Origin of the sequence: Streptomyces sp. NPDC047049, from assembly GCF_040643995.1 — a bacterium.
GTDB classification, from domain to species: Bacteria; Actinomycetota; Actinomycetes; order Streptomycetales; family Streptomycetaceae; genus Streptomyces; species Streptomyces mooreae.
The window spans coordinates 398495-456165 of the sequence record NZ_JBEYVM010000002.1; the positions used below are offsets into that span (position 1 = coordinate 398495).

Here is a 57671-nt window from a genome sequence, read left to right on the forward strand (position 1 = left end):
CGGGGGTTGCGGCGGCGTACCCGTTCGGCGATGTCCAGGACGACGGGGACCGTGCGCAGCGCCTTGGCGAGGCCGCCGGCGCCGGTGGTCTCCTGGCCGACGCAGCCGCACTCCAGCGGCCAGGTCTCGTCCTGGTGGCGGGCGGCCTGGCCGCCCACCCGCAGTTGCAGCAGCACCGCGTCCGCGCCGTCGGTACCGGCGTCCAGGTCGGTGGTCCAGGAGATCCGGCCCGGGTGGCCCTGCTTGGCGAAGATCCGCCGGGCCAGGCCGCCCACCAGCTCCAGCCGGCCGGCGGCCGGGTCGATGAGGACCAGTTCCTCCAGCGGCAGCACCTCGCGCAGGCGCGCGAAACCGTCGATGAGTTCGGGGGTGTAGGTGGAGCCGCCGCCGACCACGGCGAGCTTGACGCGGGGGTGCGGGGTGCGTCCCTGGGGAGACGGCATACGGATCAGCCCTTCACTCCGGTGAGCGTGACGCCTTCGACGAAGGCCTTCTGTGCGAAGCGTGCGAAGAACGGGAAGCGCGGGAAGAACGGGAAGCATGCGAAGAACGGGACGGGGGCGCCCCGCGCGGCGCGGATCCGCGGGCCGGAGCGCGGCATTCAGCCGGTGTGGAACACCGCATCGCGCACCGTCGCGAGCGCCGTCCGCAGCGCGCCGGTGAGGACCGGGGGGCCGTCGACATCGCTCAGGCGCACGGCGGGGCGGGACAGCGGGAGCCCGGTGAACTCCTCCTCGACCAGGGCGCGCAGCGCCTGGCCGCCGGCCCGGGCGACCTCGCCGGAGAGCACCACCAGCCGCGGGTCGACGACCGCGACCACGGCCGCGATCCCGGTCGCCAGCCGCCGCGCGATCTCGGCACGGACCCCGTCGTGCGCCATCGCCCCTTCGACGGTACGCACGTCCCGGGCCCCGTACTCCCGGGCCAGGGCGAGCACGGCCGGTGAGCCGACCAGCTGCTGGAAGCCGCCGCCGGCGTCCGCCTGCGCCAAGCCGTGGCCACCGCCCGGGTCACCGCCCCGGGTCAACGGGGCACCGGGCAGCGGCAGATAACCGATCTCGCCCGCGCCGCCGGTGGCCCCGCGCAGCAGCCGGCCGCCCAGCACGAGAGCGGCACCGACCCCCTTGTCCGCCCACACCAGCACGAAGTCGCCGACGTCCTGTGCGGCCCCGTCGTGCTGCTCGGCGACCGCGGCCAGGTTCACATCGTTCTCCAGGGTGACCGGCGTGCCCAGCACCCCGGCCAGCTCGTCCTTGAGCCCCCGCGCGTGCCACCCCGGCAGATGCGGGGCGTAGCGCAGCCGCCCGGTCCGCGGGTCCAGCGCACCGGGTGTGCCGATCACCACCCCGTGCAGGCGCCCGCGTGCCAGCCCGGCCCTGGCCAGTGCCCCGTCGACGGCCCGCGCGACCAGCTGCGCGGTCTGGTGCGGCGCCTCCCCGGCAGCGGCGTCGGCGTCGACCCGTTCCTCCCCGAGCACCTGCCCGGTGATGTCGGCGACCGCGGCGGTGATCCCCAGCGGATCGACGGCCAGCGCGGCAACATGCGCCGCCACCGGGTCGATCTCGTACAGCTGCGCACCGGGCCCCGGCCGCCCGGTCACGTTCCCGGTCGTCCGTACCAGCCCCGCCGCCTCCAGCCGTGCCAGCAGCTGCGAGGCGGTGGGCTTCGACAGCCCGGTCAGTTCCCCGATCCGCGTACGCGTCAACGGGCCCTGCGACACCAGCAGATCGAGCGCGGCCCGGTCGTTCATGGCCCGCAACACCCGCGGCGTCCCGGGCGTACCCCGCAACCCCGGCGTGCCCGGCGTGCCTTGCGCGCTGCACCCACCGGCCATGACGCGGCCACCACCCCTCCCCGGTTCCCCGGGTTTCCGGGTGGCCGAGTATCTGTTAATAAACCTTCCAATCGTTCCCACAGGAAGCTAAGCGGCGGGCCGCGGCGGCGTCAACGGTGCGGACGGGCCGGGTTCGCCGCCCGCCGCCCCCTCTGCCCACCCGTTGCCCCCGGGACGTCGCGCCGGCGCACACCACCGGCGCAACGCAGGAGGGGCGTACCCGCGCGGTACGCCCCTCCTGTCGACGGTCCGGGCCGTCAGCTCCGGATGGCCGGGTTACTTCACCGTCTTCGACGGCGAAGCGATCGGGTTCGTCGCCATGGACTGCGGGGACAGCGGGTTGTTGAGGGCCGAGGGGGCGGCCATGCCGGCGGAGGGGTCGGCGGCCTCCTCGTCCTCCTCCTCGGGGAGGGGGCGCGGGGCCAGGTGGACGCCGGCGGCGTCCAGGGCCCGCTTGATGCGCCAGCGCAGTTCGCGCTCCACGCCGGGGGCCTTGCCGGGCATGGTCTTGGCCGAAACGCTGATGGTGACGGTGTCCAGGTGGACCTCGCTCAGGCCCAGGACCTCCACCGGCTCCCACAGCTGCTCGTTCCAGGGCTCGGCCTTGGACATCTCCTCGCCGGCGCCGGTGATGGTCTCGCGGGCGCGCTCCAGGTCCTGGTCGGCGGCGATCACCACATCGACGGCGGCGGTGGACCAGCCCTGGCTGAGGTTGCCGATCCGCTTGACCTCGCCGTTGCGGATGTACCAGATCGCGCCGTTGGGGCCGCGCAGCTTGGTGACCCGCAGGCCGACCTCGATGACCGTGCCGGTGGCCACCCCCGCGTCGATCTCGTCGCCGACGCCGTACTGGTCCTCGAGGATCATGAAGACGCCGGAGAGGAAGTCGGTGACGAGGTTGCGGGCGCCGAAACCGATGGCGACACCGGCCACACCGGCGCTGGCCAGCAGCGGCGCCAGGTTGATCTTCAGGACGGAGAGCACGGTCAGGGCGGCGGTGCCCATGATCACGAAGGAGGCGACGCTGCGCAGCACCGAGCCGATGGCCTCGGAGCGCTGTCTGCGTCTCTCGGCGTTGACGAGCAGACCGCCCAGCGCGGTGCCCTGGGCGGCGGCCACGGTGCGGTTCATCCGCTCGATGAGCTTGGTGATCGTGCGGCGGATCACATGCCGCAGCACCACCGCGATCACGAGGATCAGCAAGATCTGCAGGCCGGACGTGAGCCACGTCCCCCAGTTCTCCTGCACCCAGCCGGCGGCGTTGGTGGCCTTGTCCGTGGCGTCGTCGAGCGACGTCGGGCCGGATGAGCCGGGCGTGGCGGCGCTCAGGTGCGCGGCAGCGGCCGGCGAAGCGGACCAGAACACAGTCGAACCTTCCGTGTGGGACAGCAGACCCGGGCCCCGGTGGGACACCGTGAGCCGGGCTGACCAACCACACTAACGGGGCAACAGGAGCGGTCCGCGCCCTTGTTCGAGTCGGATAGTGGTGCGCAGGGCCGGAATGAGCCGTATCCGGCCGGACGTGCCGGTGTGTGGTGGAAAACACCTCCGACCCGTTACTCGGTCATGGTGGCGCTCTCACCAGGCACCGGGGGACACTGTGGGGAGATCGTCCCGGCGCGAGCCACGCGCCGCCGGCGTACAAGGAGGCACTCGTGCCGCATGTCCTGGTCCTCAATGCGTCGTACGAGCCGCTCGGCGTCGTACCGCTCCGCCGCGCGCTCATCCTCGTCCTCAATGAGAAGGCTGTCAGCCTCGAGGAATCCGGCGCCCTGATGCACAGTGCGACCCATGTCATACCCGCTCCGAGCGTGGTCCGCTTGAAGCGGTTCGTGCGGGTGCCCTTTCGCGGCCCCGTTCCCTTGACCCGCCGGGCGCTGTTCGCCCGTGACGGCGGGCGCTGTATGTACTGCGGTGGCGTCGCAACCAGCGTCGACCACGTCATCCCGCGCAGCCGCGGAGGTCAGCACACCTGGGAAAACGTCGTCGCCGCGTGCCGGCGCTGCAACCACGTCAAGGCCGACCGCCATGTCGCCGAGATCGGCTGGCGGCTGCGGCATCAGCCCGCCCCGCCGTCAGGACTGGCGTGGCGGATCATCGGCACGGGCCATCGTGACCCGCGCTGGCTGCCGTATTTGCAGCCGTACGGCGCGGATGACGCCTTGGCCCGGATCGACGCCGTATCGGCGTAGGTCCGGGTTTCTGCGTCCTTGACGGTGGTGCCGCACGTCCCGCACCTCTCGTGCGGCCCGCGCGGGCCGTGCGCCCCGCTCAGGCCGGGGCGGACGCCGCCGGATTCTCGCCCCGTGGCCACCCGCCGCGGCGACGAGGATCCCGCGGCGTCCACGACGGCCGCCGGCGCACCCGCCACACCGCACCCGCCACACCGCACCCGTTCCCGGGCGCCGCTCGCCGGGCACCGTTCACCGCTTGTCGTGGCCCGGGTGCCGTGCCTCCGCGACCGCGTACGCCTCCACCGACCACAGCGAGTAGCCGAAGCGGGTGGCCCGCTTGTCGCCCTGGATGCGGACGAACCGGGCGTTCTCGGCGTCCATCCGGAGGGACTCGCGGCCGCCCTTGCCGTCCCGGACCGTGGCCACCGTGCGCCAGTTGCGGCCGTCCGGCGAGACCTGGACGCGGTAGCGGGCGGCGTAGGCGTCCTGCCAGTTCAGGACGAGCCGGCCGAGCCGGGTGGGATGGGCCAGCGCGAACTGCAGCCAGGCGCCGTCCTCCGGGGCGGAGGACCAGCGGGTCGCGGGATTGCCGTCGGTGGCCGCCGATGCCGGGAAATCCGCGGTCTCGTCCCCGGAGGAGGTGGCGACGGTGCCGCGCGCCAGGTCCTTGCCACCGGTGGGCGGATACGAGCGCACCGTCAGCGTCTGCTTGGCACCGCCGAACTCCACCGGGATCTCGTACGTCCCCGAGGGGGCGTTCTCGGGGACGCCGACGGTGATGCGGACCGTGGCGGTGCCGCCCCGCGGTGCGGTGACCTGCTCGGGAGCGTGCACCGTGAAGCCCTTGGGCGCCTTGACCGCCAGCTTCCCGCGGACGTCACCGGGGCGGCGGGAGTAGATCAGGGCGTCCACCGTCGCGCTGCCGCCGTTCTGGGCGTCCGACTCCTTGCGGGACAGTTCGAGCCCGGCCGCCGGGGTGTCGCCGAACCAGGGGGTAAAGGCGTGCACGGAGGGGGCGTGCGCGCTCTTCGCCCAGGTCAGCCGTATCGCGTCGGCACGCAGCCGGGGTGTTTTCGCCTCGGTCCAGCCGCTGGCGGAGAGCCGGTCGAGGCGGCGCCAGCCCTCGCCCGGGACATGCGCCTCCATGGAGACGGCGGCCGCGGACGGGCCCGGGTCGGTCAGTGCGGTCACCGCGGCGAGCGGGCGGGTCCGCTCGAAGGGGACGGTCAGGGACGTCCGGCCGTCGCGTTCGCCGGCGCCGTCGCCGGGCTCGGGGGCGGTGCGGCGGGCGCCGGTCCAGGCATCGGCCTCGGTCATCGCCCGCTCCAGGAACGGGGCCAGCACCCCCTTGCCGACCGTCGCCGGGCTGTGCGCGCACTCCTTGCGCAGCCGCTGCGCCGAGCGCTGGGCCGACCAGGCGGCGTCGCCGTCGCCATGGGCCTGCGCCATGAGCGTGTCGACGGCCTGGACGCCGGCCCTGCCGTAGCGGGCCAGCTGCTCGGCCCACGGACGGACCTCGGCGGCCAGGTCGGGGCGCAGGTCCCGGGGCGCGGTACTCATGGTGGCGAACGCGGCCCGCAGCGCCTTGGCGGCCTTGGCGAGATCCGGGTCCCGGCCCGGCCGGCCGTGGTTGACCGCGACCTCGCGGGCCTTCCAGAAGCGGTCGATCAGGGGCTGCAGATAGCCGGACTCGGTCCGGTCCAGCAGCGAGGAGGAGGCGTTGCCGGCCAGCGCGCGCAGCGCGGCACGGGACCGGGGATCGCCGCCCGCCAGATCGTCGACGGCCGCGTCCCAGGACCGGCCCGGGTGGTAGTCGCGCGGATTCCACGCGTAGTCGGCGGCCGTGAACAGCGGGATGCGCGAGGCGAGCGGCTGCTGCATGGCGTTGGCCAGCAGCGCCGTGGAACCGGTGGCGACGGCCGGCTCCCGGCCCCGGTAGGGCCCGAGGAAGATCCGGTCCTGGGCGTAGTCGTTGACCGGGTAGTTGTCCATGGTCACCAGCGGGTGGCCGAACACCTGGCGGGCCGTGGACAGCTCGCCGCCGGTGATGGTCCGCGGGACCACGCCCACACCGGTCCAGGCCACCTCGACCCGGTCGTCGAGCGCGTCGGACAGCGCCCGGCGGTACGCCGTCGAGCCGTCCTGGTAGTACTCGGTCGGCATCAGGGAGAGCGCCCCGGCCTGCGGATGCCGCTGCGCCAGATGCGCGGCGAGCGCATTGGCGGCCTTGGCCTGCGCCCGTGCCGCGGCCCGGGGGCCGGTGCCGAAGGCGTCCGCGTCGGCGTCGCAGTGCCATTCGCTGTAGCTGACGTCCTGGAACTGCAGCTGGAAGGAGCGCACGCCCAGCGCCCACATCGCGTCCACCTTGCGCCGCAGCGCCCGCATGTCCTCCTCGGACGACAGGCACATCGCCTGGCCCGGGGCGACGGCCCAGCCCAGCGTGACGTGGTTGGCCCGGGCCCGCTCGGCCAGCGCCCGGAAGCCGGCGCGCTGCTCCGCCGGGTAGGGGTCGCGCCACCGGGCCTGGCGGTAGGGATCGTCGCCCGGCGCGTACAGGTAGCGGTTCTGCTTGGTGCGGCCCATGAAGTCCAGCTGAGCGAGCCGCTGGGCCTGGCTCCAGGGCTGCCCGAAGAACCCCTCGGTGGTGCCGCGCACCGCCGTGCCGGGCCAGTCGCGTACGGCCACCGAGGCCAGCTGCTTCCGGCCGTTCCCGTGGGTGACCAGTTGCCGCAGGGTCTGCGCGGCGTGGAAGAGGCCGTCGGCGCCGACGCCGTCCAGGGCGACGGTGTCCCGGCCCGCGACCTGGCCCACCGCCAGGCGGTAGCCGCCGGCCGGCAGGTCCCCGCGGGCCGGTGCCCGCAGCGCCCGCAGCGCCGCCGCGGCCTGCTCGCCGCCGACGTGGATCACCGGCCCGGCCGCGGGCAGCCGGTCGCCGGGTGCCTGCTGCCGGACGGTGTGCACCCCGGCGTCCCGCAGCAGGCCGCGCAGCGCGTCCAGGGTGTGGGGGTCGGTGTCCCCAGCGGCCACCAGCACCGCCTCGCGGCCGAGCGGCACGGCGTCGCCCAGCTCCCGCATCGCCTGCGGGCGCGGCCAGACGGCGGGTGCGTGCCCGGCGCCGGCCGGCCGGTCGGGCCGGTCGGGGGCGCCGACGGCGGGGTCCGCGGGCGCCGCCTGGGCGCTGGGCACCCCGCCGAGCAGGCCTCCGATGACCGCGGCGGCCAGTGCGGTGGTTCCGGCCACCCGCGCACGGGCGCCCGCGCCGTTCCCCCTGCCGCTCCTACCGATACTTCCGACGCTCCATACGCCCCGGCCTCGCACGGCTGCTCCTCGTCCCCGTCCATCACTCGCCGGTCCGCACCGGCGCCCCGTTTATCCCCGCCGGTGCCCCTTCGGGCAGACCTCCGGCCGTGAGCCCACCATTGTGGCGGTTCGGGTGTCAACCAGGCGAGGGCGGGGGCCCGGAGGGCCGGCCGGGGGAGGGGGTCCGGCCGGTGCCGCGGGCGGGATCCGGGGGGGGGCTCACGGGCGGAATCCGGGGGCTCGCCGGCCCGCAGAACTTCCGTCCCGGAGCCCGGTTCCCCCGCGTTCTTGGCGCCCCCCGGCGCCCGGCGCAGTGAAATCGCCTGCGTGAGGCATAATGTGACGTGGGTCACGTTTCGTGAGCAGATACGTCTGCGATCGTGTCGAGTGGGTAGGGCCCACGTGTCCCATTACCGATGAACGGGAGGCCCTCGTGGCCGCATCCGCTCAGCTGCTCCTCGACGCTCTGTCCTCCAAACCGGGAGGTGCGACGATGGAGTCCGACATTTTCGACGGGGTGTCCGACCCCGATTCCGGCCTCGACGGCTCCGGATCCTTCAGCTTCGTCGAGCCGCCCCTGACCAGCGAGCCCCCGCTCGCCGACGCCGCCCCGCTGACCAGCGAGGTCCCGATCTCCGCCGAGCTGCCGCTGACCAGCGAGCCGACGGCCGCCGGCCACGGCACGGAGTCCATGGAGGTCTGAGGACCCATGGGCCGCGCGCGGCTCGCCCGGCTGCACGGCATCGCCACGTCCTACGAGCCCTCGCCGGGCCGGAGCGTCCAGATCACCGGCGACACCGTCGTCGCCGTGCTCGCCGCACTGGGGGTCGATGCCTCGACCCCGCAAGCCGTCCGCAGCGCCCTGGCCGCGTACGAGGACCGCGCGGCCCGCGCCCTGCTGCCCCGCACCGTCGTCGCCCGCCCCGGGCGGCCGCCCGGCCTCGCGCATCTCCCCGAAGGCACCGTCCTGCGGGTCGAGACCGAGAGCGGGACGGCCGTGGAGGGCCTGGCGGCGTCCGGTCCGGTGGCCCTGGCCCGGTTGCCCCTCGGTGTCCATGTGCTGCACGCCCGTGCCCCCGACGGCCGCGCCGCCGGCGCCCCGCTGATCGTCGCGCCAGACCGGGTGCCTGCGCCGCCCGGCCGCTGCCACGGCTTCCTGGTGCAGCTCTACTCCCTCCTGTCTCGGCAGTCCTGGGGCATGGGCGACCTGGGGGACCTCGCCGACCTCGCCGCCTGGTCGGGGCGGGCGCTGGGCACCGGCTTCCTCCAGCTCAACCCGCTGCATGCGGCCGTCCCCGGCCCGCCCACCGATCCCTCGCCCTACCGCCCCTCCTCGCGCCGCTTCCCCGACCCGGTCCATCTGTGGATCGAGGACATCCCGGAGTACGCCCGGCTCACCGGCGCCGCCCGCTTACGGGCCGACGAGCTCGCCGCGCGGGCCCGCGCGCTGCGGACCGGGGTGCTCGACGGGGGCGCACTGATCGACCGGGACGCGGTCTGGGCGCTCAAGCGCGAGGCCCTGGAGCTGATGTGCGCGGTCCCGCTCACCCCGGGCCGGCGGGCCGCGTACTGCGACTTCCTCGCCGAGCAGGGCGAGGCGCTGGAGGACCACGCCACCTGGTGCGCGATCGCCGAGCGGCACGGCCCCCACTGGCGCGGCTGGCCCGGCGGGCTGAGCGACCCGCGCTCCCCGGCCACGGCCCGGCTGCGGCCGCGGTTGCTCGACCGGATCGACTTCCACAGCCGCCTCGTCTGGCTCACCGACCAGCAACTGGCCGCCGCGCAACGGGCCGCGCGGGAGGCCGGGATGGGCATCGGGCTGGTGCACGACCTCGCCGTCGGTGTCCACCCCTCGGGTGCCGACACCTGGGCGCAGCAGGACGCCTTCGCCGCAGGGATGTCCGTCGGGGCGCCGCCGGACGCCTTCAACTCCCGTGGCCAGGACTGGGGCCTGCCGCCCTGGCGCCCGGACGTGCTGGCCGCCGCGGGCCACGCCCCCTACCGGGAGCTGCTGCGCGGCATGCTGCGGCACGCCGGGGCGCTGCGCATCGACCATGTGATGGGGCTGTTCCGGCTGTGGTGGGTCCCCGAGGGCCGGCCGCCGACGGAGGGCGCCTATGTCCGCTACGACGGCGAGGCGATGCTCTCGGTGCTGGCCCTGGAGGCGCACCGGGCCGGTGCCGCGGTGATCGGTGAGGACCTGGGCACCGTCGGGCCGGGGGTCCGCGCGGCGCTCGCCGAGCGGGGCGTCCTGGGAACGTCGGTGCTGTGGTTCGAGCGGGATTACGGGGGCGGGGAGGGCGGCGGCGAGGACGGGGAGGCCGGCCCGGAGGCCGCTGCGGAGCCCGCCTCGGCCTCGGAACCTGCTGCGGAGGCCGCCGCGCAGCCCACCCCGGCATCCGCCCCCGCGCCCCTGGCCCGCATCCTGGCGCCCGACGAGTGGCGCAGCGCCTGTCTGGCCACCGTCACCACCCACGATCTGCCGCCCACCGCGGCCCGGCTGACCGGTGAGGACGTCGCCCTGCGCGAACGGCTCGGGCTGCTCGCCGGGCCGCCGGAGCGGGAGCGCTCCCGCGCCCGCTCTGAACGCACCGAGTGGCTGCGGGAGTTGGTGCGGCGCGGCCTGCTGCCCGAAGGGGCGGCCGACGAGGAAGCGGCCGTCCGGGCCGTCCACCGCTTCCTGCTGCGGACCCCGGCGCGGATGGTGGGCGCCCGACGCGGTGGGGGACCGGCGCCCGCAGAACCTCCCCGGAACGTGGCAGGAGTACCCGAACTGGCGCCTTCCGATCGCCGGCCCCGACGGCCGTCCGTGCACCCTGGAGGAGCTGGCCGCCTCCCCCCGCCTGCACGCGCTGATGCGTGAAGTGTCCGGCGGCCGCCGGTAGTCCCGCCCGGCGCTCCGGGCCGCACGCCCCGGGAGCCCGCTCCCGCGCACCCGGCCGCCGGTTGTGCCACCCCGCGCGCGCGGGGCGCCGGGGCGTCCGATACGTTGACTTCGTGAGCAACAAGGTCAAGAAAAATGTCCTGCGCGCCGGAACCATCACCGCCGGCACCGCGCTGATGCTGCTGATGTCGTCCCCCGCGTTTGCGCTCACCCGCGACGACGGTGACGACCCGGGTCCGGGCCTGAGCGTGATCCAGACGCTCGGCCTCTATGTCGCTGCACCCATCGTGCTCTTCCTGATCATCGCCGGGCTGGTCGTCGCGGGCGACAAGTCCCGCAAGCAGGCCCAGCCCAAGGGCTGACGCCGGGCATCAGTGACGCCTCGAGGGCGCCCCACGGTCATCGACCGCGGGGCGCCCTTCGTCATGCCCGGACCCGGGACCGGGCAGGGTCCGGGCAGGGCCTGGGCGGGGGCCGCTCCGGGCGTCCAACGGTGACAGAACAGGGCGGCGCCCTTTGTCGTACCCGGCTATTTCCGCAGGTGAAAAGGGGGTTGCGAGGCGGCTATCGCGCGCTTTTCGACCGGTTTGAACGGGGGGAGGTGTTTAACCGGCCCTAACCTACGATGACGTAACCTACGCAGCCGTAGGTCAAACCTACGGACCCGTAGGTCGTCGTCCCCAGGAGTTCCCCCGTGACCATCGCCCCCGCCCGCCATAACGGAGAGCTCGGCCAGGCCGCCTGGAGCGACGCCCAGTTGCTCTACGCGCTCGAAGAGGTCGTGGAGAAGGAACTCAACCGCCATCTGAAGATCGCCAAGGACTGGATGCCCCACGAGTACGTACCGTGGAGCGACGGGCGCAACTTCCCCGGGCCGCTGGACGGTGACGCCTGGGACCCCGAGCAGTCCAAGGTCAGCGACATCGGCCGGATCGCCCTCGTGGTCAACCTCCTCACCGAGGACAACCTCCCCAGCTACCACCACGAGATCGCCACCCTCTTCGGCCGCGACGGCGCCTGGGGCACCTGGGTGCACCGCTGGACCGCCGAGGAGGGCCGGCACGGCATCGTGATGCGGGACTACCTGCTCACCAGCCGGGCGGTCGACCCGGACGAGCTGGAGCGGTTCCGCATGGCCCACATGTCGGAGGGCTTCGAGTCCGACAACGCGCACAGCATGCTGCACTCGGTGGCGTACGTCGCCTTCCAGGAGCTGGCCACCCGGATCTCGCACCGCAACACCGGCCACCACTCCGGTGACCCGGTCTGCGACCGGATGCTGGCCCGGATCGCCACCGACGAGAACCTGCACATGGTCTTCTACCGCAACCTCCTCGGCGCGGCCTTCGAGATGGCCCCCGACCAGACCATGTGCGCGGTGCGCGATGTCGTCACCGGCTTCCGGATGCCCGGCCACGGCATGCCCGGCTTCGAGCGGTCGGCCGCCCGGATGGCCATCGGCGGGATCTACAACCTGCGGATCCACCACGACGACGTGCTGCAGCCGGTGCTGCGCTACCTGAAGGTGCTGGAGATCGGCGGGCTGGGCCCGGCCGGGCTGGCCGCGCAGGAGGAACTGGGCCTGTTCATGGACGGGCTGGACGGCCAGGCGCGGAAGTTCGACGAGCGCCAGGCCGCCATCCTCGCCCGCCGCGAGGCCAACCGCCGCGGCTGACCCAGGCAGGCCTCCCCCGCCGCCGTCCGCGGGCGGGTGCGCGCGGCGGCGGGTGCGTACGCTGCCCGCATGGCCGACTGGGACCTCAAGAAGCTGCGCATCCTGCGCACCCTGAACGAGCTGGGCACGGTCACCGCGACCGCCGAGGCGCTGCACATGACGCCCTCGGCGGTCTCCCAGCAGCTGACCGGGCTGGCCAGGGCGCTCGGCGTCACGCTGCTGGAGGCGCACGGCCGGCGGGTCCGGCTGACCGACGCCGCACAGCTGGTGCTGCGGCACGCCGAGGCGGTCTTCGCCCAGCTGGAGCGCGCGGACGCGGACCTGCTCGGCTACCTCCAGGGCGAGGCGGGCCAGGTGCGGATCGGTGCCTTCTCCACGGCTATCCCCGCCCTGGTGGTCCCGGCCGCCTTGGAGCTGCGCCGCAGCCACCCCGGGCTGTCGGTGGTCGTACGGGAGGCGGAGGCGGAGGCCGCCTACGAGCTGCTGGCCGAGGGCAGCGTCGATCTGGCGCTGTCCCTGGCCGCGCACGCCCCCACCCCGCGCGACCCCAAGTTCAGCCGGGTCTCGCTGCTCGCCGACCCGCTGGACGTGGCGCTGCCGGCCGGCCATCCGCTGGCCGGCGAGCCGGGGCTGCGGCTGGCCGACCTGGCGGACGAGCCCTGGATCTTCGGCAGCAGCGGGCCCTGGTCGCAGATCACCACGACCGCCTGCGAGAGCGCCGGCTTCGTGCCCGAGCAGGCGCATGCCGCCGCCGACTGGAGCGCGATCTGGGCGATGGTGGCGGCGGGGATGGGGGTGGCGCTGGTGCCCCGGATGGCGATGGCGGGCGGCCTGGGCGCCGCCGGGCCCGGTGCGGAGGAACCCGGCGTGCGGGGCGGGCGCGGTGGCGGGGGAGTGGCGGTGCGGGTGCTGCACGCCGACCAGCCGCGCCGCCATGTGGTCGCCGCCGTCCGCCGCGGTTCCGAGGGGGCGCCGGGCCTGGCCCGGGTGCTCGCCGCGCTGCGGGAGGCGGCCGCCGCCCAGACGCCGGGAGACCCCACTGTTCAGCCCAGCTGAACGTATTCCTCAAAAACTTTCGATGGACCTGAGGGGTGGGCCACTGCGACCGTGGAGTGGTCCGCACGGCTCACCTCGTCGAAAGGCAACGATGACCGCCAACCCGGCCGCCGACCGCACTGATCCGCACGCCAACGACGCGAACCCGTACGGCGGCGGAGACCCCTACGCCGACTACCGCGGCGGGGACTTCCCCTTCACCTCGCTCGTCGACCTCGCCGACCGCCGCCTCGGCGCCGGGGTGATCGCCGCGAACGACGAGTTCTTCGCCGAGCGCGAGAACCTGCTGAAGCCCACCCCGGCGGTCTTCGACCCCGAGCACTTCGGCCACAAGGGCAAGATCATGGACGGCTGGGAGACCCGCCGCCGCCGTGGCACCGACGGCGACCACCCCTTCCCGGACGACGACGCGCACGACTGGGCGCTGATCCGGCTCGCCGCCCCCGGGGTGATCCGCGGCATCATCGTCGACACCGCCCACTTCCGCGGCAACTACCCCCAGCAGGTCAGCGTCGAGGCCACCGCGCTCCCCGGCAGCCCCGGCCCCGAGGAACTGCTCGCCGGCGGGGTGAAGTGGGAGGAGCTGGTCCCGCGCACCCCCGTCCGCGGCCACGCCGCCAACGGCTTCGAGGTGACCGTGGAGCGCCGCTTCACCCACCTCCGCCTCAAGCAGCACCCCGACGGGGGGATAGCGCGCCTGCGGGTCCACGGCGAGGTCGTGCCGGACCCGGAATGGCTCGATGTGCTGGGCACCCTCGACCTGGCCTCGGTGCTGCACGGCGGCACCGTCGAGGACGCGTCCGACCGCTTCTACTCCTCGCCCACCCAGCTCATCCGGCCCGACCTGTCCCGCAAGATGGACGACGGCTGGGAGAACCGCCGCCGCCGGGTCAAGGGCACCCACGACTGGGTCCGCTTCCGGCTCGCCGCCCAGGGCGAGATCCGCGCCGTGGAGATCGACACCGCCTACCTCAAGGGCAACTCGGCCGGCTGGGCGGCCCTGTCCGGCTGCGACGGCGACCCGGCCGACGAGGCCTCCTGGTTCGAGATCCTGCCGAAGACCCGGCTCCAGCCCGACACCCCGCACCGCTTCCGGCTGCCGCGCTCCGTGACGGCCACCCACGTACGGCTGGACGTCTTCCCCGACGGCGGCCTGGCACGGCTGCGCCTGCACGGCGACCTCACCGCGGCCGGCCGCGCCGCCCTCGGCAGCCGCTTCGACGCCCTGGGCGGCTGAGCCGCACCCCGCGTGCACCCGGGCGGCGCGGGAGGGGACGGGGCCCGGCGCAGGGCGGGCCGGGGCGGCCGACGCCGTGGCGGCGGAAGGACATTCCGCCGCCACGGCGCGTAAGCCCCTGTGGCGGGGACCCGGCGGAATCCCGATGCCGGGTCCCCCTGCGGGACGGTCAGGCCGCCGCGTCCGCGGCCTGCGCCTTCAGCGCCCGCTCGATCCCGGCCCGCGACTCGGTCATCAGCCGGCGCAGCGCCGCGCTCGGCTCGGCCGACGCCAGCCAGGCGTCGGTGGCTTCCAGCGTCTCCCGCGAGACGTGCAGCGCCGGGTAGAGGCCCACCGCGATCTGCTGCGCCATCTCATGGCTGCGGGAGTTCCAGATGTCCTTCACCACGGCGAAGTACTTCTCGCTGTAGGGCGCCAGCAGCTCCCGCTGGTCGGTCTGCACGAAGCCGCTGATGACGGCCTCCTGCGTGGAGTTGGGGAGCCGGTCCGACTCCACCACCGAGGCCCAGGCCTCGGCCTTCGCCTCCGCCGTGGGACGCGCCGCGCGGCACGTCGCGGCGTACCGCTCGCCCGCCGAGGTCTTGTCCCGGTCCAGCTCCGCCGCGATGGCCTTCTCGTCCGCCCGGCCGGTGGCGGCCAGCCGGTGCAGCAGCGACCAGCGCAGCTCGGTGTCCACGACGAGCCCGGCGACCTCCTGCGTGCCGTCCAGCAGGCCCTGCAGCAGGTCCAGTTGCTCGTCCGTACGGGCCGCGGCGGCGAACGCACGGGCCCAGGCCAGCTGGTGGTCGCTGCCCGGCTCGGCCGCCCGCAGCTGCTCCAGGGCCGCCGCCGTCCAGGTCGCGAGCCCCGTCTCGCGCCACTCCGGAGCCGCGTACAGGTCCAGCGCCAGCTTCACCTGGCGGTGCAGCGACTGGACGACGCCGATGTCCGACTCCTTGCCGATGCCGGACAGCACCAGCGACAGGTAGTCGCGGGTGGCCAGTTCGCCGTCCCGCGTCATGTCCCAGGCCGCCGCCCACGACAGGGCGCGCGGCAGCGACTCGGTGAAGTCACCGAGGTGTTCGGTGACGGTCTTCAGCGACTCCTCGTCCATCCGGACCTTGGCGTAGGACAGGTCGTCCTCGTTGAGGAGGATGACGGCCGGCCGGGCCGTGCCCACCAGCTGGGGCACGGCGGTCAGTTCGCCGTCCACGTCCAGCTCGATCCGCTCGGTGCGGACCAGCTTGCCGCCCTGGAGGTCATAGGCGCCGATCGCGATCCGGTGCGGCCGCAGCACCGGCTCGCCCTTGGCGCCGGCCGGCAGCGCCGGGGCCTCCTGCCGGACCGCGAAGGAGGTGATGACGCCCGCGCCGTCCACCTCGATCTCCGGCCGCAGGATGTTGATCCCCGCGGTCTCCAGCCACTTCTTCGACCAGGTCTTCAGGTCCCGCCCGCTGGTCTCCTCCAGCGCGCCGAGCAGGTCCGACAGCCGGGTGTTCCCGTAGGCGTGCGCCTTGAAGTAGGCCTGGACGCCCTGGAAGAACTCGTCCATGCCGACATAGGCGACCAGCTGCTTGAGGACGCTGGCGCCCTTGGCGTAGGTGATGCCGTCGAAGTTGACCAGGACGTCGTCGAGGTCGTTGATCTCGGCCATGATCGGGTGGGTGGACGGCAGCTGGTCCTGCCGGTACGCCCAGGTCTTCATGGAGTTGGCGAACGTCGTCCACGAGTGCGGCCACTTCGAGCCCGGGGCGTAGGCCTGGCAGGCGATCGAGGTGTAGGTGGCGAACGACTCGTTCAGCCACAGGTCGTTCCACCACTCCATGGTGACCAGGTCGCCGAACCACATGTGCGCCAGCTCGTGCAGGATCGTCTCCGCCCGCACCTCGTACGCCGCGTCCGTCACCTTCGAGCGGAAGACGTACTGGTCGCGGATGGTCACCGCGCCCGCGTTCTCCATCGCGCCGGCGTTGAACTCCGGCACGAAGAGCTGGTCGTACTTCGCGAACGGGTAGGCGTAGTCGAACTTCTCCTGGAACCAGTCGAAACCCTGCCGGGTGACCGCGAAGATCTCCTCCGCGTCCAGGTGCTCGGCCAGCGACGGCCGGCAGTAGATGCCCAGCGGCACCGTCCGCCCGTCCTTCTCGTACGAGCTGTGCACGCTGTGGTAAGGACCGGCGATCAGCGCCGTGATGTAGGTCGAGATCCGCGGCGTCGGCTCGAAGCGCCAGACGTTCTCGCTCGGCTCCGGAGTCGGCGAATTGGAGATCACCGTCCAGCCCTCCGGGGCCTTCACGGTGAACTGGAAAGTCGCCTTCAGGTCCGGCTGCTCGAACGAGGCGAACACCCGCCGCGCGTCCGGTACCTCGAACTGCGTGTAGAGGTAGGCCTGTTGGTCCACGGGGTCGACAAAGCGGTGCAGTCCCTCACCGGTGTTGGTGTAGGCGCAGTCCGCCACCACCTTCAGCTCGTTGCGGCCGGCCCGCAGCCCCGGCAGCGCGATCCGCGAGTCCTTGAACACCGCTTCCGGGTCCAGCGCCTCGCCGTTGAGCACGACCTCGTGCACGGCCGGCGCCACCAGGTCGATGAAGGTCTCCGCGCCCGCCTCGGCCGCATCGAAGTGCACGGTCGTCTCCGACCGGTACGTGCCACCCCCGTTCCCGTCGTCGCCCGGGGTACCCCCCTCCTGCGCGCCGGAGAGGTCGAGATCGATCTCATACGCGTCCACGGTCAGCAGGCGCGCCCGCTGCTGCGCCTCGTCGCGGGTCAGATTCGTGCCAGGCACCAGGTCATCTCCTCGTAAGCGGCCTCGTATGCGGCGTTTCCGTCATCCTTCCACGGCAGGGGCCCCTTGATCGTGGGCAGCTCGGGATCGGTCGCCGCCGAACCCGCGCCCGCCGCACCGCGGCCGGAACCGGGGAAGGAAGCGTGGCGTCCGATTCCCGCCGGCACAGCGCGCCCGCGACGCCGACGCTTGAGGCATGACAACTCACACCACCGACTACGCCGCTCTCCCCATCCCCGAGACCGCACTCAGACAACTGCGGGTCACCGACGACGCCGGGCGGCCCGCCGAGCCGTTCACCGCCCGTGAGGACGGGGTGCCGCAGGACGCCGTCGGGGCGCCGCTGCGCTGCTGCCTGCGCGAGGTCCGGGCCGGCGAGCGGGTGGCGCTGGTCTCGTATGCGCCGCTGCGCCGCTGGGCGGCCGCGACCGGGGCGGAGCCCGGGGCGTACGACGAGCAGGGGCCGGTGTTCATCCACGCCGGGGCGTGCGGCGGGCCGGACGGCGCGGCCGGCCGGTATCCCGCGATGTCGGCCGGGTCGCTGCGCGTGCTGCGTCGCTACAACGCGCGGGGGCAGATCACCGGCGGCCGGTACCTGGAGGTCCCCGAGGACGCCCGGGCCGCGTTCGACGCGGCCCTCGGGGAGGCGTTCGCCGATCCGCGGACGGCGCTGGTGCACGTACGGGCCGTGGAGTACGGCTGCTTCCACTTCGAGGTCCGGCGCACCCGCTGAGGACCGGTGGCCCCGGAAGCCGGAACGGCGGGTGCCCGTACGGAGACTCCGTACGGGCACCCGCCGTGTGCGAGCAGCAGGCGTCAGCCGCGCAGCTCCGCGGCGACCAGCTCCGCGATCTGGACGGCGTTCAGCGCCGCGCCCTTGCGGAGGTTGTCGTTGGAGACGAACAGCGCCAGGCCGTTCTCGACGGTCTCGTCGTTGCGGATCCGGCCCACGAAGGACGCGTCCTGGCCGGCGGCCTGGAGCGGGGTGGGCACGTCCGAGAGGGTGACGCCGGGGGCGCCGGCCAGCAGCTCCTGGGCGCGCGCCGGGCTGATCGGACGCGCGAAACGGGCGTTGACCTGCAGCGAGTGACCGGTGAAGACCGGGACGCGGACACAGGTGCCGGACACCTTCAGGTCCGGGATCTCCAGGATCTTGCGGCTCTCGTTGCGGAGCTTCTGCTCCTCGTCGGTCTCGTTCAGACCGTCGTCGACGATCGCGCCGGCCATCGGGAGCACATTGAAGGCGATCGGGCGGACGTACTTGTCCGGCTCGGGGAACTCCACGGACGCGCCGTCGTGCGTCAGCTTGGTGGCGTCCTGCTCGACGGCCTTGCGGACCTGGCCGTCCAGCTCCTCCACACCGGCCAGACCGCTGCCGGAGACCGCCTGGTAGGTGGCGACGACCAGGGAGACCAGGCCGGCCTCCTCGTGCAGCGGGCGCAGCACCGGCATCGCGGCCATGGTGGTGCAGTTCGGGTTGGCGATGATGCCCTTGGGCCGGTCGGTGATCGCCGACGGGTTGACCTCGGAGACGACCAGCGGGACCTGGGGGTCGCGGCGCCAGGCCGAGGAGTTGTCGATCACGACCGGGCCGGCGTCGGCGACCTTCTCGGCCAGCGCCTTGGACGTGGCGCCGCCCGCCGAGAAGATCACGATGTCCAGCGCCGAGTAGTCGGCGGTGGCCGCGTCCTCGACGGTGATCTCGGTGTCCTGCCAGGGCAGCGTCCGTCCGGCGGACCGGGCCGAAGCGAACAGCCGCAGCTGCTCGACCGGGAAGTTCCGCTCGGCGAGGATGCCTCGCACCACGCCGCCGACCTGTCCGGTGGCTCCGACGATTCCGATCCTCATGGGACTCCTTCTTTCTGGCCTGACATGGGTGTCTGCTCGGGACACCTGCTCAGTAGTGCCTCCATCATGTGTGTGATACCCGTCGCGTTGTCCAATCCGTTCCGTTCCGTGGCGGGTCGGGAGGCCGTACCGGCGCGTAGTGCGCCGGAGTGCTCACGGTGCGTACGGGGCGGTCGGCGGTGGGGGCGCCGGGGCGGCCCCCCGGCGGCGGTCCGTGAGGGAGCCGGGGCGGCCCGTGGCGGGTCCGGTTACCCCGGCCGGTGAACGGCCGGTGACCGCCGGCCGCACCGCCGGGCAGGGCTCCATGACCGGAAGGTGGCCGGCAGATCCCTGTGCGGTGATGGGTTCTCCGCGTTGCCACGGCGTTCACGCGCAGGTCATCCCGGATGCCAACCATCCCAGGTGACAGGGCAGTTGTGCTGCCCGGCCGCCTTCGCGTTCGCACCCGGGGAGCCTTGCGTATGTCCCGTATACGGTCCGCCGCCACCTTCGACCGCCGTACGTTCCTCACCGCCACCGGAGCGGTCGGTGCCGCCACCGGCCTCGGGCTCGCCTTCGGCGTCGGCCCGGACCGGGCGGCGCAGGCGGCCACCGTTGCCTCCGGCCCGGCCCCGGCCGCGCCGGTCCCGGTCGATGCCCCCGCCGTCCCCCCTGCGCCGTACACCCGCGGCACCACCCTCGCCGGGGTGTCCGCCCCGCGCGGCAGCGGAGGCTACCGCCGGCTCGGGGACGGCCCCGCCTGGGACCGGGTGGTCCGCGCCGACCTCGCCACGGCCCACGGCGGGCGCGACAAGCGGCGTACCGCGCTGGCGTCGTTCGTGCAGTTCACCGACCTGCACCTGGTCGATGTGCAGAGCCCGCTGCGCTACGAGTACCTGCGCGCCGAGACCGCCAGCGCCTGGCGGCCCCAGGAGGCGCTGTCGGTCGCCGGGGCCGTCTCGCTGGTCGAGCGGGTCAACGCGCTGTCCGGCGGGCCCGCCACCGGCGCCCCGCTGTCCTTCGTGATGACCACCGGTGACAACACCGACAACAACTCCAAGCTGGAGCTGGAGTGGTTCCTGACCGCGATGAGCGGCGGCAGGATCACCCCGAATTCCGGCGACCCGCGCCGCTACGAAGGGGTCCAGGACAGCGGGCTGCCGCTGTACTGGCAGCCGGAGCGCGCCCTGCGCGACGCCGACAAGAAGCGGGGCTTCCCGCGGCTGGACGGGTTCCTGGCGGCCGCGATCCGCACCGTCCACAGCCCGGGGCTGCATTTGCCCTGGTACTCGACGGTCGGTAACCACGACTCGCTGCCCGGCGGGTGCTACGCCCCCGGCGACCCCTTCTGGACCGAGATCGCCACCGGCGGCCGCAAGCTGGAGACGCTGCCCGCCGCCGAGGCCGCGAAGGTCTGGAAGGCGGTCAAGGACGGCCTCGACCCCGAGGGGGCGGACTTCAAGCGGCTGCTGACGGCGCACGCCAAGCAGGCCAGGAGGGTCACCCCCGACGAGCGGCGCGCCCCCTTCACCCGGGCCGAATATCTGCGCGCCCACCTCGACCCGGCGCACACCGGACCCGGTCCGCACGGTCACGGCTACACCTCCGCCCATCTCGACGGGGACCGCCTCTACTACACCTTCCGGGTCTCCGACGACGTCCTCGGGATCAGCCTGGACACCACCGACCCCGGCGGCCACTACACCGGCTCGGTCGGTGACGCCCAGCTGCGCTGGCTGGAGCGGACGCTGAAGGAGAACGAGAAGGGGGAGAAGGCCCATGTGCTGGTCTTCAGCCACCACACCAGCAAGACGATGAACAACACCCGGCCCGACCCGGCCCGCCCGCACGAGAAGCGGCACAACGGTGCCGAGCTGGTGGAGCTGCTGGCCGCCCACCCCCGTGTCGTCGGCTGGATCAACGGCCACAGCCACAAGAACGAGATCATCGCGCACGGCAGCTTCTGGGAGGTCTCCACCGCCTCGCACATCGACTTCCCGCAGCTGGCCCGGGTCATCGAGCTGGTGGACAACCACGACGGCACGCTGTCGCTGTTCACCACCCTGATCGAGTCGGCCGCCCCGCACCGCACGGACTTCGGCGACCTCTCGCAGACCGGGCTGGCGGCCCTCTACCGCGAGCTGTCCTTCAACGCCCCCGAGGCCCGCAGCGACCTGGCGGGCACGTCCCGGGACCGCAACGTCGAGCTGCTGCTCAAGCGGAGCTGACGGCGCCGGGGGACACCCCTGACGGGGGCCCTGACGGCCCCTGACGGGGCCCCTAACGCGGCAGTACCACCACATACGCGCTCGGCTCCCGGTCGCCCGCCGCCATCAGCGCCGTACGGATCACCGCGGCCTGCTGCTCGGGGGACGTGCGCAGGGTGCGCGGCAGACAGCGGACGACGGTGATGCCCAGCCGCTCCAGATGCTCGCGCTTGTGGAAGAACGGCGACTGCAGCGGGTCCTCCTCGGGGCGCGGCGCCCGGGTGTCGATCTCCAGGGCCACCGCGTGCTCCGGCCAGAAGGCGTCCACGCCGCCCAGCTGCGGCCCGCCCGGCAGCCGCAGTTCGACGTTCCACAGCGGGTCGGGCAGGCCGTGGGCGCGCACCATCGCATAGAGCCGCTGCTCGGCCAGCGCCCGGCCCTCGGCGAGCAGGGTGTCCACCGCGTCCACCACGTGCGGCCGGGTCAGCAGCCGGGCCCGGCTCAGCTCCCGCACCACCGAGGTCGCCTCGCAGTGGCCGCCGCGCACCGCCTCGGTCAGCAGCCGGCGCACCGTCGTGGCATCCGTGAGCGTGCCGACCGCGTCCGCGACCGCGCGCGGCACCGGCGCGGCCGGCACCCCGGTGATCTCCTGCGCGACGGGCAGCTCCACGGTCCGTACGATCCGGGCGAAACCCGTCGAGCGCAGCCGCCGGGTGCGGGCCACCAGGACCTCGATGCGGTCCAGGGCGAGCAGCGGGGGCGCCTCGGTGAAGCCGTGCAGGGCGAGCGCCGCCAGACCCGTGATCATCGCCTCGGGGGCGCCGTCGGACCCGTCGCCCTGCCGGGGCACCGCCGGCCCCCGGTGGCTGGCGTACAGCAGGGCCGCATGCAGCCGCTCCTCGCTGGTGGGCGGCCCCGCGTGCAGCAGATAGACGCCGGGGAGCAGTTGTTGCCAGGGGCCGCCGGCCCGGCAGCGTTCGGTGGTCTCCGCGGCCGGGACGCCGTGCTCCCGCAGCTGACGGGTGGTCATCACCCGGCACTGCGCCTCGGAGAGGTGACGGAGGGGGAGGGGGGAGAGCGGGGTGTCGTGGTTCATGTCACCTCGATTCCCGCGCCCGCTCCGCCCCCTAACCGCTGTTACACGCCCGTGCCACAAACCGGACAACCCTGTACTAAAGTACGGGCGTTCGACTGCCGAAAGGGGCTGGTCGCCCCGGGGGTTACGGCCTCGGCCCGGCCGCCTCGTCACAAGCCTGTGCCCGCAGTGCCCGGGCCAGATCGTCCCGCTTCTCCAGGACCAGCCGCCGCAGCGCGGGCGCCGCCTGCGGATGCCCGTCCAGCCAGCCGTCCGCGGCGTCCAGGGTCTCCTGCTCCACCAGCCAGGCCGGGAACAGCGCGCGCACCACCTCCATCCCGATCTCGATGGAGCGCTCCCGCCACACCCGCTCGATCGCCGCGAAGTAGCGCGGCCGGTACGGGGCCAGCAGCTCCCGCTGCCCGAACTGCGCGAACCCGGCGTTCGTCGCCTCCACCAGGGCGTTGGAGAGCACATCGGACTCCACGGCCTGCTCCCAGGCCGCGGCCTTGACCTCGGCCGAGGGGCGGGCGGCCAGGCAGCGCACCTGGTGGCGCTTGCCGGAGGCGGTGTTGTCGCGGGCCAGCTCGGCGTTGAGCACGCTCTCGTCCGCGACGCCGTGCGCGGCCAGCGGCTCCAGGATCGTCCAGCGCAGCTCCTGGTCCACGTCCAGGCCGTCGATCTTCGCGGTGCCGTCCAGCAGGCCCTGGAGCAGCTGGAGTTCGTCGGGGGCGGCGGCGAGGGCGATGAAGTGCCGGGCCCAGGCGAGCTGGTGGCCGCTGCCGGGCTCGGCCAGCCGCAGCTCGTGCAGCGCGGCCTCGGCGAGCTCCCTGGCGGCCTGCTCCCGGCGGTCCGGCGCCGAGTACAGCTCCAGCGCCGTCTGCGCCTGTCCGTGCAGTGACTGCAGCACACCGATGCCGGTCTCCCGGCCGGCGAACCGCCGCACCAGGCCGAGGTAGTCGCGGGCCGGCATCAGCCCGTCGCGGGTCAGGCCCCAGAGTGCGGCCCAGCACACCGCCCGCGCCATCGGGTCGGCCAGATCGCCGAGCCGGGCCCGCAGGGTGGCCAGCGACCCCTCGTCGAAGCGGACCTTGGCGTACGTCAGGTCCTCGTCGTTGACCAGCACCAGTTCGGGGCGTTCGAGGCCGGCCAGCTCGGGTACGGCGGTCCGCGGCCCGTCCACGTCCACCTCGGCGCGGGCGTAGCGCACCAGCGCCGCATCCGCGCCCTGGCGCCGGTAGAGGCCGACCGCGACCCGGTGCACCCGCAGCTGCGGGTGCGAGGGCGCCGCCTCCTGCAGGATGCTCAGCTCGGTGATCCGGTCCTGCGCGTCATAGGTGACCTGCGGGGTCAGGGAGTTGACGCCCGCGGTCTCCAGCCAGGACCGCGACCAGGACGCCAGGTCCCGGCCCGAGGTCTCCTCCAGCGCCGCCAGCAGGTCCGTGAGCCGGGTGTTGCCGTAGGCGTGCCGCTTGAAGTAGCGCCGCGCGCCCTCCAGGAAGGCGTCCTGCCCCACGTACGCCACCAGTTGCTTGAGGACGGCCGCGCCCTTGGCGTAGGTGATGCCGTCGAAGTTGAGCTTGGCGTCCTCCAGGTCACGGATGTCGGCGGTGACCGGGTGGGTGGAGGGCAGCTGGTCGGCGTGGTAGGCCCAGGACTTGCGGCGGTTGGCGAAGGTGATCCAGCCGTCAGCGAAGCGCGTGGCCCCCACCTGCGCGAAGGCGCCCATGAAGTCCGCGTAGGACTCCTTGAGCCACAGGTCGTCCCACCACTGCATGGTGACCAGATCGCCGAACCACATGTGCGCCATCTCGTGCAGGATGACGTTGGCCCGGCGCTCGTAGGACGCCTCGGTGACCTTCCCGCGGAAGATGAACTCCTCGCGGAAGGTGACACAGCCCGGGTTCTCCATGGCCCCGAGGTTGTACTCCGGGACGAAGGCCTGGTCGTACTTCCCGAAGGGGTAGGGGAAGTCGAAGTGGTCGTGGAAGAAGTCCAGGCCCTGCTTGGTGACGGTGAAGATCTCGTCCGCGTCGAAGTGCTTCGCCAGGCCCTTGCGGCACAGCGCGCCCAGCGGCACCTCCAGCTCGGTGCCGTCCTCGAACGTCCGCCGGTAGACATCACAGACGTAGTGGTACGGGCCGGCGACCACGGCCGTGATGTACGTCGAGATCGGCTCGGTCGTCGCGAAGCGGTGCCGCCCGCCCTCGGCCTCGCCGTCCAGGGCACCGTTGCTGAGCACCAGCCAGCCCTCGGGGGCGGTGACCTCGAAGGTGAACGGGGCCTTCAGGTCGGGCTGTTCGAAATTGGCGAAAACCCGTCGGGCATCGGCCGGCTCGTACTGGGTGTAGAGGTAGACCTCGCCGTCCTCGGGGTCCACGAAGCGGTGCATGCCCTCACCGCTCCGGCTGTAGGCACACCGGGCGTCGACGACCAGGGTGTTCTCGGCGGCCAGCGCGTCCAGGGTGATCCGGGTGCCGTCGAAGACCTCGGCGGGGTCCAGCTCCCGGCCGTTGAGGGTGACGGAGGTGACCGACGGCGCCAGCAGGTCGGCGAAGGCCGAGGCGCCGGGCTCGGCACAGCGGAAGCGCAGCGTCGTCAGGGAGCGGAAGGTCTCCGCTTCCGGACCTGACGCGACCGCTGAGCGGACGTCCAGCGCCACGTCATAGGCGTCGACGCTCAGCAGCCGTCCCCGCTCCTGCGCCTCGTCCCGGGACAGATTCTCACCTGGCACGGCGTGACTCCCTCGTCCTCGTCTCGAATATCGAACAACGGGAATCATGGCACGCCCGCCGTCGGTTGAACCGTTCACGGAACAGCACCGTGAACCGACCCAGCACAGCTCTCATAAGGAGACCCCGTGTCCGACGCCGCGAAGACCCCCGCCGACTTCTGGTTCGACCCGCTGTGCCCCTGGGCCTGGATGACCTCCCGCTGGATGCTGGAGGTGGAGAAGGTCCGCCCGGTCGAGGTGCGCTGGCACGTGATGAGCCTGGCGGTGCTCAACGAGAACAGGCTCGACGAGCTGCCCGCCCAGTACGCCGAGAACATGCGTCCCGGCGGCAAGGCCTGGGGCCCGGTCCGCGTGGTGATCGCCGCGCAGCAGCTGCACGGCGACGAGGTCGTGGGCAGGCTCTACACCGCGCTCGGCACCCGCATCCACAACGAAGGCCTCGGCGTGAGCACCGAGAGCATCGCCGCCGCCCTGGAGGACGCGGGCCTGCCCGCCGAGCTGATCGCGTACGCCGACAAGGACACCTACGACGCCGAGCTGCGAGCCTCCCACAAGGCGGGCATCGACCTGGTCGGCCAGGAGGTCGGCACTCCCGTCATCGCGGTTCCCGGCCACGACGGCGAGCAGCTTGCCTTCTTCGGTCCGGTCGTCACCCCGGCCCCCAAGGGCGAGGAGGCCGCCAAGCTGTGGGACGGGACGCTGATGGTCGCGTCCATCCCCGGCTTCTACGAGATCAAGCGGACCCGGACCCAGGGCCCGGTTTTCGACTGAGAGCCGGACACGGGCGGGGCCCCACGAGTCACGTCCTCGTGGGGCCCCGCCGTTCTTCCGCCCGCCGGGTGAAAGGTGAGAAGACGATCACGAGGCGGGACGTCCGTGCGCCTTACGGCGCCAGCAGCAGGCTGTGCGCGCGCTCCTTGGCGGTGGCGTACCGCTTGGCGACGTCCTGCCAGTTCACGACCTGCCACATGGCCTCGATGAAGTCCACCTTCTGGTTCTTGTACTGCAGGTAGAAGGCGTGCTCCCAGGCGTCGAAGACCAGGATCGGCACCGAGCCCTGCCCGACGTTGCCCTGGTGGTCGTAGATCTGCTCGACGATCAGCCGCCCGGAGAGCGGCTCGTAGGCGAGGACGCCCCAGCCGGAGCCCTGGGTGGTGGCCGAGGCCTTGGTCAGCTGGGCCTTGAACCGCGCGAACGAGCCGAAGGACGCGGCGATCGCGTCGGCCAGCTCGCCCACGCCGTCCTTCTCCAGCGGCTCGCCGCCGCCGTCACCGGTCATGTTGTGCCAGTAGATGCTGTGCAGGATGTGGCCGGAGAGGTGGAACGCGAGGTTCTTCTCCAGGCCGTTGATGTTGCCCCACGCTTCCTTGTCGCGGGCCTCGGCGAGCTGCTCCAGGGTGTCGTTCGCGCCCTTCACGTACGCCGCGTGGTGCTTGTCGTGGTGCAGCTCGATGATCTCGGGGCTGATGACCGGTGCCAGCGCCGCGTAGTCGTACGGAAGTTCAGGAAGTGTGTAGGTGGCCATGCCGATCCCGCCTCCAAGCTGCTGATGAGCAGTAGTTGCAATCAATGTGCAAGAGCACGCTATCAGCAGGAGTGATCACCGGCTGGTTGCGGTGGACCGGCCTGGTGCCAAAGACGGAGGCGGGGCGGGACCTCGGAAGGAGGTCCCGCCCCGCCTGTGGGAGTGGGGGAGCGCTGCGGAGCGGCTACTCCTTGGCCGGGCCGGCGCCCCTGCCCAGCGACCGCTGCCGGATGAGCCCGATCACGGCCAGTACCGCCCCGAAGCCACCGGTGAACAGCAGCTGGATCCGCTGGTTCTCGTCGCGCACCATCAGCAGCAGCACGACGACGATGCCCGCCAGCGCCACCCAGGTCAGGACCGGGAAGGCCCACATCTTCACCACGAGCTTCTCGGGCGCCTCGCGCTCCAGCCGGCGCCGCATCCGCAGCTGGGCGACGGCGATGAAGCCCCACACCACCAGGACGGCCGCGCCGACCATGTTGAGCAGCCACTGGAAGACCGTGGTCGGCCACAGGAAGCTGAAGAGGACCGCGAGGAAGCCGAAGGCGGAGCACAGCAGGACGGCACGGCGCGGGACGCCGCCGCTCACCTTGGCGAGGAAGGCCGGGCCCTGGCCGCGGGAGAGGAGGGAGTAGGCCATCCGCGAGGCGCCGTAGAGGTTGGCGTTCACCGCGGAGAGCAGCGCGATCAGGATGACCACGTTCATGATCTGGCCGGCCGCCGGGATCTTGAGGTAGTCCAGGACCGCGACGTACGGGCCGCTCTTGGCGATGGAGGGGGCGCTCCAGGGGATGACCGTGACGATGATGGCCATCGAGCCGACGTAGAAGAGGGCTATCCGCCACATCGCGGTGCGCACGGCGCGGGCCACACCGCGTACCGGGTCCTTGGACTCGGCGGCCGCGATGGTCACCGTCTCCAGCCCGCCGTAGGCGAACACCGACGCCAGCAGACCGACCATCAGGCCGTCGACGCCCCTGGGCAGGAAGCCGCCGTCACCGGTGAGGTGCGAGGTGCCCGGGGCATGGGTGCCGGGGAGCACACCGAAGATGGCCAGCAGGCCCAGGATCAGGAAGAGGCCGATCGCCGCGACCTTCAGGGCGGCGAACCAGAACTCGAACTCACCGAAGTTGGAGACCGCGGTCAGGTTGGTTCCGGTGAAGAGCAGCATGAACAGCAGGACCCACACCCAGGGCTGGGTGCCGGGGAACCACTGGTGCATCACGTCCGCGGCGCCCAGCGCCTCGGCGGCCACCGCCACGCACAGCAGCGCGGTGAACATCCAGCCCACCGTGAACCCGGCCCAGGAGCCTATGGAGCGCTCGGCGTGCACGGAGAAGGAGCCGGAGGCCGGATTCGCCGCGGCCATCTCGCCGAGCATCCGCATGATCAGCATGACCAGCGCGCCGGAGACGGCATAGGCCAGCACGATCGACGGGCCGGCCGCCGCGATCCCGGCGCGGGAGCCGACGAACAGGCCCGCGCCGATCACCCCGCCCAGGGCGATCATCGAGAGGTGGCGCTGCTTGAGGCCGTTGGACAGCGTGGAGCTGTCCGGGCCGGCGCCCTGGACCGCGTCGCCGTGCTCGCGCGCGGATGCGGCGGACGAGGGTGTCCGATTCATGTCGTACCTGTCCCAGTAGGTGAGAGCGGAGCAAGGCGATACTGCGTTCCCCCGGGCCGCGACCGGCGCGACGGTGCTGCCGGGCCCCCGGACCCCGCCGGTGCGGGCGGAACGCGCAGGGCCTGCCGACGGCGCTGCTCCGGGGTCCTCGGCAAAGCGGGCTCAGTTTGAGCGCCGGTGTCCGCTCAGGGCAACAGTCGTGCAGCGAATGTTCGGTATTCAGACGTGTTCGGCACGGTGTGTGTTCAATGTGTGGTCGATTGTGACGTGGGGTGACCCCGCCGGCCGGGAATCAGCGGCGCCCGCGACGCTCCCGGAGCGCGCGTACACCTGCGACGAGCAGCACCAGACCGGTCGCCCCGGCCGACCACAGAAGCTGCGGCCGGGCCGCGTCATCGGTGAGCATCAGGATCAGCACCCCGCCCATCGCCACCAGCGACGCCCAGGTCAGATACGGGAAGCCCCACATCCGCAGGGTCAGCTTTTCGGGCGCCTCGCGGGCGATCCGCGGACGCAGCCGCAGCTGGGAGACGGCGATCAGGCCCCAGACGAAGAGCAGCACCGCGCCGACCGCGTTGAGCATGTAGAGGAAGACCGAATCCGGCCACTTCAGGTTCAGCAGGACGGAGACGAACCCGAACGCCACCGAGGCGAGCACCGCGCGGCGCGGCACGCCGCCCGCACTCCCGGCTCCTCCCGAGCGGGGGGACGCCCCTCCCGACACCTTCAGCAGCGCCCGCGGCGCCTCGCCCCGCTCGGCCAGCGAGAAGATCATCCGCGACGAGCCGTAGAGATTGGCGTTCAGCGCGGAGAGCAGCGCCACGAACACCACGATGTTCATGATCTGGCCGGCGCCCGGCACCCCGAGGCTGTCGAGCACCGCGACGTAGGGGCTCTTGCCCGGCTGCATCGACGACCAGGGCAGCAGGGTCACGATGACCAGCATCGAGCCGACGTAGAAGAACAGGATGCGCCAGACCGCGCTGCGCACCGCCCGGCCCACCGCACGCGCCGGATCGTCCGACTCGGCCGCGGCGATGGTGACGACCTCCAGGCCGCCGAAGGCGAACACCACGGCCAGGACCCCGGAGACCACCCCGGACCAGCCGTGCGGCAGGAAGCCGCCGTGCCCGGTGAGGTTCGCCAGCCCGACGGGCTCGGTGTCCGGCAGCACCCCGAAGACCGCCAGCAGGCTCAGCGCGAGGAACAGCACGATCGCGGTGACCTTCAGCGTCGCGAACCAGAACTCGAACTCGCCGAAGTTCTTCACCGCGGCCAGGTTGGCGACGGTGAAGACGATCATGAAGATCAGCACCCAGCCCCACTGCGGTACCGCCGGTACCCAGCCGTTCGCGATCTGCGCCGCACCGGTGGCCTCCACGGCCAGCACCACGACCAGCAGGAACCAGTACAGCCAGCCGACGCTGAAGCCGGCCCAGCGCCCCAGCGCCCGCTCCGCGTGCACCGAGAACGCACCGGACGCCGGCATCGCCGCCGACATCTCACCGAGCATCCGCATGACCAGCATCGCCAGCGCGCCCGCGATCAGGTACGACAGCACGATCCCGGGACCGGCGACCGCGATCCCCGCGCCGGAGCCCACGAACAGGCCCGCGCCGATCACCCCGCCCAGGCCCAGCATCGTCAGATGGCGCTGCTTGAGGCCCGCGGCCAGCGGCTCTGTCCCGTCGGCGGCCGTCCCCGGGGAGGACTCGACGGCATGGGTCGGTGCGTCGTGCATGGGCTCGTACTCTCGCAAGGGCCGGGGCGGCGGAGGCCGCCGGCGGGTTGGGGGAACTCCACAGGTCACCGCGGGGCGCGCCCAGTGTCGCCGCATGTCGCGCGCTACCACAAAACCGGCGTCCGAAGGGGGCGCGGGCCGTGATGAGCATCACGTGACCTGCAATGACGCCGTACGGCCCGCCGGAGCCCGGCATTCTGGCGGTGGTCCGGAACTCCTGTTCGGAACTCTCCAAGCGGGCCGGTCCGGCTTTGTCGCCGTCACACGATGATCTCCGGCGGTCCGCTGGACTAACGTCAGCGCGTCCGTCCTGTCCCTCTCACACCGCGGAGTCCCGATGAGCACTGCCGCTCCTACCCGTCCCGGCGCCGTCCTGGCCGATCTGCTGCCGGCCGCCACCGCCTCCCGCGCCCGCGTCCGTGACGCCGCGCTGGTGCTCGGCGGCGCCGCGCTCACCGGTATCGCGGCCCAGATCGCCGTCCCGGTCCCCGGCTCCCCGGTCCCGGTCACCGGCCAGACCTTCGCCGCCCTCCTGGTCGGCGCCTCGCTCGGCGCGAGCCGCGGTGCGCTGTCGCTGGCGCTGTACGCCCTGGCGGGGCTGGCGGGCCTGCCGTGGTTCGCCGGCGGCACCTCGGGAGCGGGCGGGGCCACCCTCGGCTACATCGTGGGCATGCTGCTCGCCGCCACCGTCGTGGGCGCGCTGGCCCGCCGCGGCGGCGACCGCGGTGTGCTGCGCACCGCCGCCACCATGGCCGCCGGCACGGCCGTGATCTACGCCGTCGGCGTTCCCTACCTGGCGCTGAGCACCGGCATGTCCCTCGGCCAGGCCGTCGCCGCCGGCCTCGTCCCGTTCCTGATCGGCGACGCCCTCAAGGCCGCGCTGGCCATGGGCGCGCTGCCCACGGCCTGGAAGCTGGCCGGACGCCGCGGCTGAGCGGGCCGCACCCCGCACACGAAGAGGCCGGGCCCCGTACGCACCCCAGCGGTGCGTACGGGGCCCGGCCCCTTTGCGCGCTGCCTGTCTTACGCCCGGTCCGTCACCCCGGCGCCGACGCCCGGAGCACCCGCCCCGGCCGCGCCGTCCGCCACGGCCGTCCGCGGCCGCCGCCGGTCCAGGATCAGCCCGACCGCCAGCACCACCACGGCCGCGACCACCGAGAGCACCATCTGCTGGCGCCCGTCCGGGTTGTAGAACATGTAGCCGATGACGAAGACGATCAGCCCGATCGTCGCGTAGGTCAGCCACGGGTACAGCCACATCCGCACCGTCAGCCGCTCCGGCGTCTCCCGCTCGATGACCCGGCGCATCCGCAGCTGCGAGAAGCAGATGACCAGCCACACGAACAGCGCCACCGCGCCCGACGAATTCAGCAGGAACTGGAAGATGGTGTCCTTCGAGGTGTAGCTGAAGATCGTCGCCACGAAGCCGAAGGCGACCGACGCCCAGATCGCGACCGCCGGCACCCCGCCCTTGTTGACGGTGGCGAACGACTTCGGCGCGTCGCCGCGCTGACCGAGCGAGAACGCCATCCGGGAGGCGGTGTAGAGCCCGGAGTTCAGACAGGACAGCACCGCGGTCAGCACCACGATGTCCATCACGGTGCCCGCGTACGGGATGTCCAGCGACTGCAGCACGGCCACGTACGGGCTCTTCTCCACCGCCTTGGCGTTCCACGGCAGCAGCGTCACGATCACCGCGATCGAGCCGAGGTAGAAGAGCGCGATCCGCCAGATGACGCTGTTGACGGCCTTGCGAACGGCCTGCACCGGGTTCGGTGCCTCGCTCGCCGCCAGCGTCACGATCTCGCTGCCCATGAAGGAGAAGACCACCAGCAGCATGCCGGAGAGGATCGCGCCGGGACCGTGCGGCAGGAACCCGCCGTGCCCGGTCAGGTTCTCCGTGCCGACCGGGGCACCGCCCGGCGGCAGCCCGCATATCGCCAGCGCGCCCACCACGATGAAGACGACGATCGCGACGACCTTGATCCCGGCGAACCAGAACTCGAACTCACCGAACGACCCGACCGAGATCAGGTTGGTACCGGTCAGCACGATCATCACCAGCAGCGCCCAGGCCCACTGCGGGACGGCCGGGACCCAGCCGGTGAGGATCGCGGCGGCCGCGGTCGCCTCGACGGCCAGCACGACCGACCAGAAGAACCAGTACAGCCAGCCGATCGTGAAGCCGGCCCAGCGGCCCATCGCCCGGTCCGCGTACGCGGAGAACGATCCCGAGGTGGGCGAGGCCGCGGCCATCTCGCCCAGCATCCGCATGACCAGCACGACCAGCAGACCGGTCAGCGCGTAGGAGAGCAGGATGCCGGGCCCGGCGGCCGCGATACCGGCGCCGGAGCCGACGAACAGGCCGGCGCCGATGACACCGCCGATGGCGATCATCGACAGATGGCGGTTCTTGAGCCCTGCCTGCAGTCCGTCCTGCGACTGCCCCCCGGTGGACCCGCCGCCGCCGGTGCCGGGGGTGGGGACCGAGGGGGAGGTGGGGGTGCCCCCTGCTCCTGGAGAGCTCGGGGAAGGGTGCGCGCCCATGTGACCGTCCTTCGTGCGTTCGCGGATGGATCCCTCCGCATTAGATCTTCGTTAACCGTTGATTGGAAGGTCTGGAGCCGGATTGTTGTGTGAAACCCTGGATGGTTTCGCGCTGTGCTTGCGTACGGAAGGCGGAGAGTCGCTTTCTGTGCATACAGCCCGGCAAGACCCAGCGGCGCCTACCCGCCGCCGCACGTGTCACACTCATCGCATGCGCGTGTACCTCGGCTCCGACCATGCAGGTTTCGAACTCAAGAACCACCTCGTCGAGTGGCTCACGGCCCACGGCCACGAGCCCGTCGACTGCGGTCCCCACGTCTACGACGCCCAGGACGACTACCCGCCGTTCTGTCTGCGCGCCGCGGAGAAGACCGCCGCCGACCCGGACAGCCTCGGCATCGTGATCGGCGGTTCCGGCAACGGCGAGCAGATCGCCGCCAACAAGGTCAAGGGCGTACGGGCCGCGCTGGCCTGGAGCGAGGAGACCGCGGGGCTCGGCCGCGAGCACAACAACGCCAACGTCATCTCCGTGGGCGGCCGGATGCACACCCAGGAAGAGGCGACCCGCTTCATCGAGGTCTTCCTCGGCACGCCCTACTCGGGTGAGGAGCGGCACACCCGCCGCATCGACATGCTCTCGGCCTACGAGACCACAGGCGAGCTGCCCGCCATCCCCGCCCACCACCCGCAGGGCTGACCCCCGTACATCCCGTCGCCCGCCCGCCCCGGCCGCCGGGGCGGGCGGGCGCGCCCACTGGAGGACACCCGTGCCCGAGGGGCATACGATCCACCGCCTCGCCCTGGACCACCGTGCCCGCTTCGAGGGCGGACCGGTACGGGCGAGCAGCCCCCAGGGCAAGTTCGCCGACGGCGCCGCCCTCGTGGACGGCCAGGTCATGACCACCGCCGAGGCGCACGGCAAACACCTCTTCCTCGGCTTCGGCGACCGCTGGATCCATGTCCACCTCGGCCTGTTCGGCAAGCTCGGCTTCGGCCCGGCCCCCGCCCCGCCGCCCACCGGCACGGTGCGCCTCCGGCTCGCGAACCCGGCCGCCTACGCGGACCTGCGCGGCCCCACCACCTGCGCCCTGATCACCGAGGACGAGAAGCGCGCGATACACGACCGGCTGGGCCCCGACCCGCTGCGCCCCGGGGACGACGGCACCCGCGCCTGGCAGCGGATCTCCCGCAGCCGCACGACGATCGCGGCGCTGCTGCTCGACCAGAAGATCATCGCCGGGGTCGGGAACGTCTACCGCGCCGAGGTCCTTTTCCGCCACCACATCGACCCCTACCGCCCCGGCCGCGACCTCACCCGCACCGAATGGGACGCGATCTGGGCCGACCTGGTGTTCCTGATGGCCGAGGGCGTCCGGGACAACCGGATCGACACCGTCCGCCCGGAACACCTGCCGGAGGCCATGGGCCGCCCGCCGCGGGTCGACGACCACGGCGGCGAGGTGTACGTCTACCGCCGGGCCCACCAGGACTGCCACCTCTGCGGCAGCGAGATCCGCACCGCCGGCCTCGCCGCCCGCAACCTCTTCTGGTGTCCGGGCTGCCAGCCGTCCACCGGCGGCTGACCGCCGGGGCGGGCCGCACCGGCCCTCAGAACCCGTGCGGCAGTCACGGCGCCACCTGCGGCCCGAACGCCCGCGAGGCGGCCGCCGGCGCACCGGGCCGCAGCTCGCGCACCCGCCCCCCGCCGCCGGCGCGCGCAGCGAGAACCCGCCCCGACAGGCCGAGCCCAGCTCCCGCACCGACAGCGCCAGACCGGCCGGGTCCGCGGTCCGCTCGCAGACCGCGCCCGCCGCGTCGCCGGACAGCCGCCAACGCCCCTCGTTCCAGGGGCAGAACGGGTCCGACACCTCCAGCACGACCTCCACCGGCGTGAGGTACGTCCGCGCCGCCAGTGCCGCGCCCACCTCCACCGGACGGACGAACAACGACTCCTCCAGCCGGATGCCGCACCGCCGCATGTCACGCTCCTCCCCGGACGGCGGCACCCCGCCGAACGCCCGCTCCAGCGCGTTCGACCAGTCGTCCCACGCGGTGTCCCGCAATGTCCGCAATTCGGTCGCCATGGCCCGTGCCTGGCAGGGTGCTCTCCGGCCGCGCGACCGCATTTCGAACGGTGTTTCCCGGCTATTCTCCGGGGCGACGTGCGGCGAATCGACGCGCCGCCGAACGGGTGGATAAGGTCCCAGAACAATGACAACCGGCCAGGGAACGGAAGCCCTGACGGCCCGGGTGCACAAAGGCCTGCACCGGGCCCGCATCGGCGTGCGCAAGGCCGGCGTCGACTACTTCCGCGGCGACGGCTCCGACCGGTTCGCGCTGGCCGTCCTCCTCCTCGCCATACCCGCCCTCGCGGCGGGCACCCTCGGATGGCCCGAATGGATCGCCCCGACGGCGCTGGTCCTCCCGGTCATCGCCGGCGGACTGCTGCTGCGGCCGGCCAACCTCCTGATCCTGTACGCCGCTTCCGCGGCCGCGCTGGCCGTCGAGGCCGCGCTGTTCGGCCCGTACGACGAAGGGCCGGAACGGATCACTCCGGGCACGGTCCTGGTCGTCGCCGCGGTCGGGTTCTCCGGCCTGCTGATCGCCCAGTTCCGCAGCCGGGTCGGGGTGCCCTGGCGGCGCGGCGGCACCATGCTCTTCGACCTGCGCGAACGGATCCGGGTCCAGAGCACGCTGCCCGCGCTCCCCGAGGGCTGGCACCACGAGATGGCGCTGCGCCCGGCCGGCGGCCAGTTCTTCTCCGGCGACTTCGTGGTGGCCTCCCGCACCCACGGCGGCCAGATCCTCGAAGTGGTGCTGACCGATGTCTCCGGCAAGGGCATGGACGCGGCCTCCCGCGCGCTGCTGCTGTCCGGCGCCTTCGGCGGCCTGCTCGGCTCGCTGCCGCCGCACGGCTTCCTGCCCGCCGCCAACGGCTATCTGCTGCGCCAGGACTGGGACGAGGGGTTCGCCACGTCCATCCATCTCGTCCTCGACCTGGAGTCCGGCGACTACGAACTCCTCTCCGCGGGACATCTGCCGGCCCTCCAGCTCAGCGCCGGCAGCGGCCGCTGGGAGGAGAAGCCGGGGGAGGGGCCGCTGCTCGGCGTCTACGACGGCGCCCAGTTCGACCCGGTCAAGGGGACGCTGCGGCCGGGCGATGTCCTGATGCTGTTCACCGACGGCCTGGTCGAGTCCGCCGAGCGGGACATCGCCGAGGGCATCGACCGGCTGACCGGTGAGGCCGACCGCTATGTCGCCAGTGGTTTCGCCGGGGCCGCCTGGCACCTGATCGAGGCCGTCGCCAAGGACGTCAACGACGACCGCGCGCTGCTGCTGATCTGCCGGGACGCGTAACCCGGGGACGCCTGGCACGAGGACGCGTCACACGAGGGGACCGGAGCCCGGGGCGGACGCCCGGCCGGGGCCGTGACGACGCGCGCTCAGGCGCTGACGCGGGCCCGCGCCGTGTCGGCCGGATCCTTCCGGAACGCCCAGGCCATCGTCGGCTCCATGGCGAAGCGGAACACCCTGCGGACCGGCGGGGTGCACAGGGCCGTCACGATGGCTCCCGCGAGCAGGGTGACCGCGATCTCGCCGAGCGGGGAGTGCAGCCACTCGTAGTCGTCGAACCAGCCCCAGAACCGCGAGCCCTTGGCCAGGAAGCCGTGCAGCAGGTAGCCGTAGAGCGTCCCCGCGCCCAGCACCGTGAACCACGTCCGCCGGGTCGGCACCCAGGAGAAGAAACAGGCCGTCATCACGATCGAGCAGCCGAAGAGCGCCAGCGTCATCACCACGCCGATCCACCAGGTGGTGCCCAACTCCTGGGCGCTGTCGCGGTGGTAGAACCACGCCGAGCTCATCCGGGGCGCCGCCCAGTAGGCCATCACCAGCGCGCAGGCGAAGACCGGCAGCGAGGCGATCCGCACGGCCCGCCGCTGCACCATCGTGAAGTGCTCGGGCCGCAGCGCCAGTCCCAGGACGAAGAACGGGAGGAACTGCAGCACCCGCTGGAGGTCCAGGTCATCGCCGATGTCCGGGGACACGGAGGCCATGACGGCGATGGCCACCGCGAGCGGAATCGGCCAGCGGACGATCTTCCACAGCGGGGTGGTCAGCCGCCAGATGAACAGCGCCACCAGGAACCACGTCAGGAACCACGGGTCGAGCAGGCTGATGGGGTGCCCGGGATCGTCGTCCGCCCAGCGCTTGAAGAACGCATAGGCGGTCTCGAAGAGGACATAGGGGACCGCGACCCCGGTGACCAGCCGCTGCAGCCGGTCCTTGCGCATGTCGAAACTGCGCGAGAAGTAGCCGGAAATGATGATGAAGGCCGGCATGTGGAAGGTGTAGACGGTCATGTAGAGCGCCTCGGCGGCGCGGCTGCCGTCGGTCAGCGGTTCCCATGCGTGCCCCATCGCCACCAGCACGATGGCCAGGTACTTCGCGTTGTCGAAGAAGGCGTTGCGGCCATCGCTCTTGGGTGCGGGGGGCGCGGCGCCCTCGGCGCCCTTGGCGCCGTCCGCCCCGGACGGCCGGTCCGTGGGCTCCGGCCGGCCGGAGCCCTCCGCCGCGCGGGCAGGGGGCAGTTCGGTGCGCGGTGTGGGGGCAGCGGGAAACATTGGAGGCACGATAGCGGCGGCCGGCGAATGCGTAAAACCGCCTTGAAGTCATTCCCTTATTTCCTCGGGTTACCCAGCGGACGGGGCGCGGATAACATGCGCTATCGCCCCGGAGAGCCCGCGCTATCGCTGTCCGATTCGCTCCCCCTCGTCCCCCCAAATCGCCCTGTATCCCCCGCAAACGACTCAGGGGGAATGTCCGGTTCCTTGGTCTTATGTCCGAACGCTCATCAGCCTTGATGGCGCCCTTCAGTGCAGTGACGGATGCCACGGGCGGGAAATTCCCCGGGCCGGAAAATGATCAGAACGCCCCGGGCGGAATAGCCGTGGCGAGCCGTGGTGAATTGCCGACGCCGTGTCAGGCGGAGAAATTCCCGGCGCCGGCCCGGCGCGGGGTGGCCCGTCCGCCCGTGGCGCCGCGCGGACACCGCCACGCCGCCCGCGCGTCACCCTGCCGCCGCGCCGTAGCCACCATCGGCGGGAATCGGGCAAAGCGTTGGCCGATGATTCGTCACCGGCCTGCAGTGGGCATGGAGTTGGTGGCACGATGGGTGCAGGGGGGTGTGCGCGGCATGCCCCCGGGCCGGTGAGGCGTTCCGACCGAGGGTGTGATCAGTGTGGCTCTTTCGCTGTCAGTGGTGCTGATGTTGGGGATCATTCTCATCGTCCTGATCAGAGGGAAGTCGATCAAGGCGGGGCCGGCGTTCGTCGCCATACTGTTCGGCTTCTTCCTCGCCTCCACGGGCATGGCCCCGTCGATCAACCGGTTCCTCAACTCGATCGCGAACACCATCAACCACATCACCTTCTAGGCGGTCCGTCTCCGGGTGTCCGCCGGCCCCGTGCCGGGCGCCGCACGGGGTTCAGCCCTTCGAGGCCTCTTCGCCCCCGGTCCGCGCCACTGCCTCGCGTACGGCTGCCTCGCTCCGTCCCACCAGCGCCGAGCCGTCGTCCGCCGTGATGATCGGGCGCTGGATCAGCCGGGGGTGCGCCGCCAGCGCCGCGATCCACCGCTCGCGCGCGGCGTCGGTGCGCTCCCACTGCGCGAGGCCCAGCTCCTTCGCCTCGTCCTCCTGGGTCCGGGTGATGTCCCAGGGCTCCAGGCCCAGCCGCGTCAGCACGCCGCGCAGGTCATCGGCGTCCGGCGGGTCCTCGAGGTATCGGCGCACGGTGTAGCGGGCGCCCTCTTCGTCCAGAATCTCCACGGCCGAACGGCACTTGGAGCACGCGGGGTTGAGCCAGATCTCCATGCGGGCCACCTTATGGGGGCTGCGGCCCCGGCGCGAAGGGGCGTGGGGACGCCGTGCGGCATGTTCCGGAAAGCGGAAAACCCCAGGTCATCCGACCCGGGGTTTCCTGGTGAGAGCGGGCGACGGGAATCGAACCCGCGTAGCTAGTTTGGAAGACTAGGGCTCTACCATTGAGCTACGCCCGCGAGCGCCACAGGTCGCAGGACCTCGGCACGCAGTGCATCCTAGCGGGTCGCGGCGGTGCACCGCACATCCCCTCGCGCGGACGGGGCGGACGGCCCGTCCCGGCCCGCACACCGCCCCACGGGGCATCCCGGTAACTGGCAGCCGTACCGCCTGCGGCCATGTACCCTACGTGTCGCACCGACGGGGTGTGGCGCAGCTTGGTAGCGCGTCCGCTTTGGGAGCGGAAGGTCGTCGGTTCGAATCCGGCCACCCCGACCAGCAGCAGGTCAGCCCGACGACACGGTGTCGGGCGGGGCCCCGGCCCACCGCGGCGGCGCCGCCCGGGGGCGGCCGTCCAAGATCGCGTTGTGGGCGTCATCCTCCTTGCGGTTACTATGCAAGCTGCGTGCCCGTGTGTCTGTGTACCGGGCGCGATCGGCCGGACCCGGATCAGCCGGGCACAGGCAGATCTCACGCAGAACCCCAGAAGTCAGCCCCAAGGAGACCGAACCGTGAAGAGCGCCGTGGAGACCCTGAACCCGACTCGGGTTCGGCTCACTGTCGAGGTGCCCTTCGAGGAGCTCAAGCCCAGCCTCGACGCGGCGTACAAAAAGATCAACCAGCAGGTCACGGTGAAGGGCTTCCGCCAGGGCAAGATCCCGGCCCGGGTCATCGACCAGCGGTTCGGCCGTGGCGCCGTGCTGGAGGAGGCCGTCAACGACGCGCTCCCGAAGTTCTACACCGAGGCGGTCAACGAGGGTGAGCTCAACGTCCTCGGCCAGCCCGAGGTCGACATCACCGAGCTGAAGGACGGCGAGCTGCTGGCCTTCACCGCCGAGGTCGACATCCGCCCCGCCCTCGAGATCCCGGACTACTCCGGCATCGAGGTCGAGGTCGACGCCGTCGAGGTGTCGGACGAGGACGTGGACAAGTCCGTCGAGCAGCTGCGTGAGCGCTTCGCGACGACCAGCCCGGTCGAGCGCGCGGCCCAGGACGGCGACGTCCTGACGCTGAACCTCGAGGCCAAGGTGGACGGCGAGGTGCTGGAGGACGGCGTCGCCGAGGGTGTCTCGTACACCGTCGGTTCCGGCGAGCTCCTCGACGGCATCGACGAGGCCGTCACCGGTGTGGAGGCCGGCAACAGCGCCACCTTCACCTCCGAGCTCAAGGGCGGTTCCGCCGAGGGCAAGGAGGCCGAGGTCACGGTCGAGGTCACCGAGGTCAAGTCCCGCGAACTGCCCGAGCTGGACGACGACTTCGCCCAGCTGGCGAGCGAGTTCGACACCCTCGAGGAGCTGCGCGCGGACAGCCGCAAGCGCCTCGAGCAGATGAAGAAGTACGACCAGGCCACCCAGGCGCAGGAGAAGGTCCTGGACGAGCTGCTGAAGCTCGTCGAGGTGCCGATGCCGGAGAAGCTGCTCGCGGACGAGATCGAGACCCGCAAGCACAACCTGGTCAACCACCAGCTCGGCCAGATGGGCCTCGACCTCGCGAAGTACCTGGAGATCCAGGGCAAGAGCGAGGAGGAGTTCGACGCCGAGACCAAGGAGCAGGCCGAGAAGGGCATCAAGACCCAGTTCATCCTGGACGAGCTGGTCAACAAGGAGAAGCTGAACGTCAGCCAGGAGGAGCTCACCGAGCACCTCATGCGCCGCGCGCAGTCCTCCGGCATGTCCCCCGACCAGTTCGCCCAGGCCGTCGTCGAGGGCGGCCAGGTGCCGATGCTCGTCGGTGAGGTCGCCCGCGGCAAGGCCCTCGCGGTCGTCGTCGAGGCCGCCACGGTCAAGGACAGCAACGGCGAGGTCATCGAGCTCGACGACGAGGACGAGACCGCCGAGACGGTCGAGGCCACCGAGGCCGACGAGACCGAGGCGGGCGCGGAGGAGAAGCCCGGGGCCTGAGCCCCGGACACCGCCCTGCGCCTGCGCGCAGCTCTGTGAGCACGGGCCCGAACACGCACGTCCGCGTGTTCGGGCCCGTGGTCGTACCGCCCCGTGAGCCTGCGCTCACAGCGAACAGTTATCGATGCGGGATGGCGTTGTCCGACCTGCGCGTTAGGGTCCGTAGATACGAGGGCAGGGGAGTCCCTGAAACCGCGCCGGGGCCACACACGGCGCCGCCTCCCCACGCCCCAGCAGACGACGCTGAGACGGCCTGGAGCCGTCCGACAACGAGCAGGTGGACACGTGACGATCCCGATGCCTTCCGCCGCCGCTGAGCCGACCTTCGGTGGCCTCGGCGACCAGGTCTACAACCGGCTGCTCGGCGAGCGGATCATCTTCCTCGGCCAGCCGGTCGACGACGACATCGCCAACAAGATCACCGCGCAGCTGCTTCTCCTCGCCGCGGACCCGGACAAGGACATCTTCCTCTACATCAACTCCCCGGGCGGCTCGATCTCGGCCGGGCTGGCGATCTACGACACCATGCAGTACATCAAGAACGACGTGGTGACGATCGCGATGGGCCTCGCGGCCTCCATGGGACAGTTCCTGCTGAGCGCCGGCACCCCCGGCAAGCGCTTCGCGCTGCCGAACGCCGAGATCCTCATCCACCAGCCCTCCGCGGGCCTGGCGGGCTCCGCGTCGGACATCAAGATCCACGCCGAGCGGCTGCTGCACACCAAGAAGCGGATGGCGGAGCTGACGGCCTTCCACACCGGTCAGACCGTCGAGCGGATCACCCAGGACTCGGACCGCGACCGCTGGTTCTCCGCCGATGAGGCCAAGGAGTACGGCCTGATCGACGATGTGATGACCTCCGCCGCCGGCGTTCCGGGCGGGGGCGGCACCGGGGCCTGAGCCCCGTTCCACTCGCCCTACAGCCCCCAGCCCACTTGATCGCCACCAGGACGGTGAACACCACGATGAACAACTTCCCCGGCAGCGGCCTCTACCAGCGCCCCGAGTCCGAGTACTCGGGCCCGGTGGCCGAGTCGCGCTACATCGTCCCGCGCTTCGTCGAGCGCACCTCGCAGGGCGTGCGCGAGTACGACCCGTACGCGAAGCTCTTCGAGGAGCGCGTGATCTTCCTCGGGGTGCAGATCGACGACGCCTCGGCCAACGACGTCATGGCGCAGCTGCTGTGCCTGGAGTCGATGGACCCGGACCGGGACATCTCGATCTACATCAACAGCCCCGGCGGCTCCTTCACGGCGCTCACGGCCATCTACGACACGATGCAGTTCGTGAAGCCGGACATCCAGACGGTCTGCATGGGCCAGGCGGCCTCCGCCGCGGCCGTGCTGCTCGCCGCCGGTACCCCCGGCAAGCGGATGGCGCTGCCGAACGCCCGGGTGCTGATCCACCAGCCCTACAGCGAGACCGGCCGCGGTCAGGTCTCCGACCTGGAGATCGCCGCCAACGAGATCCTGCGGATGCGTTCGCAGCTGGAGGACCTGCTGGCCAAGCACTCCTCCACGCCGGTCGAGAAGATCCGTGACGATATCGAGCGTGACAAGATTCTGACCGCCGAGGAGTCCCTGGCGTACGGTCTGGTCGACCAGATCGTCTCGACGCGGAAGTCGTCCGTCTCCATCGGCTGACGATCCTCGCGAAGTGAGCCGGAGCGTTGCCCCCTTGGACCGAATCGGATCGAGTGAACCGAGTCGGTCCAAGGGGGGCCCGAACGGGGGGCCCGGCAAGGTACCGTCGATAGGCAAGCACCCGGGTCCGTGGAGCAATGCGGATCCCAGGCGAAGGGGAAGCACCTCGTGGCACGCATCGGTGACGGCGGCGACCTGCTCAAGTGCTCATTCTGCGGAAAGAGTCAGAAGCAGGTGAAGAAGCTCATCGCGGGACCTGGTGTGTACATCTGCGACGAGTGCATCGACCTCTGCAACGAAATCATCGAGGAGGAGCTCGCCGAGACCTCCGAGGTGCGGTGGGAGGAGCTCCCCAAGCCGCGGGAGATCTACGAGTTCCTGAACGGCTACGTCGTCGGCCAGGACCCCGCCAAGAAGGCGCTCTCGGTCGCCGTCTACAACCACTACAAGCGGGTGCAGGCGGGCGAGAACGGCCCCGGCCGCGGCGATGAGGGCATCGAGCTCGCCAAGTCCAACATCCTGCTGCTCGGCCCCACCGGCTCCGGCAAGACCCTGCTCGCGCAGACCCTCGCCCGGATGCTGAACGTGCCGTTCGCCTTCGCCGACGCCACGGCGCTGACGGAGGCCGGCTACGTCGGCGAGGACGTCGAGAACATCCTCCTCAAGCTGATCCAGGCCGCGGACTTCGACATCAAGAAGGCCGAGACCGGCATCATCTACATCGACGAGATCGACAAGGTCGCCCGGAAGAGCGAAAACCCCTCGATCACCCGCGATGTCTCCGGCGAGGGCGTCCAGCAGGCGCTGCTGAAGATCCTGGAAGGCACCACCGCCTCGGTCCCGCCGCAGGGCGGCCGCAAGCACCCGCACCAGGAATTCATCCAGATCGACACCACCAACGTCCTCTTCATCGTCGGCGGTGCCTTCGCCGGCCTGGAGAAGATCATCGAGGCCCGGTCCGGTGCCAAGGGCATCGGCTTCGGCGCCACGATCCGCTCCAAGCGCGAGATCGAGTCCAAGGACCAGCTCCAGGACGTCATGCCGGAGGACCTGGTGAAGTTCGGGATGATCCCGGAGTTCATCGGCCGCCTGCCCGTCCTCACCTCGGTCCACAACCTCGACCGCGAGGCCCTGCTGCAGATCCTGGTCGAGCCGCGCAACGCGCTCGTCAAGCAGTACAAGCGCCTCTTCGAACTCGACGGTGTCGAGCTGGACTTCGACCGCCCGGCCCTGGAGGCCATCGCCGACCAGGCCATCCTGCGCGGCACCGGCGCCCGCGGTCTGCGCGCCATCATGGAGGAGGTCCTCCAGGCGGTGATGTACGAAATCCCGTCCCGCAAGGACGTCGCCCGGGTCGTCATCACCGAGGACGTCGTGCACTCGAATGTGAACCCGACCCTGGTGCCGCGGGGCCGCGGCGAGTCGGGGGAGCCGCAGGAGAAGAGCGCGTAGGCGCTCCGCACGCACCACGAGAGCCGCCCGGCAGCGTGATCGCTGCCGGGCGGCTCTCGTGTCGTCGCGGGTCGGTGGCGGTGCCGGACGCCGCTACTTCTCCTTGCGGACCTCGTTGCGGATCTTGGCGGTCTTCTCGGAAAGCTCCTCCGCGCCGGGTGTCGTGGCGGTGGTGCCACCGGTGGGGGACGGTGCGGACGCGGCCTGGACGACGCCGATGGCGCTGCTGTCGCCCCAGACACAGGTGGAGACGGTGACGGGTACGGTCACCCCGCCCTGCGAGATCGTGACCTTCTGGGTCCGGCACTTCATCACCGAGCCGTCGAAGTCGCTCGGCGAGTACGTGGTCGTCGGGGTGACGTCCTCGATCTTGGCGCCCTTGCTCTCGAAGGTCTTCTTCTGCCCCTCGTCCACCTTGGCGAACACCTGGCCCACGGTTCCGTCAGGGTCGGCGACGTTGCCGTAGACGCCGCTGACCGTCAGCTGCAGCCCGGCGCCGCTCTTGTAGCCGGAGCTGAGGCCCTTGGCGTTCGTGATGCCCAGCGCCTTGGCTTCCTTGTCGTTGGTGAAGTCCTCGGCGGCACCCGAGCTGCCGGGCTTCTGCACCTTCTTGAACTGCCCGCTCAGCAGCGAGTCCGGCAGCGAGATGGTGTACGGCTTCACCTCCCCGCCCGAGCCGAACGCGAAGTACGCCCCCACGCCGATCGCCGCGACGACCGCGACCGCGCCGGCGATCAGGCCGATCTTCTTGCCGTTGCCACCGCTCTCCGGAGCGCCCTGCGGGATCGTGCCGTAGGGGGTCTGCTGGCCGCCGTACGGAGCCTGCTGGCCGTAACCGGGCTGGCCGCCCTGCTGGGGGTAGCCGTAGCCCTGCTGGGGGGCCTGCTGCGGGTAGCCGTAGCCCTGTTGCTGACCCGGGACCTGGCCGCCCTGCTGCGGGTAGCCGTAGCCCGGCTGCGGGGCCTGCGGCTGCTGCGGCTGGCCGTACGGACCGGGCTGCTGGGGCGGCTGGCCGTACGGGCCGGGAGGCGGCTGGTTGAAGCTCATGGAGCGGTTCCCCTCGTGACAACTGAAGCCAGTTGAGTGCTGCGTGATGTTTATACGCTTCCGACATCCTGTATGACGCCGCTGACAGCCGGTGCCCCGGGGGCGAAACCGATTCGAAGCTGCGACATCCGCGCCCGTACACTGTGCGTCGTGACCGAGAACACTCAGCAGAGCAACCACAGCGCCCCCGAACTGCCGACTCAGTACACGCCGGCCGATGTAGAGGGGCCGCTGTACGAGCGCTGGGTAGAGCGGGGTTACTTCGAGGCGGACGAGAAGAGCGACAAGCCGCCGTACACCATCGTCATCCCGCCGCCGAACGTCACCGGCTCCCTGCACCTGGGCCACGCCTTCGAGCACACGCTGATCGACGCCCTCACCCGCCGCAAGCGCATGCAGGGCTACGAGACCCTGTGGCAGCCGGGCATGGACCACGCCGGTATCGCCACCCAGAACGTCGTCGAGCGCGAGCTCGCCAAGGAGGGCGTCTCCCGGCACGACCTGGGCCGTGAGGCGTTCGTCGAGCGGGTCTGGCAGTGGAAGAACGAGTCCGGCGGCCAGATCTCCGGCCAGATGCGCCGGCTCGGCGACGGCGTCGCCTGGTCGCGGGAGCGCTTCACCATGGACGAGGGCCTGTCCAAGGCCGTCCAGACGATCTTCAAGCGGCTCTACGACGACGAGTTGATCTACCGCGCCGAGCGCATCATCAACTGGTGCCCGCGCTGTCTGACCGCCATCTCGGACATCGAGGTGGAGTACCAGGACGACGACGGCGAGCTGGTCTCCATCCGGTACGGCGAGGGCGACGCCGCCATCGTCGTGGCGACGACCCGCGCCGAGACGATGCTCGGCGACACCGCGGTCGCCGTCCACCCGGAGGACGAGCGCTACGCCCATCTCGTCGGCACCGAGATCGAGTTGCCGCTGACCGGCCGCCGGATCCCGGTCGTCGCCGACGAGCACGTCGACCCGGAGTTCGGCACCGGCGCGGTCAAGGTCACCCCGGCGCACGACCCCAACGACTTCGAGATCGGGCGCCGGCACGACCTGCCCAACCTCGCCGTCCTCGACGAGCGCGGCGTCATCACGGCGCACGGCCCGTTCCAGGGCCTGGACCGCTTCGAGGCCCGGTCCGCGATCGTCGGCGCGCTGCGCGCCGAGGGCCGGATCGTCTCCGAGAAGCGCCCGTACACCCACTCCGTCGGCCACTGCTCGCGCTGCAAGACCACCATCGAGCCGCGGCTGTCGATGCAGTGGTGGGTCAAGGTCGGTCCGCTGGCGCAGGCCGCGGGTGACGCGGTCCGCGACGGCAAGGTCGCGATCCACCCCAAGGAGATGGAGTCCCGCTACTTCGGCTGGGTCGACAACCTCCACGACTGGTGCATCTCGCGGCAGCTGTGGTGGGGCCACCGCATCCCGGTCTGGTACGGCCCGGACGGCGAGGTCGTCTGCGTCGGACCCGACGACGAGGCGCCCAGCGGCGAGGGCTGGACGCAGGACACCGACGTCCTGGACACCTGGTTCTCCTCCGGGCTGTGGCCGTTCTCCACGCTCGGCTGGCCCGAGCAGACCCCGAGCGTCGGGAAGTTCTACCCCAACGCCGTCCTGGTCACCGGCTACGACATCCTCTTCTTCTGGGTCGCCCGGATGATGATGTTCGGGCTGTACGCGATGGACGGCACCCCGCCGTTCCACACCATCGCGCTGCACGGCATGGTCCGTGACCAGTTCGGCAAGAAGATGTCCAAGTCCTTCGGGAACGCGGTCAATCCGCTGGACTGGATGGACGCCTACGGCTCCGACGCCGTCCGGTTCACCCTCGCCCGCGGCGCCAACCCCGGTGTCGACGTCCCGATCGGCGAGGACTGGGTCCAGGGCTCCCGGAACTTCGCCAACAAGATCTGGAACGCCACCCGCTTCGCGCTGATGAACGGTGCGACGGTGGAGGGCGAACTCCCGCCCGCCGAGCAGCTGTCGGCGACCGACCGGTGGATCCTGTCCCGGCTGAACTCGGTCGTCGCCGAGGTCGACGCGTACTACGACGACTACCAGTTCGCGAAGCTGTCGGACACCCTCTTCCACTTCGCCTGGGACGAGGTCTTCGACTGGTACGTCGAGCTGTCCAAGACCACGTTCATGGCGGGCGGCCCGGCCGCCGACGCCTCGCGCCGGGTGCTGGGCGAGGTCCTGGACGTCACGCTGCGGCTGCTGCACCCGGTCGTCCCGTTCGTCACCGAGACCCTGTGGACGACGCTGACCGGCGGTGAGTCGGTCGTGATCGCCGACTGGCCGAAGGACTCCGGCTTCCGGGACGCGGCGGCCGAGCGGGAGATCGAGACCGTCCAGCAGGTGGTGACCGAGGTCCGCCGCTTCCGCTCCGACCAGGGGCTGCAGCCCGGCCAGAAGGTCCCGGCGCAGCTGGAGCTGTCCGGCACGGCGCTGGCGCCCCACGAGGCCGCGATGCGCTCGCTGCTGCGGCTGCAGCCGGCCGGTGAGGGCTTCAGCGCCACCGCCTCGCTGCCGGTCGCGGGCGCCACGGTCGCACTGGACCTGTCCGGCGCGATCGACGTCGAGGCCGAGCGCAAGCGGCTGACGAAGGACCTGGGCGCCGCCGAGAAGGAGAAGGCGCAGGCCACCGCCAAGCTCGGCAACGAGGCGTTCCTCGCCAAGGCGCCGGAGAAGGTCGTGGAGAAGATCCGCGGCCGGCTGGAGGCCGCGGAGGCGGACATCGTCCGGATCACGGCGCAGCTGGCGGCCCTGCCCCAGGCGTAACCGCGGGCCCCGGGCCGTCCCCGGGACCGTCGTGCGCAGGCCCCTCGTCCGTACGGGCGGGGGGCCTGCGCCGTCCCGGCCCCCGACGGCCCCGTTCGCGTACCGGCCAGAGCAGGACATACGCCGTCGAGACGGTCACGAACGCCAGACGGATCAGGCCCCGGGCGGCGTCGTCGGGCACGGCGAAGACGCTGCCGTAGAGGACCAGCAGGGCCAGCCAGCTCCACCAGGGGACCAGCCGGCGCTGGCCGATCACGTCCCACAGCAGGGTGCCCAGCAGCACCGACGCGGTGTAGTAGGTGTAGACGCTGGGGTCGAGGACGATACGGGCGTTGGCGCCGAGCAGCACCACCGCCGCCCACCGCCCCCGCCACACGGCGACCGAGCCCAGTGCCAGGCCGAGCGCGGCCTGGGCGGGGCGGTCCCAGCCCGGGGTCTCGGGGTCGCCGACGCCCAGCCAGCGCAGTGCGGACGCCGGATGGTTGGGGATGGCGAACTTCGCCGCGGCGAAGGACTGCGGGTCGCCGACGAAGAACGGCAGCCACGCGAGGGCGACCAGGCCCGCGCACCACACCCCGGCGCGCAGCCACTTCTCCCTCGGCAGGGCGAGCAGCAGCGGGAGGAAGGCCAGCGCGGTGGGCTTGGAATCCATCGCCAGGGCCAGGCAGACGCCGGTGAGCGCGGCGTTGCCGCGGGTGAGGGCACGTACCGCGAGGGCGGTGAAGAACAGCGCGAGGACGTCGTCGAGATGCCCGAAGCGGACCGCGACCTCGGTCCACATGGGGATGAAGGCCAGCCCGGCGATCAGTACGCGCTGCCGCAGCCGCTGGTGGTTGGTGCCGGTGCCCAGGAAGTGGAAGGCGGCGCTGCGGCCCGCCAGCACCACGATGACCAGGCCGAGCAGCGACATCAGCGCCGCGGCCAGGAGCTGCCCGGTGGCCTCGGGGAAGGGGTTGAACAGGCCGGCCGTCAGGAAGCTGAGCGGGCCCATCTGGAGCTCGGGGTGGTGCGCGTAGAGGTTCAGGCCGCCGGAGCCGTCGCCCGCGTCGCCCTGGTAGATCAGTTCGCCGCCGGTGCGCAGATAGTGCCAGGAGAAGCCGCCGTGTGGTTCGACGAGGACGAACCACAGCACCGTCCAGGCGGTGAGCAGTACCAAATGCATCCGCTGACTGATTGCCGGCACCGGTCCTCAGCTCCAGCCTTCCCGTGCGCTGTGTGGTGATGATCGTGATCCCGGGGGCGCGTGGACAGCCCGCCGTGGAAGAGGGCGAACGGCGGCGGAAAGTTGTCCCGCAGGGGCCGGTCCGGCGGTTCTCATCGCGCTCTCATAAAGCCGGGGCACGGTGGAACGGAATGCCGGAATGCCGGAATGCCGGAATGCCGGAATGCCCGCACCACCGCCCGCCCCCCACCGAGGAGCCGCGCTCCATGAACAAGCCCCTGCGCCGGGCCTCGATCTTCTGCCTGGCCCTCATCGTCGCGCTGATGGGCTGGGCCACCTGGATCCAGGGCGCGAAGGCCGGCGAGTACAAGGAGGACCCGCACAATCCGCGGGTGGCGATCGGCAAGTACGCGGCGCCGATGGGCAACATCCTCGTCGGCCAGGAGCCCGTGACCGGCTCCGCCGCCACCTCCTCCACGCTCAAGTACAAGCGGACCTACAAGGACGGCCCGCTCTACGCCCCGGTCACCGGTTTCACCTCGCAGATCTTCGGCCACAACCAGCTGGAGAGCCTCTACGGCGACCTCCTCGACGGCTCCGACAGCCGGCTGCAGAGCCCCGCCGACGCGCTGACCCGCACCCGGGCCAAGGGCGGCGACGTGGCCACCACCATCGACCCCGCGGTGCAGAAGGCCGGCTACCGGGCGCTGGACGGCAAGAAGGGCGCGGCCGTCGCCATGGACCCGGACACCGGGCGGATCCTGGGCATGGTCAGCACCCCCTCGTACGATCCGGGGACGTTCGCGGGGTCCGACGGGTCCGACCAGAAGGCATGGAAGAAGATGTCCGCCGACCCGGACGACCCCGAGGTCAACCGGGCGCTGCGGCAGCCGCTGCCGCCCGGCTCCACCTTCAAGCTGGTGGTCGCCGCGGCCGCGCTGGAGAACGGTCTGTACTCCTCGGTGGACGAGGCCACCCACAGCCCCGACCCGTACACCCTCCCGCACACCCGCACCAAGCTCACCAACGAGAACCGCGCCGCGCCTTGCAAGAACGCGGACATCCGCACCGCGCTCCAGTACTCCTGCAACACCGTCTTCGCGAAGATGGCCGTCGACCTGGGCAAGGACAAGGTGAAGGCGCAGGCCGAGAAGTTCGGCTTCAACGACGGAAAGGTGGACACCCCGGTGCGGGCCGGCAAGAGCGTCTACCCCTCCGGTATGGACGAGGCGCAGACCGCGCTGTCCGGGATCGGCCAATTCGACGACCAGGCGACCCCGCTGCAGATGGCGATGGTCTCCTCGGCCCTCGCGAACGGCGGTGAGCTCAAGAAGCCGCAGCTGGTCGACAGGCTGACCGACGGCGGCGGCAACACCGTCCAGGACTTCGGCCCGGCGGCGTACCGCGGCGGGAAGGCCGTGTCGGCGCACACGGCCGGGCAGCTGAAGTCGGCGATGCGGACGGTCGTGGACAAGGGCACCGGGTCCGGCGCGAAGATCGGCGGACTGACCGTCGGCGGCAAGACGGGTACCGCCCAGCACGGCGTCGACAACAGCGGTACGCCCTACGCCTGGTTCGTCTCCTACGCCGAGGACGGCAAGGGGCACCGGGTGGCGGTGGCCGTGATGGTCGAGGACGGGCATGCCGCCCGCAACGAGGTCTCCGGCAACGGGCTGGCGGCACCGACCGCGCGGGCGATGATGAAGGCGGCGCTGGCCTAGGGCGCAGGGGGGACGGCTCTGGCGTACGGGTCCGGGGCCGGGCCCGGCGTACGGGCGCGGTCCGGGGCCGGTCGCGCCGGCCTCCCGCCCCCTCGGGCGGCCTGGTACCCGGGAGGGGGCAGCGCAGCGCACCGCTGTCACACGTGCCTCGTAGACTGGTCGGCGTGAGCGAGCGCCCCCAGAACGACGACCCCGACCCGAACGAAGCCTTCGACGAACTGGTCGAGGCGGAGACCACCCGTGACCCCGACCTTGCGGTGATCGAGGCCGGCAGCCGGACCCTGCGCGCCCAGGCCGGGCCGCCGCAGGGGGACGGGATCCCTGCCCGCCCCGCCGACCCCGAGGTCGACCGTGCGCTGCGCGCCGTCGAGGACGAGCTGGCCGGCCGCTGGGGCGAGACCAAGCTCGACCCGTCGGTGCAGCGCATCGCGGCGCTGCTGGACATCCTGGGCGAACCCCAGCGTGCCTACCCGTCCATTCACATCACCGGCACCAACGGCAAGACCAGCACCGCCCGCATGATCGAGGCCCTGCTGTCCGCCTTCGACCTGCGCACCGGCCGTTACACCAGCCCGCACGTCCAGTCGATCACCGAGCGGATCAGCCTGGACGCCGCCCCGATCTCCGCCGAGCAGTTCATCGAGACTTACCGGGACATCGCCCCGTACGTGGAGATGGTCGACTCCCAGCAGGAGTACCGCCTCTCGTTCTTCGAGGTGCTGACGGCCATGGCGTACGCCGCCTTCGCCGACAGCCCCGTGGACGTCGCGGTCGTCGAGGTCGGCATGGGCGGCACCTGGGACGCGACGAACGTCATCGACGGCGATGTCGCCGTGGTCACCCCGATCTCCCTGGACCACACCGACCGGCTGGGCGAGACGCCCGAGCAGATCGCCGGCGAGAAGTCCGGGATCATCAAGAAGGACGCCACGGTCGTGCTGGCGCAGCAGCCGGTGGACGCGGCGTCGGTGATGCTCAAGCGCGCGGTCGAGGTGGACGCCACGGTCGCCCGCGAGGGCATGGAGTTCGGCGTGCTCAGCCGCGAGGTCGCGGTCGGTGGTCAGATGCTGACCCTGCGCGGACTGGGCGGCGAGTACCCCGAGATCTTCCTGCCGCTGTACGGCGCCCACCAGGCCCACAACGCCGCGGTGGCGCTCGCCGCGGTCGAGGCGTTCTTCGGTGTCGGCTCGGACCACGCCCGCACGCTGGACCTCGACACCATCCGCTCCGCGTTCGCCGCGGTCAGCTCGCCCGGCCGGATGGAGGTCGTACGGCGCAGCCCGACGGTCGTGCTGGACGCGGCACACAACCCCGCGGGTGCGCGGGCGGCGGCCGAGGCGGTCACCGAGGCGTTCGGGTTCAGCCGGCTGGTGGGCGTCGTCGGGGCCAGCGGGGACAAGGACGTACGCGGCTTCCTGGAGGCCTTCGAGCCGATCTTCGCCGAGGTCGTGGTGACACGTAATTCCAGCCATCGTGCGATGGATCCCGATGAGCTGGCCGCCGTCGCCGTCGAGGTCTTCGGCGCCGAGCGGGTCCAGGTCGAGCCGCGGCTCGACGACGCCCTGGAGGCCGCGATCACCCTTGCCGAGGAAGAGGGCGAGTTCTCCGGAGCGGGCGTGCTGGTGACCGGCTCCGTGATCACGGTCGGCGAGGCCCGGCTGCTGATGGGAAGGGGCTGATCATGCGCACCCTGTGTGCGAGCACCCTGATAGGTGAATTCTTCGTGATCGGCTTCGCGGGCCTGGTCGCAATGCAGATGACCGACCTGCCGGCGGCCACGGTCTGGACGGTCAGCGGCATCGGGATGCTGCTGAGCCTCCTGCTGTGCGGGATGCTCGGCCGCCCGGGGGGCGTCCAGCTCGGCTGGGTGCTGCAGCTCGCCCTGATCGCCGCCGGTTTCGTGGTCCCGACGATGTTCTTCCTGGGCGCGGTCTTCGCGGCCCTGTGGTGGGCGTCGGTCCACTTCGGACGCAAGATCGATGAGGCGAAGGCCCGTTGGGCCGCGCAGGCCGAGGCGTCGGGCGAGCCGGCCTGAGCCAGAACGCCGGCGCCGCCCCGGGTCCGGGGAAGGTGGCCGGGGGCGGGGCCGCCCGGGGCCGGGTCACCCATGTAGCCTCGGTTCACCCGCTGACCATTGTTCATATCCAGGGAGTTCCTCCGTGAGCCAGCGCACCCTCGTCCTCCTCAAGCCCGACGCCGTCCAGCGCGGTCTGATCGGCGAGATTCTCGGCCGTATCGAGAAAAAGGCCGGCTGGACGATCAGCGCGCTGGAGCTGCGCAGCCTGGACCGCGCGCTGCTTGAGCAGCACTACGCCGAGCACGTCGGCAAGCCGTTCTATGAGCCCCTGGTCGCCTTTATGTCCTCCGGACCGGTGGTCTCGATGGTCGTCGAGGGCGAGCGGGTGATCGAGGGCGTGCGGACGCTCGCCGGTCCGACTGACCCGATTGCCGCGCCGGGTGGGTCCATTCGTGGGGACTTCGGAACGATCACCCGAGAGAATCTGATCCATGCATCGGATTCCGAAGAGTCCGCAGAGCGTGAAATCAAGATTTTCTTCCCCGGTATCTCCTGACGTCTCGTCAGCTTCACACCCCTCGTGACCAGGGGCGACCGAAAAAATCATCGGTCGCCCTTTGGTGTATACGACACGATCGGGGGAACGCATCACCGCGACACGACGTCACCATTAAGGGGGGCGGGTGCGTGTACGGCTGACAATGGCGAAACAGCCTCCCGACGTGTTCGAGTGGGCGCACTACGAACTACGATGGAGGCTTCCGCGCCGCACAGCGCATCACCTCCTGCCGACCTCCAGTAAGCATTCGCTCCAGTTGGGAAGGCCAGACGTATCCTCATGGGGAACAACATGTCGTTCATCGGCCGTGACATGGCTGTCGACCTCGGGACCGCCAACACGCTGGTGTACGTCAGGGGCCGCGGCATCGTCCTCAACGAGCCGTCGGTCGTGGCCATCAACACCAACACCGGCGGGATTCTCGCGGTAGGTGCTGAGGCGAAGAAGATGATCGGGCGCACGCCCGGCAACATCGTCGCCGTACGGCCCCTGAAAGACGGCGTGATCGCCGATTTCGAGATCACCGAGCGGATGCTCCGCTACTTCATCCTGAAGATCCACAAGCGGCGCTATCTGGCCCGCCCGCGGGTCGTCGTGTGTGTTCCCTCCGGCATCACCGGGGTGGAGCGCCGCGCGGTCATCGAGGCCTCGACCCAGGCCGGCGCGCGCCAGGTCCACATCATCGAGGAGCCGATGGCCGCCGCGATCGGGTCCGGCCTGCCGGTCCACGAGGCCACCGGCAACATGGTCGTGGACATCGGCGGCGGTACCACCGAGGTCGCGGTCATCTCGCTCGGCGGTATCGTCACCGCGCAGTCCATCCGGGTGGCCGGCGACGAACTCGACAACGCGATCATCCAGCACATCAAGAAGGAGTACAGCCTTCTGCTGGGCGAGCGCACCGCCGAGAGCATCAAGATCACCATCGGTTCGGCGTACGACCTCGAACAGGACGAGCACACCGAGATCCGCGGCCGTGACCTGGTCTCCGGCCTGCCGAAGACCGTCGTCATCTCGGCCGCCGAGGTCCGCAAGGCCATCGAGGAGCCGGTCAACTCCATCGTCGACGCGGTCAAGACGACGCTCGACAAGTGCCCGCCGGAGCTGTCCGGTGACGTCATGGACCGCGGCATCGTGCTCACCGGAGGCGGCGCCCTGCTCCGCGGCCTCGACGAGCGGCTGCGCCGCGAGACCGGTATGCCCATCCACATCGCCGAGGACCCGCTCGACTCCGTCGCGCTCGGTTCCGGCAAGTGCGTCGAGGAGTTCGAGGCGCTGCAGCAGGTCCTCGACTCCCAGCCGCGCAGGTAGCACGGCCCGGGCCCCGCGCCGCGGCCGGCGAACGGCGTCCGCGGCGGCCGGGGCCCCTGGCGACCCCGGCCGGTCCGCCCGGCGGATCGCTGATATACAGGCACAACATCCCGACAGACACGGTGTCCTGACGCTTCATCATCCGGCGCCGTCACATCAGGCACAACGCTCAACTCCCGAACGAGACCGGCGGGGCCCGCAGCCGGCCGGTCCTACGAGGAAGGACACGGCCGCCGCACGTGAGGGACACACGAGAGAGCCGGCTGCTGCTGGTGCTGCTGATCGCGATCGCGTTCGCGCTGATCACGGTCGATATCCGCGGCGGCGAACAGTCCCCGCTCGATGGTGCCCGGCAAGCCGCCGCCTCTGCCTTCGGCCCGGTCGAAGGCGGCGTGGCCCGCGTCGTCAATCCGGTCGGCAACGCCATCGGTGCCGTGCGGGACTCCGGCCGCCGGCACAACCGGATCAGCACGCTGGAGCACGAGAACGAGGCGCTGAAGGCCAAGCTCGGCTCCTCCGACCGCAACCGCAGCCGCGCCGCCGAGCTCGACAAGATCCTCAAGACCGCGGGCACCGGCCAGTACGGCATCAAGGGCGCCCAGGTCATCGCCATCGGGTCGGCCCAGGGCTTCTCCTGGACCGTCACCATCGACGCCGGCCGCCGGGACGGCATCGCCCGCGACATGACCGTCCTCAACGGCGACGGCCTGGTCGGCCGGGTCACCACCGTCGGCGCCGACACCTCCACCGTCCTGCTGGCCGCCGACCCCGACTTCACCGTCGGCACCCGTATGGAGAAGACCAACGAGATCGGCTTCGCCAACGGGCAGGGCGTCCGCTCGCTGCGCGTTCAGCTTCTCAACGGCAAGGCCAACATCAAGCGGGGCGACCGCCTGGTCACCTTCGGCTCCAGCCGGGACAAGCCGTTCGTGCCCGGGGTGCCCGTCGGCAAGGTCGTCAAGGTCGAGCCGTCCAACGGCGATCTGACCCGCAACCTCCAGGTCCGGCCGTTCGTCTCGTTCTCCCAGCTCGACATCGTCGGCGTGGTCGTCGCACCGCCCCGCCAGGACCCCCGCGACACCGTCCTGCCGCCTGCGCCCGCGAAGCCCAAGCCGACGCCGACGGTCACCGTCACGGCCACCCCCTCCGCGAGCGCTTCACCCAGGAGCTGACCGATGCGCATCAACCGGATCCTGCTCTCGGCCCCGCTGGTGGTCGTCGCCCTCGTCATCCAGGTCACCATTCTCGCCAGACTCCAGCTTCCCGGTGCGGTACCGGATCTGCTGCTGCTCGTCGTGGTCGGCCTCGCGCTGGTCCACGGCCATGTCGGCGGCGCGCTGACCGGCTTCTTCGCCGGGCTGCTGGCCGACCTCGCCCCGCCCTCCGACCACGCCATCGGCCGCTATGCGCTGGTGCTCTGCGTCATCGGCTATGCCGCGGGCTTGACCAAGCCGGACTCGGGCCGGCACCGCTCGGCGACGCTCCCGCTGCTCGTCGTCCTCGGCGCCGCCGTCGGCTCGACGCTGATGTACGCCGGCGTCGGCTCGCTGGTCGGCGACACCGCCGCCCGCCATGTCGGCATCGTCGGACTGCTGCTCAGTGCCACCCTCTACGACCTGCTGCTGGCCCCCTTCACGGTTCCTCTCGTGATGGCCGCGGCGCGGAAGACCGAGGGCGATCTGCTGGCCGGCGACAGTTCCGGCAGCCAGAGCGGCGGCGCCGGCAGCCGCGATGCGGGATACGGCTGGCTCACCACCGGCACGGGACTCAAGGCCAGCCGCGGCGCCATGAAATCCCTGCGCACGGGCACGGGCATCGGCAGCCAGCGCGGCAGCCTGCTCGGCAAGTCGGCCCGCGACAAGGTGGGCCGCATCAAGGGGGTCAAGCGACTGTGACGCCCTGTCCCCTTCCGATCACCACCCCTCGTGGAGGCGCTGCGCGCCATGAGTAATCTCCCGGAAGCCCGGACCTCCCGGGTCAGCGTCCGGCTCATCGCGATCCAGATCCTGGTCTTCTCCCTGCTGCTCACCCTCGGCGGCCGGCTCTGGTATCTGCAGATCCGCAACGGCCAGGAGTACGCCACCGAGGCGAAGAACAACCACGTCCAGCAGGTCATCGAGCCCGCCACCCGCGGCTCGATCCTCGATGCGCGCGGGGTGCCGCTGGCCGACAACCAGACCCGCCTGGTCGTCTCCGCGAGCCGTACCGAGCTGCTGAAGATGAAGGACGACGGCAAGGCCGTGCTCGGCCGGCTGGCCAAGGTGCTCGGGATGTCCGAGAAGGAGATCCGCAACAAGGTCCGGCTGTGCGACGCCAAGACCCCGCAGCCCTGCTGGAACGGTTCGCCCTACCAGCCGATCCCGATCACTGACGAGGCCACCACCCAGCAGGCCCTCCAGATCCGCGAACGCTCCGAGGCGTTCCCCGGCATCAGCGCCGAACCCACCGCCGTACGCCGCTACGCCGAGCCCGGCAACGCCAACACCGCCCAGGTGCTCGGCTACCTCTCGCCGGTGACCGACGAGGAGATCAACAAGGCCAAGAACACCCGCTCGCCGTTCCTGCGCTCCGACCAGATCGGCCGGTCCGGTCTGGAGCGTACGTACGACCGCTATCTGCGCGGCAAGGCCGCCGTCACCCGCTATGAGGTCGACAACCTCGGCCGGGTCATCGGCCAGGCCAAGAGTGAGAAGGGCCAGGGCGGCGCGAGCGTCGTCACCAGCATCGACGCACGCGTGCAGGCCATAGCGGAGAAGCAGCTCGAGCAGGCCATGAAGGACGCCCGCAAGGTGCACGACAAGAACACCGGCACCAACTACAAGGCCGACTCGGGTGCCGTGGTCGTGATGGAGGCCAAGACCGGCCGGGTGGTGGCGATGGCCTCCAACCCCAGCTACGACCCCAACGCCTGGGTCGGCGGCATCTCCGGCAAGGACTACGCCCACCTCACCGGCAAGGACTCCAACTACCCGCTGCTGAACCGCGCCATCCAGGGGCAGGCCGCCCCCGGCTCGATCTTCAAGGTCATCTCGACCACGGCCGCGATCAACGCGGGCTATGACTTCAACGGCCACTACCCCTGCACCAGCTCGTACAGCATCGGCGGCCAGACCTTCAAGAACTTCGAGGGCGAGGGCCACGGCGACATCAGCCTGGGCCGGGCGCTGGAGGTCTCCTGCGACACCGTCTTTTACCGGCTCTCGCACGAGGAGTGGAAGAAGGACGGCGGGGACAAGCCCAAGAAGGACCCCAACGACTGGTTCTACAAGACCGCCCACCAGTTCGGCCTCGGCAAGGAGACCGGTATCGACCTGCCCAACGAGGTCACCGGCCGGGTCCCCGACCGCAAGTGGAAGACCGACTTCTGGAAGGCCAACAAGGACGGCTGGTGCAAGCAGGCCAAGGCCTGGCCCAAGAAGAAGGACTTCGGTACCAAGCTCGCCCGTGAGGGCTGCCTCGAAGGCATGAAGCTGCACGCCTACGACTCCATCAACTACGCCATCGGGCAGGGCGACACCCTCGTCACACCGATCCAGATGGCGACCATCTACGGCGCGATCGCCAACGGCGGCACGCTCTACAACCCGACCGTCGGCAAGGCCATCGTCAGCCCCGACGGCAAGAAGGTGCAGCAGATCAAGCCCACGCCGCACGGCAAGCTGCCGGACAGCTCCAGGACGCTCAAGCAGATCGATTCCGCGCTGGCGGGTGTGGCCACCCGCGGTACCGCCGCCTGGCGCTTCCAGGGCTGGCCGCAGGACAAGATTCCGATGCACGCCAAGACCGGTACCGCCGAGGTCTACGGGAAGCAGACCACCTCATGGTTCGCGACGTACACCAAGGAC

45 protein-coding genes, 2 tRNA genes and 1 pseudogene (2 of these 48 running past the window's edge) are annotated in these 57671 nt (G+C 71.5%); 29 read left to right on the forward strand and 19 right to left on the reverse strand.

All coding sequences use genetic code 11. The features are described from left to right. From ABZ851_RS05825 to ABZ851_RS05840, 4 genes are all read right to left on the reverse strand, one after another. Nucleotides 1–443, reverse strand: the start of a protein-coding gene (locus ABZ851_RS05825) for a 6-phospho-beta-glucosidase (RefSeq protein WP_361122672.1). The gene continues 877 nt to the left of window position 1, outside the view; 443 of the gene's 1320 nt are visible here — the first part of the coding sequence; it begins with the start codon at nucleotides 441–443; the stop codon falls past the left edge of the window. Between the two features lie 5 nt (nucleotides 444–448). Then, on the reverse strand, nucleotides 449–601 hold the full coding sequence (locus ABZ851_RS05830) for a hypothetical protein (protein ID WP_361122675.1): 153 nt from the start codon (nucleotides 599–601) through the stop codon (nucleotides 449–451). Beyond that, entirely contained in the window at nucleotides 602–1750 is a 1149-nt protein-coding gene (locus ABZ851_RS05835; protein WP_361122679.1) for an ROK family transcriptional regulator, read from the reverse strand. A 360-nt stretch (nucleotides 1751–2110) separates the two neighbouring features. Continuing rightward, entirely contained in the window at nucleotides 2111–3199 is a 1089-nt protein-coding gene (locus ABZ851_RS05840) for a mechanosensitive ion channel family protein (protein WP_336052289.1), read from the reverse strand. Nucleotides 3200–3489: 290 nt separating this feature from the next. Here ABZ851_RS05840 and ABZ851_RS05845 point away from each other — a divergent pair, with 290 nt between their 5' ends. Beyond that, nucleotides 3490–4026 carry an HNH endonuclease gene (locus tag ABZ851_RS05845; protein ID WP_006605595.1) on the forward strand — a complete coding sequence of 179 codons (537 nt, stop codon included), beginning with the start codon at nucleotides 3490–3492 and terminating at the stop codon, nucleotides 4024–4026. A 231-nt stretch (nucleotides 4027–4257) separates the two neighbouring features. Here ABZ851_RS05845 and ABZ851_RS05850 read toward each other — a convergent pair whose 3' ends face one another. Further along, nucleotides 4258–7248, reverse strand: coding sequence for a beta-N-acetylglucosaminidase domain-containing protein (locus ABZ851_RS05850; RefSeq protein WP_361122684.1), 2991 nt, complete (start codon nucleotides 7246–7248; stop codon nucleotides 4258–4260). A gap of 493 nt (nucleotides 7249–7741) precedes the next feature. On the opposite strand from ABZ851_RS05850, the gene ABZ851_RS05855 reads away from it, so the two are divergent. The 6 genes from ABZ851_RS05855 (at nucleotide 7742) to alc (ending at nucleotide 14160) form a co-directional block, all read left to right on the forward strand. Next, nucleotides 7742–8011 (forward strand): hypothetical protein, encoded by a 270-nt coding sequence (locus ABZ851_RS05855; RefSeq protein WP_311623753.1) that lies wholly within the window; start codon nucleotides 7742–7744, stop codon nucleotides 8009–8011. A gap of 6 nt (nucleotides 8012–8017) precedes the next feature. Then, nucleotides 8018–10171, forward strand: a complete 2154-nt coding sequence (gene malQ, locus ABZ851_RS05860) for a 4-alpha-glucanotransferase (RefSeq protein ID WP_361122689.1) — start codon at nucleotides 8018–8020, stop codon at nucleotides 10169–10171. 134 nt (nucleotides 10172–10305) lie between these two features. Next, nucleotides 10306–10554 carry a hypothetical protein gene (locus ABZ851_RS05865; protein WP_336052283.1) on the forward strand — a complete coding sequence of 83 codons (249 nt, stop codon included), beginning with the start codon at nucleotides 10306–10308 and terminating at the stop codon, nucleotides 10552–10554. Nucleotides 10555–10886: 332 nt separating this feature from the next. Further along, on the forward strand, nucleotides 10887–11867 hold the full coding sequence (locus ABZ851_RS05870) for an acyl-ACP desaturase (RefSeq protein WP_361122692.1): 981 nt from the start codon (nucleotides 10887–10889) through the stop codon (nucleotides 11865–11867). A 69-nt stretch (nucleotides 11868–11936) separates the two neighbouring features. Continuing rightward, nucleotides 11937–12923: a LysR family transcriptional regulator gene (locus ABZ851_RS05875; protein ID WP_361122695.1), complete on the forward strand. Its 987-nt coding sequence runs from the start codon at nucleotides 11937–11939 to the stop codon at nucleotides 12921–12923. A gap of 91 nt (nucleotides 12924–13014) precedes the next feature. After that, nucleotides 13015–14160, forward strand: a complete 1146-nt coding sequence (gene alc, locus ABZ851_RS05880) for an allantoicase (RefSeq protein ID WP_361122698.1) — start codon at nucleotides 13015–13017, stop codon at nucleotides 14158–14160. Between the two features lie 169 nt (nucleotides 14161–14329). Here alc and pepN (ABZ851_RS05885) read toward each other — a convergent pair whose 3' ends face one another. Beyond that, complete coding sequence (pepN, locus tag ABZ851_RS05885; protein ID WP_361122701.1) at nucleotides 14330–16924, reverse strand: aminopeptidase N; 2595 nt, start codon at nucleotides 16922–16924, stop codon at nucleotides 14330–14332. A gap of 196 nt (nucleotides 16925–17120) precedes the next feature. Here pepN (ABZ851_RS05885) and ABZ851_RS05890 point away from each other — a divergent pair, with 196 nt between their 5' ends. Then, nucleotides 17121–17657, forward strand: coding sequence for a DUF1203 domain-containing protein (locus tag ABZ851_RS05890; RefSeq protein WP_361122704.1), 537 nt, complete (start codon nucleotides 17121–17123; stop codon nucleotides 17655–17657). Nucleotides 17658–17740: 83 nt separating this feature from the next. Here the strand turns inward: ABZ851_RS05890 and ABZ851_RS05895 are convergent, their stop codons facing one another. Beyond that, entirely contained in the window at nucleotides 17741–18772 is a 1032-nt protein-coding gene (locus ABZ851_RS05895; RefSeq protein ID WP_088797668.1) for an aspartate-semialdehyde dehydrogenase, read from the reverse strand. A 461-nt stretch (nucleotides 18773–19233) separates the two neighbouring features. Here ABZ851_RS05895 and ABZ851_RS05900 point away from each other — a divergent pair, with 461 nt between their 5' ends. Then, a complete protein-coding gene (locus ABZ851_RS05900; protein ID WP_361122708.1) occupies nucleotides 19234–20979 on the forward strand; it encodes a TIGR03767 family metallophosphoesterase in 1746 nt (581 codons plus the stop codon). A gap of 52 nt (nucleotides 20980–21031) precedes the next feature. Here ABZ851_RS05900 and ABZ851_RS05905 read toward each other — a convergent pair whose 3' ends face one another. Continuing rightward, nucleotides 21032–22054, reverse strand: coding sequence for a hypothetical protein (locus tag ABZ851_RS05905; RefSeq protein ID WP_336052272.1), 1023 nt, complete (start codon nucleotides 22052–22054; stop codon nucleotides 21032–21034). Between the two features lie 124 nt (nucleotides 22055–22178). Continuing rightward, entirely contained in the window at nucleotides 22179–24767 is a 2589-nt protein-coding gene (gene pepN, locus ABZ851_RS05910) for an aminopeptidase N (RefSeq protein WP_361122712.1), read from the reverse strand. A gap of 126 nt (nucleotides 24768–24893) precedes the next feature. Here pepN (ABZ851_RS05910) and ABZ851_RS05915 point away from each other — a divergent pair, with 126 nt between their 5' ends. Next, entirely contained in the window at nucleotides 24894–25538 is a 645-nt protein-coding gene (locus tag ABZ851_RS05915; protein WP_361122715.1) for a DsbA family protein, read from the forward strand. 112 nt (nucleotides 25539–25650) lie between these two features. Here ABZ851_RS05915 and ABZ851_RS05920 read toward each other — a convergent pair whose 3' ends face one another. The 3 genes from ABZ851_RS05920 to ABZ851_RS05930 form a co-directional block, all read right to left on the reverse strand. Continuing rightward, on the reverse strand, nucleotides 25651–26292 hold the full coding sequence (locus tag ABZ851_RS05920; protein ID WP_361122718.1) for a superoxide dismutase: 642 nt from the start codon (nucleotides 26290–26292) through the stop codon (nucleotides 25651–25653). A gap of 184 nt (nucleotides 26293–26476) precedes the next feature. Beyond that, entirely contained in the window at nucleotides 26477–27916 is a 1440-nt protein-coding gene (locus ABZ851_RS05925; RefSeq protein ID WP_361122721.1) for an amino acid permease, read from the reverse strand. A 292-nt stretch (nucleotides 27917–28208) separates the two neighbouring features. Further along, nucleotides 28209–29657: an amino acid permease gene (locus tag ABZ851_RS05930; RefSeq protein ID WP_361122724.1), complete on the reverse strand. Its 1449-nt coding sequence runs from the start codon at nucleotides 29655–29657 to the stop codon at nucleotides 28209–28211. A 337-nt stretch (nucleotides 29658–29994) separates the two neighbouring features. Between ABZ851_RS05930 and ABZ851_RS05935 the strand changes: the two genes are divergently transcribed. Beyond that, nucleotides 29995–30591 carry a biotin transporter BioY gene (locus ABZ851_RS05935; protein WP_361122727.1) on the forward strand — a complete coding sequence of 199 codons (597 nt, stop codon included), beginning with the start codon at nucleotides 29995–29997 and terminating at the stop codon, nucleotides 30589–30591. An 89-nt stretch (nucleotides 30592–30680) separates the two neighbouring features. On the opposite strand, the gene ABZ851_RS05940 is transcribed toward ABZ851_RS05935, so the two are convergent. Beyond that, the gene (locus tag ABZ851_RS05940; protein WP_336054576.1) at nucleotides 30681–32204 is read right to left on the reverse strand and encodes an amino acid permease; all 1524 of its coding nucleotides are present in this window, start codon (nucleotides 32202–32204) and stop codon (nucleotides 30681–30683) included. 211 nt (nucleotides 32205–32415) lie between these two features. Here ABZ851_RS05940 and ABZ851_RS05945 point away from each other — a divergent pair, with 211 nt between their 5' ends. Both ABZ851_RS05945 and ABZ851_RS05950 read left to right on the forward strand, forming a co-directional pair. After that, nucleotides 32416–32901 (forward strand): ribose-5-phosphate isomerase, encoded by a 486-nt coding sequence (locus ABZ851_RS05945; RefSeq protein ID WP_361122732.1) that lies wholly within the window; start codon nucleotides 32416–32418, stop codon nucleotides 32899–32901. A 70-nt stretch (nucleotides 32902–32971) separates the two neighbouring features. Beyond that, nucleotides 32972–33787 (forward strand): DNA-formamidopyrimidine glycosylase family protein, encoded by an 816-nt coding sequence (locus tag ABZ851_RS05950; protein WP_361122735.1) that lies wholly within the window; start codon nucleotides 32972–32974, stop codon nucleotides 33785–33787. 43 nt (nucleotides 33788–33830) lie between these two features. Here ABZ851_RS05950 and ABZ851_RS05955 read toward each other — a convergent pair. Then, nucleotides 33831–34186, reverse strand: a pseudogene (locus ABZ851_RS05955) (sterol carrier protein domain-containing protein); the annotation flags it as partial. A gap of 229 nt (nucleotides 34187–34415) precedes the next feature. Here ABZ851_RS05955 and ABZ851_RS05960 point away from each other — a divergent pair. Then, nucleotides 34416–35561: a PP2C family protein-serine/threonine phosphatase gene (locus ABZ851_RS05960; RefSeq protein WP_361122738.1), complete on the forward strand. Its 1146-nt coding sequence runs from the start codon at nucleotides 34416–34418 to the stop codon at nucleotides 35559–35561. Nucleotides 35562–35647: 86 nt separating this feature from the next. On the opposite strand, the gene ABZ851_RS05965 is transcribed toward ABZ851_RS05960, so the two are convergent. Next, on the reverse strand, nucleotides 35648–36826 hold the full coding sequence (locus ABZ851_RS05965; RefSeq protein WP_361122741.1) for an acyltransferase family protein: 1179 nt from the start codon (nucleotides 36824–36826) through the stop codon (nucleotides 35648–35650). A gap of 617 nt (nucleotides 36827–37443) precedes the next feature. Between ABZ851_RS05965 and ABZ851_RS05970 the strand changes: the two genes are divergently transcribed. Then, on the forward strand, nucleotides 37444–37638 hold the full coding sequence (locus tag ABZ851_RS05970; protein ID WP_129296409.1) for a hypothetical protein: 195 nt from the start codon (nucleotides 37444–37446) through the stop codon (nucleotides 37636–37638). A 51-nt stretch (nucleotides 37639–37689) separates the two neighbouring features. On the opposite strand, the gene ABZ851_RS05975 is transcribed toward ABZ851_RS05970, so the two are convergent. Together ABZ851_RS05975 and ABZ851_RS05980 are read right to left on the reverse strand one after the other, a co-directional pair. After that, a complete protein-coding gene (locus ABZ851_RS05975) occupies nucleotides 37690–38076 on the reverse strand; it encodes an arsenate reductase family protein (protein ID WP_361122744.1) in 387 nt (128 codons plus the stop codon). A gap of 114 nt (nucleotides 38077–38190) precedes the next feature. Then, a tRNA-Gly gene (locus ABZ851_RS05980) sits at nucleotides 38191–38261 on the reverse strand. A 182-nt stretch (nucleotides 38262–38443) separates the two neighbouring features. Here ABZ851_RS05980 and ABZ851_RS05985 point away from each other — a divergent pair. The 5 genes from ABZ851_RS05985 to clpX all read left to right on the forward strand — a co-directional run bounded on the left by ABZ851_RS05985 (nucleotide 38444) and on the right by clpX (nucleotide 43237). Beyond that, a tRNA-Pro gene (locus ABZ851_RS05985) sits at nucleotides 38444–38520 on the forward strand. A 233-nt stretch (nucleotides 38521–38753) separates the two neighbouring features. Continuing rightward, nucleotides 38754–40142, forward strand: coding sequence for a trigger factor (gene tig / locus ABZ851_RS05990; protein ID WP_361122747.1), 1389 nt, complete (start codon nucleotides 38754–38756; stop codon nucleotides 40140–40142). Nucleotides 40143–40439: 297 nt separating this feature from the next. Continuing rightward, nucleotides 40440–41042: an ATP-dependent Clp protease proteolytic subunit gene (locus ABZ851_RS05995; protein WP_030283915.1), complete on the forward strand. Its 603-nt coding sequence runs from the start codon at nucleotides 40440–40442 to the stop codon at nucleotides 41040–41042. A gap of 65 nt (nucleotides 41043–41107) precedes the next feature. Further along, nucleotides 41108–41785: an ATP-dependent Clp protease proteolytic subunit gene (locus tag ABZ851_RS06000; protein WP_311623781.1), complete on the forward strand. Its 678-nt coding sequence runs from the start codon at nucleotides 41108–41110 to the stop codon at nucleotides 41783–41785. Nucleotides 41786–41953: 168 nt separating this feature from the next. Beyond that, nucleotides 41954–43237: an ATP-dependent Clp protease ATP-binding subunit ClpX gene (clpX, locus tag ABZ851_RS06005; RefSeq protein WP_086718378.1), complete on the forward strand. Its 1284-nt coding sequence runs from the start codon at nucleotides 41954–41956 to the stop codon at nucleotides 43235–43237. Nucleotides 43238–43330: 93 nt separating this feature from the next. On the opposite strand, the gene ABZ851_RS06010 is transcribed toward clpX, so the two are convergent. Then, nucleotides 43331–44284 carry a hypothetical protein gene (locus tag ABZ851_RS06010; RefSeq protein WP_361122750.1) on the reverse strand — a complete coding sequence of 318 codons (954 nt, stop codon included), beginning with the start codon at nucleotides 44282–44284 and terminating at the stop codon, nucleotides 43331–43333. 150 nt (nucleotides 44285–44434) lie between these two features. Between ABZ851_RS06010 and ABZ851_RS06015 the strand changes: the two genes are divergently transcribed. Further along, nucleotides 44435–47056 (forward strand): valine--tRNA ligase, encoded by a 2622-nt coding sequence (locus ABZ851_RS06015; protein WP_361122753.1) that lies wholly within the window; start codon nucleotides 44435–44437, stop codon nucleotides 47054–47056. Here the strand turns inward: ABZ851_RS06015 and ABZ851_RS06020 are convergent. Next, nucleotides 47022–48218: a hypothetical protein gene (locus ABZ851_RS06020; protein WP_361122756.1), complete on the reverse strand. Its 1197-nt coding sequence runs from the start codon at nucleotides 48216–48218 to the stop codon at nucleotides 47022–47024. The two genes, ABZ851_RS06015 and ABZ851_RS06020, sit on opposite strands and share 35 nt — an antisense overlap. A gap of 266 nt (nucleotides 48219–48484) precedes the next feature. On the opposite strand from ABZ851_RS06020, the gene ABZ851_RS06025 reads away from it, so the two are divergent. The 8 genes from ABZ851_RS06025 to mrdA form a co-directional block, all read left to right on the forward strand. Then, nucleotides 48485–49939 (forward strand): penicillin-binding transpeptidase domain-containing protein, encoded by a 1455-nt coding sequence (locus ABZ851_RS06025; protein ID WP_361122759.1) that lies wholly within the window; start codon nucleotides 48485–48487, stop codon nucleotides 49937–49939. Between the two features lie 164 nt (nucleotides 49940–50103). Next, nucleotides 50104–51618 carry a folylpolyglutamate synthase/dihydrofolate synthase family protein gene (locus ABZ851_RS06030; RefSeq protein ID WP_361122762.1) on the forward strand — a complete coding sequence of 505 codons (1515 nt, stop codon included), beginning with the start codon at nucleotides 50104–50106 and terminating at the stop codon, nucleotides 51616–51618. A gap of 2 nt (nucleotides 51619–51620) precedes the next feature. Continuing rightward, nucleotides 51621–51974, forward strand: coding sequence for a DUF4233 domain-containing protein (locus ABZ851_RS06035; protein WP_328386847.1), 354 nt, complete (start codon nucleotides 51621–51623; stop codon nucleotides 51972–51974). A gap of 124 nt (nucleotides 51975–52098) precedes the next feature. Beyond that, entirely contained in the window at nucleotides 52099–52512 is a 414-nt protein-coding gene (gene ndk, locus ABZ851_RS06040; RefSeq protein ID WP_088797646.1) for a nucleoside-diphosphate kinase, read from the forward strand. 294 nt (nucleotides 52513–52806) lie between these two features. After that, nucleotides 52807–53826, forward strand: coding sequence for a rod shape-determining protein (locus ABZ851_RS06045; protein ID WP_003985182.1), 1020 nt, complete (start codon nucleotides 52807–52809; stop codon nucleotides 53824–53826). A 239-nt stretch (nucleotides 53827–54065) separates the two neighbouring features. Next, nucleotides 54066–54998, forward strand: coding sequence for a rod shape-determining protein MreC (mreC, locus tag ABZ851_RS06050; protein ID WP_311623727.1), 933 nt, complete (start codon nucleotides 54066–54068; stop codon nucleotides 54996–54998). A gap of 3 nt (nucleotides 54999–55001) precedes the next feature. Further along, entirely contained in the window at nucleotides 55002–55721 is a 720-nt protein-coding gene (gene mreD, locus ABZ851_RS06055) for a rod shape-determining protein MreD (protein ID WP_361122768.1), read from the forward strand. A 48-nt stretch (nucleotides 55722–55769) separates the two neighbouring features. After that, nucleotides 55770–57671 carry the 5' portion of a penicillin-binding protein 2 gene (mrdA, locus tag ABZ851_RS06060; RefSeq protein ID WP_361122771.1) on the forward strand. 249 nt of this gene lie beyond the right edge of the window, so the window shows 1902 of its 2151 coding nt (coding positions 1–1902); its start codon is at nucleotides 55770–55772; the stop codon falls past the right edge of the window.

Bases quoted from the DNA above. Each gene is read 5' to 3' on its own strand.
- mreD (WP_361122768.1), top strand. From the start codon at position 55,002: ATGCGCATCAACCGGATCCTGCTCTCGGCCCCGCTGGTGGTCGTCGCC.
- ABZ851_RS05930 (WP_361122724.1), bottom strand. From the start codon at position 29,657: ATGCACGACGCACCGACCCATGCCGTCGAGTCCTCCCCGGGGACGGCC.
- ABZ851_RS05920 (WP_361122718.1), bottom strand. From the start codon at position 26,292: ATGGCCACCTACACACTTCCTGAACTTCCGTACGACTACGCGGCGCTG.
- ABZ851_RS05925 (WP_361122721.1), bottom strand. From the start codon at position 27,916: ATGAATCGGACACCCTCGTCCGCCGCATCCGCGCGCGAGCACGGCGAC.
- ABZ851_RS05895 (WP_088797668.1), bottom strand. From the start codon at position 18,772: ATGAGGATCGGAATCGTCGGAGCCACCGGACAGGTCGGCGGCGTGGTG.
- ABZ851_RS06045 (WP_003985182.1), top strand. From the start codon at position 52,807: ATGTCGTTCATCGGCCGTGACATGGCTGTCGACCTCGGGACCGCCAAC.
- ABZ851_RS05995 (WP_030283915.1), top strand. From the start codon at position 40,440: ATGCCTTCCGCCGCCGCTGAGCCGACCTTCGGTGGCCTCGGCGACCAG.
- ABZ851_RS05890 (WP_361122704.1), top strand. From the start codon at position 17,121: ATGACAACTCACACCACCGACTACGCCGCTCTCCCCATCCCCGAGACC.
- ABZ851_RS05975 (WP_361122744.1), bottom strand. From the start codon at position 38,076: ATGGAGATCTGGCTCAACCCCGCGTGCTCCAAGTGCCGTTCGGCCGTG.
- ABZ851_RS06025 (WP_361122759.1), top strand. From the start codon at position 48,485: ATGAACAAGCCCCTGCGCCGGGCCTCGATCTTCTGCCTGGCCCTCATC.
- ABZ851_RS05835 (WP_361122679.1), bottom strand. From the start codon at position 1,750: ATGAACGACCGGGCCGCGCTCGATCTGCTGGTGTCGCAGGGCCCGTTG.
- ABZ851_RS05875 (WP_361122695.1), top strand. From the start codon at position 11,937: ATGGCCGACTGGGACCTCAAGAAGCTGCGCATCCTGCGCACCCTGAAC.
- ABZ851_RS06010 (WP_361122750.1), bottom strand. From the start codon at position 44,284: ATGAGCTTCAACCAGCCGCCTCCCGGCCCGTACGGCCAGCCGCCCCAG.
- ABZ851_RS05900 (WP_361122708.1), top strand. From the start codon at position 19,234: ATGTCCCGTATACGGTCCGCCGCCACCTTCGACCGCCGTACGTTCCTC.
- ABZ851_RS05945 (WP_361122732.1), top strand. From the start codon at position 32,416: ATGCGCGTGTACCTCGGCTCCGACCATGCAGGTTTCGAACTCAAGAAC.
- ABZ851_RS06020 (WP_361122756.1), bottom strand. From the start codon at position 48,218: ATGCATTTGGTACTGCTCACCGCCTGGACGGTGCTGTGGTTCGTCCTC.
- ABZ851_RS05905 (WP_336052272.1), bottom strand. From the start codon at position 22,054: ATGAACCACGACACCCCGCTCTCCCCCCTCCCCCTCCGTCACCTCTCC.
- ABZ851_RS06000 (WP_311623781.1), top strand. From the start codon at position 41,108: ATGAACAACTTCCCCGGCAGCGGCCTCTACCAGCGCCCCGAGTCCGAG.
- malQ (WP_361122689.1), top strand. From the start codon at position 8,018: ATGGGCCGCGCGCGGCTCGCCCGGCTGCACGGCATCGCCACGTCCTAC.
- ABZ851_RS05830 (WP_361122675.1), bottom strand. From the start codon at position 601: ATGCCGCGCTCCGGCCCGCGGATCCGCGCCGCGCGGGGCGCCCCCGTC.
- ABZ851_RS06035 (WP_328386847.1), top strand. From the start codon at position 51,621: ATGCGCACCCTGTGTGCGAGCACCCTGATAGGTGAATTCTTCGTGATC.
- ABZ851_RS05935 (WP_361122727.1), top strand. From the start codon at position 29,995: ATGAGCACTGCCGCTCCTACCCGTCCCGGCGCCGTCCTGGCCGATCTG.
- ABZ851_RS05960 (WP_361122738.1), top strand. From the start codon at position 34,416: ATGACAACCGGCCAGGGAACGGAAGCCCTGACGGCCCGGGTGCACAAA.
- ABZ851_RS05940 (WP_336054576.1), bottom strand. From the start codon at position 32,204: ATGGGCGCGCACCCTTCCCCGAGCTCTCCAGGAGCAGGGGGCACCCCC.
- alc (WP_361122698.1), top strand. From the start codon at position 13,015: ATGACCGCCAACCCGGCCGCCGACCGCACTGATCCGCACGCCAACGAC.
- ABZ851_RS05965 (WP_361122741.1), bottom strand. From the start codon at position 36,826: ATGTTTCCCGCTGCCCCCACACCGCGCACCGAACTGCCCCCTGCCCGC.